The organism is Aeromonas veronii (genome assembly GCA_041319085.1).
GTDB classification, from domain to species: Bacteria; Pseudomonadota; Gammaproteobacteria; order Enterobacterales; family Aeromonadaceae; genus Aeromonas; species Aeromonas veronii_F.
Genome location: CP101033.1, coordinates 616828 through 672559 on the forward strand (window position 1 = coordinate 616828; position 55732 = coordinate 672559).

The 55732-nt window shown below is 59.3% G+C and carries 54 protein-coding genes, 1 tRNA gene and 2 pseudogenes (2 of these 57 running past the window's edge); 38 read left to right on the top strand and 19 right to left on the bottom strand.

Features of this window, described 5'->3' with window-relative positions; all coding sequences use genetic code 11:
* Nucleotides 1-22, bottom strand: the 5' portion of a protein-coding gene (locus NMD14_03170; GenBank protein XEI33455.1) for a type IV pilin protein. The gene continues 365 nt to the left of window position 1, outside the view; 22 of the gene's 387 nt are visible here — the first part of the coding sequence; the start codon lies at nt 20-22; its stop codon lies off the left edge, out of view.
* A gap of 95 nt (nt 23-117) precedes the next feature.
* Between NMD14_03170 and NMD14_03175 the strand changes: the two genes are divergently transcribed.
* The 8 genes from NMD14_03175 to luxS all read left to right on the top strand — a co-directional run bounded on the left by NMD14_03175 (nt 118) and on the right by luxS (nt 7757).
* Nucleotides 118-648 carry a GspH/FimT family pseudopilin gene (locus tag NMD14_03175; GenBank protein XEI33456.1) on the top strand — a complete coding sequence of 177 codons (531 nt, stop codon included), beginning with the start codon at nt 118-120 and terminating at the stop codon, nt 646-648.
* Entirely contained in the window at nt 636-1253 is a 618-nt protein-coding gene (locus tag NMD14_03180) for a type IV pilin (GenBank protein XEI33457.1), read from the top strand. The genes NMD14_03175 and NMD14_03180 overlap by 13 nt, the downstream gene beginning before the upstream one ends.
* 4 nt (nt 1254-1257) lie before the next feature.
* The gene (locus tag NMD14_03185; protein ID XEI33458.1) at nt 1258-2364 is read left to right on the top strand and encodes a hypothetical protein; all 1107 of its coding nucleotides are present in this window, start codon (nt 1258-1260) and stop codon (nt 2362-2364) included.
* An 8-nt stretch (nt 2365-2372) separates the two neighbouring features.
* Nucleotides 2373-4505: a prepilin-type N-terminal cleavage/methylation domain-containing protein gene (locus NMD14_03190; GenBank protein ID XEI33459.1), complete on the top strand. Its 2133-nt coding sequence runs from the start codon at nt 2373-2375 to the stop codon at nt 4503-4505.
* Between the two features lie 100 nt (nt 4506-4605).
* Nucleotides 4606-6228 (top strand): NAD+ synthase, encoded by a 1623-nt coding sequence (locus tag NMD14_03195; protein ID XEI33460.1) that lies wholly within the window; start codon nt 4606-4608, stop codon nt 6226-6228.
* Nucleotides 6229-6237: 9 nt separating this feature from the next.
* A complete protein-coding gene (glnB, locus tag NMD14_03200; protein ID XEI33461.1) occupies nt 6238-6576 on the top strand; it encodes a nitrogen regulatory protein P-II in 339 nt (112 codons plus the stop codon).
* A 50-nt stretch (nt 6577-6626) separates the two neighbouring features.
* Entirely contained in the window at nt 6627-7229 is a 603-nt protein-coding gene (locus NMD14_03205; GenBank protein ID XEI33462.1) for a hypothetical protein, read from the top strand.
* 18 nt (nt 7230-7247) lie between these two features.
* The gene (luxS, locus tag NMD14_03210; protein XEI33463.1) at nt 7248-7757 is read left to right on the top strand and encodes an S-ribosylhomocysteine lyase; all 510 of its coding nucleotides are present in this window, start codon (nt 7248-7250) and stop codon (nt 7755-7757) included.
* A 234-nt stretch (nt 7758-7991) separates the two neighbouring features.
* Here luxS and NMD14_03215 read toward each other — a convergent pair whose 3' ends face one another.
* On the bottom strand, nt 7992-8681 hold the full coding sequence (locus tag NMD14_03215; protein ID XEI33464.1) for an LrgB family protein: 690 nt from the start codon (nt 8679-8681) through the stop codon (nt 7992-7994).
* Entirely contained in the window at nt 8674-9075 is a 402-nt protein-coding gene (locus NMD14_03220) for a CidA/LrgA family protein (GenBank protein XEI33465.1), read from the bottom strand. The genes NMD14_03215 and NMD14_03220 overlap by 8 nt, the downstream gene beginning before the upstream one ends.
* Nucleotides 9076-9209: 134 nt before the next feature.
* On the opposite strand from NMD14_03220, the gene NMD14_03225 reads away from it, so the two are divergent.
* The 8 genes from NMD14_03225 (at nt 9210) to deoD (ending at nt 17601) form a co-directional block, all read left to right on the top strand.
* Nucleotides 9210-10094: a LysR substrate-binding domain-containing protein gene (locus NMD14_03225; GenBank protein ID XEI33466.1), complete on the top strand. Its 885-nt coding sequence runs from the start codon at nt 9210-9212 to the stop codon at nt 10092-10094.
* Between the two features lie 321 nt (nt 10095-10415).
* Nucleotides 10416-11195: a TatD family hydrolase gene (locus NMD14_03230; protein ID XEI33467.1), complete on the top strand. Its 780-nt coding sequence runs from the start codon at nt 10416-10418 to the stop codon at nt 11193-11195.
* A 216-nt stretch (nt 11196-11411) separates the two neighbouring features.
* Complete coding sequence (locus NMD14_03235; protein ID XEI33468.1) at nt 11412-12686, top strand: NupC/NupG family nucleoside CNT transporter; 1275 nt, start codon at nt 11412-11414, stop codon at nt 12684-12686.
* Nucleotides 12687-12811: 125 nt separating this feature from the next.
* On the top strand, nt 12812-12982 hold the full coding sequence (locus NMD14_03240) for a DUF1427 family protein (GenBank protein XEI33469.1): 171 nt from the start codon (nt 12812-12814) through the stop codon (nt 12980-12982).
* A gap of 389 nt (nt 12983-13371) precedes the next feature.
* Complete coding sequence (gene deoC, locus NMD14_03245) at nt 13372-14145, top strand: deoxyribose-phosphate aldolase (GenBank protein ID XEI33470.1); 774 nt, start codon at nt 13372-13374, stop codon at nt 14143-14145.
* 109 nt (nt 14146-14254) lie between these two features.
* The gene (deoA, locus tag NMD14_03250; protein ID XEI33471.1) at nt 14255-15586 is read left to right on the top strand and encodes a thymidine phosphorylase; all 1332 of its coding nucleotides are present in this window, start codon (nt 14255-14257) and stop codon (nt 15584-15586) included.
* A 14-nt stretch (nt 15587-15600) separates the two neighbouring features.
* On the top strand, nt 15601-16809 hold the full coding sequence (locus tag NMD14_03255; GenBank protein ID XEI33472.1) for a phosphopentomutase: 1209 nt from the start codon (nt 15601-15603) through the stop codon (nt 16807-16809).
* Nucleotides 16810-16884: 75 nt separating this feature from the next.
* Nucleotides 16885-17601 (top strand): purine-nucleoside phosphorylase, encoded by a 717-nt coding sequence (deoD, locus tag NMD14_03260; protein ID XEI33473.1) that lies wholly within the window; start codon nt 16885-16887, stop codon nt 17599-17601.
* Between the two features lie 81 nt (nt 17602-17682).
* Here the strand turns inward: deoD and NMD14_03265 are convergent, their stop codons facing one another.
* Nucleotides 17683-18303, bottom strand: a complete 621-nt coding sequence (locus NMD14_03265) for a YtjB family periplasmic protein (GenBank protein ID XEI33474.1) — start codon at nt 18301-18303, stop codon at nt 17683-17685.
* Between the two features lie 120 nt (nt 18304-18423).
* Between NMD14_03265 and serB the strand changes: the two genes are divergently transcribed.
* Both serB and NMD14_03275 read left to right on the top strand, forming a co-directional pair.
* The gene (serB, locus tag NMD14_03270; protein ID XEI33475.1) at nt 18424-19434 is read left to right on the top strand and encodes a phosphoserine phosphatase SerB; all 1011 of its coding nucleotides are present in this window, start codon (nt 18424-18426) and stop codon (nt 19432-19434) included.
* Between the two features lie 28 nt (nt 19435-19462).
* Nucleotides 19463-20368, top strand: a complete 906-nt coding sequence (locus tag NMD14_03275; protein ID XEI33476.1) for an alpha/beta hydrolase — start codon at nt 19463-19465, stop codon at nt 20366-20368.
* A gap of 54 nt (nt 20369-20422) precedes the next feature.
* On the opposite strand, the gene NMD14_03280 is transcribed toward NMD14_03275, so the two are convergent.
* Nucleotides 20423-22801 (bottom strand): PilZ domain-containing protein, encoded by a 2379-nt coding sequence (locus NMD14_03280; GenBank protein XEI33477.1) that lies wholly within the window; start codon nt 22799-22801, stop codon nt 20423-20425.
* A gap of 100 nt (nt 22802-22901) precedes the next feature.
* Here NMD14_03280 and radA point away from each other — a divergent pair, with 100 nt between their 5' ends.
* Nucleotides 22902-24269 (top strand): DNA repair protein RadA, encoded by a 1368-nt coding sequence (gene radA / locus NMD14_03285; protein ID XEI33478.1) that lies wholly within the window; start codon nt 22902-22904, stop codon nt 24267-24269.
* Between the two features lie 91 nt (nt 24270-24360).
* Here radA and NMD14_03290 read toward each other — a convergent pair whose 3' ends face one another.
* Nucleotides 24361-24741 (bottom strand): PilZ domain-containing protein, encoded by a 381-nt coding sequence (locus NMD14_03290; protein XEI33479.1) that lies wholly within the window; start codon nt 24739-24741, stop codon nt 24361-24363.
* A gap of 100 nt (nt 24742-24841) precedes the next feature.
* Nucleotides 24842-25324: a sigma D regulator gene (rsd, locus tag NMD14_03295; GenBank protein ID XEI33480.1), complete on the bottom strand. Its 483-nt coding sequence runs from the start codon at nt 25322-25324 to the stop codon at nt 24842-24844.
* A gap of 330 nt (nt 25325-25654) precedes the next feature.
* Between rsd and hupA the strand changes: the two genes are divergently transcribed.
* Nucleotides 25655-25927, top strand: a complete 273-nt coding sequence (gene hupA, locus NMD14_03300; GenBank protein XEI33481.1) for a DNA-binding protein HU-alpha — start codon at nt 25655-25657, stop codon at nt 25925-25927.
* A gap of 103 nt (nt 25928-26030) precedes the next feature.
* Here the strand turns inward: hupA and NMD14_03305 are convergent, their stop codons facing one another.
* Complete coding sequence (locus tag NMD14_03305; protein ID XEI33482.1) at nt 26031-26882, bottom strand: hypothetical protein; 852 nt, start codon at nt 26880-26882, stop codon at nt 26031-26033.
* 109 nt (nt 26883-26991) lie between these two features.
* The gene (locus NMD14_03310; protein XEI33483.1) at nt 26992-28215 is read right to left on the bottom strand and encodes an Nramp family divalent metal transporter; all 1224 of its coding nucleotides are present in this window, start codon (nt 28213-28215) and stop codon (nt 26992-26994) included.
* A gap of 237 nt (nt 28216-28452) precedes the next feature.
* Here NMD14_03310 and rpsF point away from each other — a divergent pair, with 237 nt between their 5' ends.
* From rpsF to NMD14_03330, 4 genes are all read left to right on the top strand, one after another.
* Nucleotides 28453-28839, top strand: a complete 387-nt coding sequence (rpsF, locus tag NMD14_03315; protein ID XEI33484.1) for a 30S ribosomal protein S6 — start codon at nt 28453-28455, stop codon at nt 28837-28839.
* A 30-nt stretch (nt 28840-28869) separates the two neighbouring features.
* A complete protein-coding gene (rpsR, locus tag NMD14_03320) occupies nt 28870-29100 on the top strand; it encodes a 30S ribosomal protein S18 (protein ID XEI33485.1) in 231 nt (76 codons plus the stop codon).
* 52 nt (nt 29101-29152) lie between these two features.
* Nucleotides 29153-29599: a 50S ribosomal protein L9 gene (gene rplI / locus NMD14_03325; GenBank protein XEI33486.1), complete on the top strand. Its 447-nt coding sequence runs from the start codon at nt 29153-29155 to the stop codon at nt 29597-29599.
* A 103-nt stretch (nt 29600-29702) separates the two neighbouring features.
* Nucleotides 29703-30446, top strand: coding sequence for a ferredoxin--NADP reductase (locus tag NMD14_03330; GenBank protein ID XEI33487.1), 744 nt, complete (start codon nt 29703-29705; stop codon nt 30444-30446).
* Between the two features lie 49 nt (nt 30447-30495).
* Here NMD14_03330 and NMD14_03335 read toward each other — a convergent pair whose 3' ends face one another.
* Together NMD14_03335 and NMD14_03340 are read right to left on the bottom strand one after the other, a co-directional pair.
* Entirely contained in the window at nt 30496-30822 is a 327-nt protein-coding gene (locus tag NMD14_03335; protein XEI34705.1) for a hypothetical protein, read from the bottom strand.
* A 40-nt stretch (nt 30823-30862) separates the two neighbouring features.
* Complete coding sequence (locus NMD14_03340; GenBank protein XEI33488.1) at nt 30863-31159, bottom strand: hypothetical protein; 297 nt, start codon at nt 31157-31159, stop codon at nt 30863-30865.
* Nucleotides 31160-31414: 255 nt separating this feature from the next.
* On the opposite strand from NMD14_03340, the gene NMD14_03345 reads away from it, so the two are divergent.
* Nucleotides 31415-32425, top strand: a complete 1011-nt coding sequence (locus NMD14_03345) for a Preprotein translocase subunit SecY (protein ID XEI33489.1) — start codon at nt 31415-31417, stop codon at nt 32423-32425.
* 54 nt (nt 32426-32479) lie between these two features.
* On the opposite strand, the gene NMD14_03350 is transcribed toward NMD14_03345, so the two are convergent.
* Nucleotides 32480-32647: a hypothetical protein gene (locus tag NMD14_03350; GenBank protein XEI34813.1), complete on the bottom strand. Its 168-nt coding sequence runs from the start codon at nt 32645-32647 to the stop codon at nt 32480-32482.
* Nucleotides 32648-32703: 56 nt separating this feature from the next.
* Between NMD14_03350 and NMD14_03355 the strand changes: the two genes are divergently transcribed.
* The 4 genes from NMD14_03355 (at nt 32704) to gshA (ending at nt 38699) form a co-directional block, all read left to right on the top strand.
* A complete protein-coding gene (locus NMD14_03355; GenBank protein ID XEI33490.1) occupies nt 32704-33681 on the top strand; it encodes an NADP-dependent oxidoreductase in 978 nt (325 codons plus the stop codon).
* Between the two features lie 79 nt (nt 33682-33760).
* Nucleotides 33761-34198, top strand: a complete 438-nt coding sequence (locus tag NMD14_03360) for a VTT domain-containing protein (protein ID XEI33491.1) — start codon at nt 33761-33763, stop codon at nt 34196-34198.
* Nucleotides 34199-34225: 27 nt separating this feature from the next.
* A complete protein-coding gene (locus NMD14_03365; GenBank protein XEI33492.1) occupies nt 34226-37039 on the top strand; it encodes an insulinase family protein in 2814 nt (937 codons plus the stop codon).
* Between the two features lie 61 nt (nt 37040-37100).
* A complete protein-coding gene (gene gshA, locus NMD14_03370) occupies nt 37101-38699 on the top strand; it encodes a glutamate--cysteine ligase (GenBank protein XEI33493.1) in 1599 nt (532 codons plus the stop codon).
* Between the two features lie 67 nt (nt 38700-38766).
* Here gshA and NMD14_03375 read toward each other — a convergent pair whose 3' ends face one another.
* Entirely contained in the window at nt 38767-40557 is a 1791-nt protein-coding gene (locus tag NMD14_03375; protein ID XEI33494.1) for a long-chain fatty acid--CoA ligase, read from the bottom strand.
* A 185-nt stretch (nt 40558-40742) separates the two neighbouring features.
* Here NMD14_03375 and NMD14_03380 point away from each other — a divergent pair, with 185 nt between their 5' ends.
* The gene (locus NMD14_03380; GenBank protein ID XEI33495.1) at nt 40743-41288 is read left to right on the top strand and encodes a hypothetical protein; all 546 of its coding nucleotides are present in this window, start codon (nt 40743-40745) and stop codon (nt 41286-41288) included.
* Nucleotides 41289-41325: 37 nt separating this feature from the next.
* Here NMD14_03380 and rimI read toward each other — a convergent pair whose 3' ends face one another.
* Nucleotides 41326-41775 (bottom strand): ribosomal protein S18-alanine N-acetyltransferase, encoded by a 450-nt coding sequence (rimI, locus tag NMD14_03385; protein ID XEI33496.1) that lies wholly within the window; start codon nt 41773-41775, stop codon nt 41326-41328.
* 109 nt (nt 41776-41884) lie between these two features.
* On the bottom strand, nt 41885-42319 hold the full coding sequence (locus tag NMD14_03390; GenBank protein ID XEI33497.1) for a DNA polymerase III subunit psi: 435 nt from the start codon (nt 42317-42319) through the stop codon (nt 41885-41887).
* A 316-nt stretch (nt 42320-42635) separates the two neighbouring features.
* On the opposite strand from NMD14_03390, the gene NMD14_03395 reads away from it, so the two are divergent.
* The 4 genes from NMD14_03395 (at nt 42636) to NMD14_03410 (ending at nt 48245) form a co-directional block, all read left to right on the top strand.
* A complete protein-coding gene (locus NMD14_03395; protein XEI33498.1) occupies nt 42636-44249 on the top strand; it encodes a DUF3763 domain-containing protein in 1614 nt (537 codons plus the stop codon).
* 9 nt (nt 44250-44258) lie between these two features.
* The gene (viaA, locus tag NMD14_03400; protein XEI33499.1) at nt 44259-45713 is read left to right on the top strand and encodes an ATPase RavA stimulator ViaA; all 1455 of its coding nucleotides are present in this window, start codon (nt 44259-44261) and stop codon (nt 45711-45713) included.
* A gap of 408 nt (nt 45714-46121) precedes the next feature.
* Nucleotides 46122-47711 (top strand): peptide chain release factor 3, encoded by a 1590-nt coding sequence (prfC, locus tag NMD14_03405; protein ID XEI34706.1) that lies wholly within the window; start codon nt 46122-46124, stop codon nt 47709-47711.
* 57 nt (nt 47712-47768) lie between these two features.
* Nucleotides 47769-48245: an ASCH domain-containing protein gene (locus NMD14_03410; protein XEI33500.1), complete on the top strand. Its 477-nt coding sequence runs from the start codon at nt 47769-47771 to the stop codon at nt 48243-48245.
* Nucleotides 48246-48458: 213 nt separating this feature from the next.
* Here NMD14_03410 and NMD14_03415 read toward each other — a convergent pair.
* A tRNA-Ser gene (locus NMD14_03415) sits at nt 48459-48546 on the bottom strand.
* A gap of 197 nt (nt 48547-48743) precedes the next feature.
* Here NMD14_03415 and NMD14_03420 point away from each other — a divergent pair.
* Together NMD14_03420 and NMD14_03425 are read left to right on the top strand one after the other, a co-directional pair.
* Entirely contained in the window at nt 48744-49493 is a 750-nt protein-coding gene (locus NMD14_03420) for a DsbA family protein (protein XEI33501.1), read from the top strand.
* Nucleotides 49494-49638: 145 nt separating this feature from the next.
* A pseudogene (locus NMD14_03425) lies at nt 49639-49752 on the top strand (permease).
* Here NMD14_03425 and NMD14_03430 read toward each other — a convergent pair.
* From NMD14_03430 to hemL, 3 genes and pseudogenes are all read right to left on the bottom strand, one after another.
* Complete coding sequence (locus NMD14_03430) at nt 49697-50512, bottom strand: hypothetical protein (GenBank protein XEI33502.1); 816 nt, start codon at nt 50510-50512, stop codon at nt 49697-49699. The pseudogene NMD14_03425 and the gene NMD14_03430 sit on opposite strands and share 56 nt — an antisense overlap.
* A 181-nt stretch (nt 50513-50693) precedes the next feature.
* Nucleotides 50694-51892: pseudogene (locus NMD14_03435) on the bottom strand (ISL3 family transposase).
* A 144-nt stretch (nt 51893-52036) separates the two neighbouring features.
* Nucleotides 52037-53323, bottom strand: a complete 1287-nt coding sequence (gene hemL / locus NMD14_03440) for a glutamate-1-semialdehyde 2,1-aminomutase (GenBank protein XEI33503.1) — start codon at nt 53321-53323, stop codon at nt 52037-52039.
* 244 nt (nt 53324-53567) lie between these two features.
* Between hemL and clcA the strand changes: the two genes are divergently transcribed.
* Nucleotides 53568-54956, top strand: a complete 1389-nt coding sequence (clcA, locus tag NMD14_03445) for a H(+)/Cl(-) exchange transporter ClcA (protein ID XEI33504.1) — start codon at nt 53568-53570, stop codon at nt 54954-54956.
* 91 nt (nt 54957-55047) lie between these two features.
* On the top strand, nt 55048-55732 hold the 5' portion of the coding sequence (locus NMD14_03450) for a hypothetical protein (protein XEI33505.1). 11 nt of this gene lie beyond the right edge of the window; 685 of the gene's 696 nt are visible here — the first part of the coding sequence; its start codon is at nt 55048-55050; its stop codon lies off the right edge, out of view.

Below are 55732 nucleotides of genomic sequence, written 5' to 3' on the forward strand. Positions count from 1 at the left end.
TTCCGGATTGTTTGATTCTCATGGGGGCGGCAGGGTTCGTTAAACAGATAGATACTATAGGATAGTACTGACATCATACTCTACTGGCATGTGCGAAAAGAAAGGAGTCTTTAGCCAATGGAATGCGCAGAGAGCCGCTCCGCCGGTTTTACCATGATTGAATTGATGATCGCAGTGGCTCTGGTGGCCTTGCTGCTAACCATTGCTATACCCAGTTACCAGTCATTGCGCCAGGAGCAGATGGTCAAGGCGGCTACTCAGGCCGTTTACACAGATGTGATGCTGCTTAAGTCAGAGGCGATAAAGCGTAACAGCAGTCTCTCCCTGATTGTGTTCAACAGTGGCGCGAGCAACTGGTGTTACCGCATCGCGATTGATGGTGCGGGCAGTTGCACCGGTTGTAACGATACCTGCTCATCCCTGGATGGGCGCAAAGGGGCAGATGCCAGTGAATTTGCTGGCGTAAATCTGACGACCAGTTATAGCGGTGGCAAGCTCACCTTTTCCCCTCGCCGTGGTACCTTGCCAAGTGGCAATATCACCCTTGCCAGTAATGGGGCCAGCATGAAGATCATGACCAGCAATCTGGGCCGGGTACGCACCTGTGCTATCAGTAGTTTGGGGGGGGAGGTTACATGCAGCGACTGAGGATGCATGGCTTTAACATCGTCGAGCTAATGGTCGCTATGGTGGCTGGTTTGCTGCTGGTTGCCGCAGTGACATCGCTGTTTGCCACCATTCTGAAGGCCAATCATACCGCCATGCAGACCAGCCGTTTGAACCAGGAGTTGCAGAGCATCACCGATATGATTGCTCGTGATGGACAGCGCGCTGGTTATGATTGGGCGGCTACATCGTTTCTCGCTGCTGTGTCGGGGGCCAGATCCCCCTTCTATTTCGACACGAGCAGCGACCTGATGAGCGAAACGTCAACGGGCACCCAAGTTTATCGCTGCATCAGGCTGAAATACGATGATAATGACAACGGTTCGCTTGATGCCGATGAGACGTTTGTTTACAGCTACGACACTACAAAGAAAGGGGTGAAGCTGGGCGACAGTTGTACCACCGGCTCTCTGCTCAGTACGGATGACACCATAGAGGTTACGGCCCTGACCTTCTCGCTGCTTGGCAGTAGCGTCTCGTCCGGCGCACGAACTGTGCGTCTGAGTATCACCGGCCAGCATAAGGCAAACACTGCCCTTAAATTGACCCTGCAGCGGGATATCAAGCTGCGCAACGACGGGTACTGATACCATGAAACGTCACTCCGGCTTTACCACCTTTACGATTACCTTGCTGCTTATCCTGATCCTGCTCGGCATCTCGCTGCTGGTGGGTAAGTTGATGGTAGCGGATCGCCGTATCAGCCTGAACGAGGTGCAGTATCGTCAGGCGCTAGCGTTGGCTGAGTTGGGGTTGGCTGACGGGGTCGGGCGGCTTGTACAGGATACCAGCTGGCGTACCGTCAGCGGCGGGGTCACGGTTAGCGCGGCGGCGGGTAGTTATACCCTCTTTGCGCTTGATGAGCCGGCCCTGACCGTGGGGGGGACGACGGTGATACCGGTTCGAGTGCGTGCCCAGGCCACCTTGGCCGACAATAGCGCCAATGCGGCGGCCGAGGTCAAGACCATCAAGGTGAGTGTGTTGGCCGGGACCCCGGCTGCCCCCCTGACGGTTGCCGGCGGTATGGCCGTCTCCGGCAACTTCACCGTTGTCGCCAATCCCAATGGCGGCGGGCTAGGTGTGCCGCTCTCCATCTGGACCGATGATAATGTTGATCTGACCAACGGTACTAGCCAGACCTGTCATCAGGAGGATTATCCCTGTTCTGCCACGAATAGTATCAGCCGGGATGGCAATAAAAACTCAGATATCAAGGACAATGATTCAGCCTTTCCTACCGATCTGGTCTGGTATCTGTTCAACGAGAAAGACGATGCCACTGGCTGGGCCAATCTGGAGTCGCGGGCGCTGCAGATGCTGAACAATTGTGATTCCCTGTCGACCGCCTCGCGCGGGTTGATCATTGTCGATGGCGACTGCAAACCGGGCGGATCGATCGGCTCGGTGAGCGCCCCCGTCGTGCTTATCGTGCGTAACGGCGACTTGACGGTCAACGGGAACGCTACCCTGTACGGCATGGTGTTTGCCTATTCATCCGATCCCGACGATGCAACCACGGACATCAGCCTGAAGGGGGGTGCCATCGTCAACGGTGCCGTGGTCGCCAATTACCAGCTAGGCAAGACGGCTAACGGTACCTTCGATGCCAAGTATGATCAGACGGTGCTGAGTAATATTGCAAATGGGGCTGCATTTCAGAGCATCAATTTGGTGCCCGGCAGTTGGCGAGATTGGTAGGAGCAAGGATGAAACAGTACAAGGGATTTGGATTGTTGGAGATTTTAATCACGCTGGTGTTGCTCGGCGTGGGGGTGGCCGGATTGGTGGCCATGTCGCGCGGGCTCTTGGGCTCCTCCCAGGATGGGCGCCGCTATGAGGTGGCCATGCGACTGGCGGAGTCAAAACTCGATGAGTTTCGCACTTTCAACGGGGTGGTGAGCGCGGTCTCGCCGCTTACGGCCTATATCAGTATTGCCGCCGGGAGCACCACCACCACGCCTACCAATGGCGGAGGGAGCTACTCCCTGAGCTGGACCGTCAGTAATCAGTACTGGAACGGGACTGGCTGGTCAGCCACGATGCCGGCGGGGTATCTCTACACCTATCCGGGTCGCAAGATTATCAATGTGACGGTTGGCTGGAGCGACAGCGCGGGGCAAGCCCGTTCGCTGCTGCTTTCCGGTGCCGTCTCGCCAACCGAGTCGCTGGCCACTAATCAGATGCAGGGGGGGGGGCTCGATACCAGCCGGCCCAAACCTAAAGTCACTTATACGCCGGGCGCTGTACCAGATGTGGTGTCGGTAGATCTTGGCAATGGTAGCAAGAAAGAAACCAGTAAACCGCTGCCACACATTACCGGCAATGCGGGAACGAGCCGCTTGATCCAGTTTGACTCGATCACCTATCAAACACAGGGGGATAATAACAACAAGCAATCACTGCAGGATACAGCATCCGTGCTCTGTTCTTGCTCAACCAGCGGGACGCCTGAGAAAGCGTATCTACCGGGGATTCCCTATTATTCAGCGACTGATAAGGTGCAGTATTGGAAAGTAGGCGAGCAAGTAGTAAAGAGTGTCGGTGGGTTAAGCGGGAACAACAAGCAGGAGCCCCTGTGCGCGTCCTGCTGTCGCGAGCACTATGATGTGGCTGACAAGGGCTTTTCGGGATATTTCTCCCCGTTGAATATGACCCGTGGCCGCTATCGCTTAAGTGGTTCATCGCTACAAGCGGTGACCAGTGGTGATTATATCGATGCCTGCCGCTTCGTCAGGCTGGATGGCACATATCGCCCCGCCCCCGATTGGCACTTGGTCAGCCTTACCACGTTTTCGTCTACGTTTCTCAACGATACCACCAATCTTGCGAATTATCAGGCCTATATAGCCTATGTCATCCGTGAGCATGTAAAGTGGCAAAAGTCGGCATTTTCTGGCAAAAGTGATGCATCTTGGTCTGCTGTCACCTCATCTCCGGCTATCCAGACATTCAATACCTGGTTAGCGAATAATAGAGCTGGTAGCCCCAACACAGATTTGACGACACCTATAGGGACGGTTCAGCTAATTAGTCGTGGTATTTATGTGGATATTATGTCGCCCAGCTATTTAACCAATGAAGTATTTAAGGGCGCTGTGACGGAGCCTGATATTGCCAAGGTTCCTTTTCAGGATGTCAATATGACTTTGCTCAATGAGTGGAGCAGTGACAATAGTACCAAATTGACAGTGACGAGTCAGCCAATTGCGACTGTCGTTGATCCTGAAAAAAATTATTATGGAACTTATAGTCGAGGTCGTTTAACTGCTAATGCTTCAACTTATTCTGGTAACCCACCGACTAGTAATTCAATCACTATAACCGCAAAAAGTTATCAGGGTAATTCTGGTGTGGTGGGCAGTCCAATATTGCCAGAAGATATTACTGATGCCATTGTATCTACAGTGAAAGTTAATATTCAAGACTCCGCCCAGTCGCCTAGAACTAATATCAATGGTGTAATTAAATGCTTGGATCTGAATACGACGTATATTGGTTCAGGTAAAGATAGGGTGACAGTGAATAGCGCTGTACCTTGTACACAAACGTCTAAAAATTTGACAGACATTGTTAGCAATAGCAACGTAACCTGCTCGGTGCAAGATATTGGTGCGCCAGCGGAGGCGAGCTATTCATGTTCTGGTCCAGCAGGTAGTTTTTTCACCCTGATGTTCAGCAAGAACAAGTATCAATTTGTTCCTGCAGCAGGACAGCAATTGACCCTACCAACTAGTGGCACGCTTCCTGGTGGCTGTGTTTTGATGGTGTCAAATGACTTGAAAAATGCGATCCCTGCTCCAACCCCAGCAATACAAACTAGTTGTGACATCGCACCTTGACGATATCATTACGGTTGTAACTCTGCCTCCCAAGGCGCTGGCACAGCCAGCGCCTTTTCTTTATCATTCCCCATCATTTTTGATTTTAAGATGCATCGCCATGGCAAAAGCCCTCTCTCTGATGCTTGCCCAGTTGAATCTGACGGTAGGCGCCATCGAAGATAACACTGACAAAGTGATCGCTGCGGCGGCTCAGGCCGAGCAGCAAGGTGCCGATCTGCTGGTCTGCTCCGAGCTGGCCCTGACCGGCTATCCACCGGAAGACTTGCTGCTGCGTGCCGATCTGATGATCCGGGTCGATGCCGCGCTGGCTCGCATTGCTGAATGGCAGGGCAACTGTGCCATTTTGGTGGGGCACCCCTGGCGTGAAGGTGAGGCGCTCTATAACGCCGCCTCCCTCTATGAGCAGGGCAAGCTGATTGCCCGTTACTTCAAGCAAGACTTGCCCAACTACGGGGTATTCGACGAGAAGCGCTACTTCACCGCTGCAAACGAGACCTGCGTGGTGCCGTTCCGTGGTTACCAACTGGGCTTGCTCATTTGTGAAGACCTGTGGCAACCGGGCCCGGCGCTGGCCGCCAAGGCAGCAGGAGCTGAGCTGCTGCTCACCATCAATGCGTCGCCGTACGATCAGGAGAAACCCTGGATCCGCCGCGAGCTGATGGCGGAGCGCTGCGATCAGACTGGCCTGCCGCTGGTCTATCTCAATCAGGTCTGTGGTCAGGATGAGTTGATTTTCGACGGCTGCTCCAAGGTGTTCAACAGCCAGGGCGAGTTGATCCACAAGCTCGCTCCGTTTGCCGAAGAGTTGGCGCTGGTACGTTTTGCCGATGGCCAGCCGGTGAAAGAGCGGGAACCCGCGGCGCCGCTGGAACCCTTGGCCGAGACCTATCAGGCGCTGGTGCTGGCGGTGCGTGACTATGTCACCAAGAACGGTTTTCAGGGGGCGGTGCTGGGCCTCTCCGGCGGGATCGACTCGGCGCTGACGCTCGCTATCGCGGCCGATGCCATCGGGGCGGACAAGGTACAGGCGGTGATGATGCCGTTCCGCTACACCGCCCAGATGAGTGTGGAGGATGCCAAGGAGCAGGCCGAGCGGATGGGGGTGGAGTTTAATATCATCTCCATCGAGCCGATGTTCGAGGGCTTTATGGCCCAGCTGGCGCCGCTGTTCGAAGGCACCACCCGCGATACCACCGAAGAGAACCTGCAGGCGCGCTGCCGCGGTGTGCTGCTGATGGCGCTCTCCAACAAACGTCGTCGTATCGTGCTGACTACCGGTAACAAGAGCGAAATGGCGGTCGGTTATGCCACCCTGTACGGTGACATGGCGGGCGGTTTCGACGTGCTGAAAGATGTGCCCAAGACGCTGGTCTTCAAATTGTGCGAATATCGCAACTCGGTTGACTACGTGATCCCGCAGCGGGTTATCGACCGTCCGCCTTCAGCGGAGCTGGCACCGGATCAGGTGGATCAAGACAGTCTGCCGCCGTACGACATCCTGGATGCGATCCTCAAGCGTTACGTGGAAGAGGATGCCTCGGTCGCTGACATGGTGGCGGAGGGCTTCGAGGAGGCGGTGGTGCGCAAGGTGATCCGGCTGGTGGATCTCAACGAATACAAGCGCCGTCAGGCGGCGGTCGGGCCCCGCATCACGGCTCGCAACTTTGGTAAGGATCGCCGTTACCCCATTACATCCGGGTTCGGTAAACAGAACTGGTAAGGAGCCACCATGAAGAAGATTGAAGCCATCATCAAACCGTTCAAGCTGGACGATGTGCGCGAGGCCCTGGCCGAGATCGGCATCAACGGCATGACCGTCTCCGAAGTCAAAGGGTTCGGGCGCCAGAAGGGCCACACCGAGCTCTATCGCGGCGCCGAATATATGGTCGATTTCCTGCCGAAAGTGAAGGTGGAGCTGGTGGTGCAGGACGAAGAGCTCGACGCTTGTCTGGAAGCGATCCAGAATACCGCTCGCACCGGCAAGATTGGTGATGGCAAGATCTTCGTCTGCGAGGTGGAGCGTGTCATTCGTATCCGTACCGGCGAAGAGAACGAAGACGCGATCTGACCTTGGCTATCTCTTTACCTGGCCAGAGGTGCGAAGCGCGACCTCATTTGATGGGTTGGATGCGCTTCGTGGTGGTGGCCAGCCTGCTGGCGGGCCTGACCGCCTGCAGTTCCCGCCCGCCGGCTCAGCCGGAGGATCTGTGTCAGATCTTTCGCGAGAAGCCGGAGTGGCACAAGGCCGCGCTCAAGATGAACAAGAAGTGGGGGACGCCGATCCATGTGGTGATGGCCATGATGTATCAGGAGTCCTCCTTTGTGCACGATGCTCAGCCGCCGATGCAGTATTTCCTTTTCATCCCGACCGGGCGGGCCAGTTCGGCCTATGGTTATGCTCAGGTCAAAGATGAAACCTGGGCTGATTACCAGCGGGAAACCGGCAACAGCTGGAGTGACCGCGATGACTTTGCCGACGCCATCGACTTCATGGGTTGGTACACTAACAAAGCTCAGCGGCTCAATGGCACCTCTAAATGGGATGCCTATGGCCAGTATCTCAATTATCACGAAGGGTTGGGTGGCTATCGGCGTGGCAGCTACCGTGCCAAGGGGTGGCTGATGAAGGTCTCCCGCAAGGTGGAGGCCCGTGCCCAACGCTACGGCGCCCAGTATCGACAATGCAAGGATCGGCTCTCCAGCGGGGGCTGGTTTTCGTAACCAAATCAGGAGTCAGAAATGCCGTTATTGGACAGTTTTACCGTTGACCACACCCGCATGGCAGCCCCGGCGGTACGTGTGGCCAAGACCATGCAGACCCCTAACAAGGACACCATTACCGTGTTCGACCTGCGTTTTTGCATGCCGAACCAGGAGATCCTCTCCGAGCGCGGTATCCACACTCTCGAGCATCTGTTTGCCGGCTTCATGCGTGATCACCTGAACGGCAACGGGGTGGAGATCATCGATATCTCCCCCATGGGTTGCCGGACCGGCTTCTACATGAGCCTGATCGGTGCGCCTGACGAAGCCCGGGTTGGCGCAGCCTGGCAGGCCGCCATGAGCGACGTGCTGACCGTGCAGGAGCAGGGCAAGATCCCCGAGCTGAATGAATACCAGTGCGGTACCTACAGCATGCACTCGCTGGAAGAGGCTCATGCCATCGCCCGCCACGTGCTGGAGCGCGGCATCGGTGTCAACCGCAATGACGAGCTGGCTTTGCCGGAAGAGAAACTGAAAAGTCTGTGAGGCAGATGAGCTGTCGCTCATCGAGAAAACGGCTTATGCCACCCCTACCGAGTGGTGTGCGTCAAGCCTCTTCCAGTGAATGTTGGGCTTCACGTCGTTTAGCACCAACCGACGACTTAGCCCAACATACAAGATGCAGCTCAGCAACAAACAAAAGGTCATATAACTCATCCCGGCGCACTCTTTTCAATGAGGGCGGCGCCGGGATCGGCACAGCGGTAACAGCGGTTCAGGCTACCAGAACAGCTTGCCCAGCAGGGGAGCGATCAGCACGGTCACCATGCCGGCGATCATCATCACCATGCTGGATACCACCCCCTCCTCGTTGCCCATCTGATAGGCCCTGGCAGTACCGGCGCCGTGAGCCGAGGCGCCAAAACCCGCTCCTTTGCCGAGTCGGCTACGAATGGCCAGCACGGTGAGCACGCTCTCTCCCACCGCCATACCCGTCACCCCGGTTAGCACCACAAACAGCGCGGTGAGATCGCTCTGACCGCCGATGGCGCGGGTCGCCTCCACCGCAAACGGGGTGGTGATGGAACGCATCGCCAGACTGCGTTGCAGCATGTCGGAGAGATCCAGCCAGCGGGCTAGCAGCACGGTACTGCCCACCGCCATGATGACGGAAGCAGCCACCCCCACCGACAGCGACAGCCAGTGGCGGCGAATGAGCTGGCGGTTCTCGTAAACCGGCACCGCGAAGGCGACGGTGGCCGGGCCCAGCAGCCAGAGCAGCCAGTGGGATTCGGCCATGTAATCCTGATAGGGGATGTGGAACAGCAGCACTACCGCCACCAGCAGCGTCGGTGCCAGCAGCAGCGGCATCAGCGGCAGGATGCGTTTTTTGCCATAGAGCCACTTGCTGGCGTAGTAGAAGATCAGGGTCAGGGCGAAGCAGAGCAGCCCGAGCAGGTTATCAGACATGACGGCGACTCCGGCGGGCCAGTTTCAGTTCGAGGCGGTAAACCCTGTCCACCACCAGCGCCGTGGTGCCGAGCACCAGCGTGGTGCTCACCAGTACCACCACCATGATGCGCCACCCCTCCTGCAACAGCAGATCCTGATAGTTGACCACCGCCACCACGGCGGGCACGAAGAACAGCAGCATCTCCGTCAGCAGCCAGCGGGCTCCGGCCTCAAACCACTGCGCCTTGACCACGCCGAGCAGGATGCAGACCAACAGCAACAGCATGCCGGTGAGGTTGGCGGGCAACGGCAGATGGAGGGTGCGCACCGCGGTATCGGACAGCAGCCAGATGGCTGCCAGCAATACAATCTGGAAGGGGGTCTGTAACCAGCGCAAGCAGAGGGCTTTCATGATCATCATCTTTCTGTGAACCGGCTCACAGTATAGAGTTGAGCAAAACCTGCCAAAAATGAATTAAAATTATCAAATTCATGCCAAATAGGCATGCTTCATCCCATCCCTGCCAACACGAGTCGAGAGAGTCCATGGATATTCGCGCCCTGCGCTATTTTGTCGAACTGGTTCGGGAGCAGAGCTTCACCCGCGCCTCAGAAAAGCTGTTCGTCACCCAGCCCACCATCAGCAAGATGATCCGCAATATCGAAGAGGAGCTGGGCCAGCCCCTGCTCAATCGGGAGGGGCGTCGCTTCACCCTGACCGACAGCGGCCAGGTGCTGTTCCAGCGGGCCCAGACCATTCTGGCCGAGATGCAGCAGCTGGAGGCGGAGCTGGCCGATCTGCAGAGCTTGCAACACGGTCGTCTCACCCTCGGCATTCCCCCCATGGTGGGCCACGTCTATGCGGATCTGATCCGCGCCTACCGCACCCGCTACCCCAAGGTGGAGCTGACGCTGGCGGAGTACGGCGGTCGCCGCATTGAACAGGCCGTGCTGGAAGGGGAGCTGGATCTCGCCATCACCATGCTGCCGACCAAAGAGGAGGGGGCCCTCAGTGCGCTGGAGCTGGATCAATACCCGATCAGGGTAGTGCTGCCGGATCAACCACGCTGGCGTGGCGAGGCGCCGCTGCGGCTGGAGTCCCTGCAGGAGGAGCCCTTTCTGCTCTATACCCAGGCATTCACCCTGAGCGAGCGGCTGGAGCAGGCGTGTCAGGATGCAGGCTTTGTGCCGCAGGTGGCGGCGCGCAGCAGTCAGTGGGATTTTCTCACCGCCATGGTGCGCAGTGGCATGGGGGTCGCCTTCTTGCCGGAGCCGGTCTGCAACCGGCTGACCCCGGATGGTCTGGTGCTGCGACCGCTGGAGCCAGCACTGAGCTGGCGACTCGGGGTGATCTGGCCGAACGAGCGCTATCTGTCGCGCACCGCCGAGGCCTGGCTGGCCCTCTGCCGCAAGCGGCAGGCGCCTCACTGAGGTACCCTGATTTTCACAGACAGTCCCGATTGTTACGATGAGTTGATCGGGGGTATTCAATGTAATCAAGAGCGCATTATTCACCGGTGTGTCGCGCAGAAGCCGTTAGGCTGGTATTGGAGCAAGGCGGATGATCGATTTGACGGTCGGCGTCGAGGTAGGCGCTGGATGAGTTAGTCGCGCACGTCATGAGCCGTGCGGGGAGTGGCCGCCATTCCTACAAGGCTCCCCCTCGGTACTATGATCATCAGTACCCGTTCAATCAGGATAAAGCCGTTGTTTTCGATGACCCATTAAATACCGCAAACAGGTGTGAGTGATATGCAACTGATCGATACCCATTGCCATCTCGACTTTCCGGTGTTCGACCAGGACAGGGAGGCGTTGCTGGCCCGTTGCCGGGCATTGGGGGTGACGGAGTATATCATTCCTGCCATCACAGAGGATAACTGGACTCGTGTGATGGCGCTTGCAGCGCCGCATGACGGCCTCTTTTATGGCCTGGGCATTCATCCCTGGTATGCCGGTGAGCAGCGGGAGGGGGTGATGGAGCGGCTACGAACGCTGGTGATGAGCCAACCTGCCGGGTTGGTGGCCATTGGCGAGTGTGGGCTGGACCTGCGCTCTCATGTGCCGCAGGACGGTCAGCTTGCGCTGTTTGAGGCTCAGATCCGGCTGGCCGTCGATGCCGGGCTACCCCTGATAATCCACTCGGTACGCGCCAATGACACCGTTGCCAAGCTGTTGCGCCGTGTCAAGCCGCCACGTGGCGGGGTGATCCACGCCTTTAGCGGTTCGCTGCAGCAGGCGGAAGCATTCTGGCAACTGGGCTTTCGACTCGGAGTGGGCGGGGTGATCAGTTTTGAGCGGGCGAACAAGACGCGAGACGTATTTCGGGCTATGCCGCTTGAGGCTCTGGTGCTGGAAACCGATTCGCCCGATATGCCGTTGCAAGGTGAACAAGGCACCAGAAATACGCCGGAAGCGCTGCCGAAGATAGCGGAAATATTGATGACGTTGCGGAAGGAATCATCGACAGATGTTGCCAAGGTGTTACTTGAAACTGCCCGGCATATTTTCCATCACGATCAATTGCAGTGAAACAAAATTGCAACAAGCGATTAAGTTATCAGGAAAAAAAACGAGCATAAAAATCGTTTGCTGTCTAAATTTGTGACACTTGGATATTTTGATAACGATAAAATGTGACCCGCATTCTATTTTATTGGACTTTAATTAGTATAATGCGCTCCCCTTGATTAGCTGAGTTTAATAACAACTCACTAACAAGCCAGGTGCTACTAGAGGAAGATAATAATGAATTTGCTCATGGGTCTGGTAGGGATGGCGACGCTCGTCCTTATCGCGGTGCTGTTCTCCAGCAATCGCAAGGCAATCAACGTTCGTACCGTGGTGGGAGCGTTCTTAATTCAAGCCGGTCTGGGGGCGTTTGTCCTCTATGTACCGGTCGGTCGCGATATCCTGGTCGGTGTGTCCAGCGCCGTCTCCAGTGTGATCAGCTACGGCCAAAACGGGATTGACTTCCTGTTCGGCGGTCTGGTCAGCAACAAGATGTTTGAAGTGTTCGGTGGCGGCGGCTTTATCTTTGCCTTCCGTGTTCTGCCGGTCATCATCTTCTTCTCTTCCCTGATTGCCGTGCTCTACTACCTGGGCATCATGCAGATAGTCATCAAGTTGCTGGGCGGCGGCCTGCAGAAAGTACTGGGTACTTCCCGCACTGAATCCCTGTCTGCGACTGCCAACATCTTCGTCGGTCAGACCGAAGCGCCGCTGGTGGTTCGTCCCTACATCTCCAAGATGACTGACTCCGAGCTGTTCGCGGTCATGTGTGGTGGCCTGGCTTCTGTTGCCGGTTCCGTACTGGCCGGTTACGCGTCCATGGGCGTGAAGATGGAGTACCTGATTGCTGCCTCCTTCATGGCTGCACCGGGTGGTCTGCTGTTCGCCAAGCTGCTGGTTCCCGAGACCGAGACCCCGAACTACGACGAAAGCTCTAGCGATGCCGAGCTGGATGACAAGCCTGCCAACGTCATTGACGCGGCTGCAGCTGGCGCCTCTGCCGGTATGCAACTGGCCCTGAACGTCGGCGCCATGCTGCTGGCCTTCATCGGTCTGATCGCCATGATCAACGGCATCTTCTCCGGTGTGGGTGGCTGGTTCGGTTATCCGCAACTCTCTCTGGAGTTGCTGCTGGGCTGGATCTTCTCCCCGCTGGCCTTCCTGATCGGTGTGCCCTGGAATGAAGCCGTGGTTGCCGGTTCCTTCATCGGTCAGAAGCTGGTGGTGAACGAGTTCGTGGCTTACCTGAACTTTGCTCCGTACCTGAAAGATGAAGTGCTGATCAACGGCGTGGCCATGTCTGCCCACACCAAGGCGATCATCTCCTTCGCTCTGTGTGGTTTTGCCAACCTCTCCTCTGTTGCCATCCTGCTGGGTGGTCTGGGATCCATGGCGCCGAACCGCCGTGGCACCATTGCCCGCTTTGGTCTGAAAGCCGTACTGGCTGGCTCTCTGTCCAACCTGATGTCTGCCACTATCGCAGGCTTCTTCCTGGCGCTGTCCGGCATGTAATAGCCGCCTGACTGACAGGGTATAAACACCAACGCCACGGCATCTGCTGTGGCGTTCGTGTATGGAGCGGTGACAACCGTTTTCCTATCTAAACTAATAATAAAATGAGTCAAATCGGAGGTTATATGAATGAAGTGTTACTGGCGATTGCGGCCGGCTTTATCGTTGGCTTGTTGTTTTCTTTCCTCAAATTGCCGATCCCGGCACCTCCCGTTTTGTCCGGGGTAATGGGGATCGTCGGGGTTTATCTGGGGGGGATCGCCTACTCCTGGATCCTGACCCGTTTTTTCTCTTAAGCGTTTTCCAGACCCGGATTTGCCTGATGTGAGGTACCTCTGAAATTGGCAAATCCGGCTTGCAAACAGCGGGTATCTCGGCTGAAATAGGCGATGCCAGCAGGGTGCTGGCATTGACTAATACCTGATTAAGTCAGGTGTTGGCGGTCAAATGGAATTGATTGGGAACTCGGGTCAGCGGTTGTCGGCCTTTCTCAAGTCTTCATGGAACCAAGTCCGCACTTTTGTAAAAAAGTGACAGGGCTCTTGCCTTATTTGCAGCCGTATTGCCTCTGCATTGCGCTGTAATTCCATATCCCCTTTATCCGGGGTCTACTCTTGCCGATCCTGTGTGTTAGGTGGAGATAGAGCTTGGGTTGTGGGAAACATCGAGACTTTGGAGACATAGCATGACCGATCTGAAACTGGCCGCCCAACGCGCCCTGAACCTGATGGACCTGACCACCCTGAACGATGACGACACCGATCAGAAGGTCATCGACCTGTGCCGCAAGGCCAAGTCACCGGCTGGCCTGACCGCCGCCGTCTGCATCTACCCCCGTTTTATCCCTATCGCTCGCAAGACCCTGCGTGAGATCGGCGCTGCCGATGTACGCATTGCGACCGTGACCAACTTCCCGCACGGCAACGACGACATCGAGATCGCCGTGGCCGAGACCCGTGCAGCAGTCGCCTACGGTGCTGACGAAGTGGACGTGGTGTTCCCGTACCGCGCCTTCATGGCGGGTAATGAACAGATCGGTTTTGATCTGGTCAAAGCCTGTAAAGAGGCCTGTGGTGCCAACGTGCTGCTGAAAGTGATCATCGAAACCGGCGAGCTGAAAGAAGAGGCGCTGATCCGTCGCGCTTCCGAAATCTGTATCGATGCCGGTGCTGACTTCATCAAGACCTCTACTGGCAAGGTGCCGGTCAATGCGACTCCGGAAGCGGCCCGCATCATGATGGAAGTGATCAAGGCCAAGAATCCGAAAGTCGGCTTCAAGCCGGCGGGTGGCGTGAAAGATGCCGCCGTTGCCGGTCAGTACCTGGCCATGGCCGAAGAGATCCTCGGCAACGACTGGGTATCCGCCCGTACCTTCCGCTTTGGTGCATCCAGCCTGCTGGCCAGTCTGCTGGCCACTCTGGGGCATGGCGACAAGCCGGCCAACACCAGCGGTTACTAATAGGTTGATGAGAGGGCGGACTGCTGTCCGCCCTGTTAGCCCCCACCATGCGGTGTGCGGGCAAGGATTCAGGCTTGTGTAACGCCAGCACTGGCGGAGGGAATGAAAGATGTTTTTGCCTCAAGAAATTATTCGCAAGAAGCGCAACGGTGAAGCGCTCAGTACCCAAGAAATTCAATTCTTCGTTCAGGGCATTACCAACAACACCATCGGTGAGGGGCAGATTGCCGCCTTGGCGATGGCGGTCTACTTCAAAGACATGACCATGGATGAACGGGTTGCCCTGACCTGCGCCATGCGCGACTCCGGCATGGTGCTGACCTGGGATCACCTCAATCTGGGTGGCCCGATTGTCGACAAGCACTCTACCGGCGGTGTGGGTGACGTTGTCTCTCTGATGCTTGGCCCGATGGTTGCTGCCTGCGGCGGTTTTGTGCCGATGATCTCCGGTCGTGGCCTGGGGCACACCGGCGGCACCCTCGACAAACTGGATGCCATTCCTGGCTACCAGACCTCGGTCGACAACGACCGTTTCCTGAAAGTGGTGAAAGAGGCGGGTGTCGCCATCATCGGCCAGACCGGCGATCTCGCCCCGGCTGACAAGCGTATCTATGCAGTACGGGACATCACCGCCACCGTCGAATCTATCGCGATGATCACCGGCTCCATTCTCTCCAAGAAGCTCGCCTCCGGGCTCGAAGCGCTGGTGATGGATGTGAAAGTGGGCTCCGGCGCCTTTATGCCGACCTTTGAAGCCTCCGAAGAGCTGGCCAAGAGCATTGTTGCCGTGGCCAACGGTGCCGGTTGCCGCACGTCAGCGCTCTTGACCGACATGAATCAGGTGTTGGCCTCCAGCGCCGGTAACGCGGTGGAAGTGCGCGAAGCGGTGCGCTACCTGACCGGTGAATATCGCAACCCGCGGATCCACGAAGTGACCATGGCGCTGTGTGCCGAGATGCTGATCTCCGCCGGTCTGGCCAGCGACGAGCGCGATGCCCGCGCCAAGCTGCAGGCGGTGCTGGATAACGGCAAGGCAGCCGAGATCTTCGGTCGCATGGTGACGGGTCTCGGTGGTCCGGCCGATTTCATGGAGCGTTACGATGGTTACCTGCCCAAAGCCGCCATCGTGCGCCCGGTCTATGCGGCCAACAGCGGCTTCGTGACCGCCATGGACACCCGCGAGCTGGGTCTGGCCGTGGTCGCCATGGGCGGTGGTCGCCGCGCTGCCGGTGACAAACTTGATTATGCGGTCGGTCTGACCGACTTTATCCGCCTGGGTCAAGGCGTCGATGCTGACAAGCCGCTCGCCCTGATCCACGCTCAAACTGAAGAGCAATTCGCTCAGGCAGCCAGCATGGTGCAGGCTGCCGTCAAGATCGGTGACACCCGACCAGAGGCGCTGCCCGAGGTCTACCGTCGCATCAGTCTGGCTGATTTGTAACAAGGGGAAGCCCCATGAAACGTACCTTTATTCTGATGATGGACTCTTTCGGTATTGGCGCAGCCGCCGATGCCGACAAGTTCGGCGATGTGGGTGCCAATACCCTTGGTCATATCGCCAAGGCGTGTGCCGCCGGTGAAATTGAAGGCCGTGGCGCCCTCAATCTGCCGAACCTCAACAAGCTGGGCCTCGGTCACGCAGGCGAACTCGCCAGCGGCACCTTCCCGGCCGGTCTGAACAAGGACATCGACGTCGTCGGCGCCTACGGCTTTGCCCAGGAGCTCTCCTCCGGCAAGGACACGCCGTCCGGTCACTGGGAGATCGCCGGTGTGCCCGTGCTGTTCGAGTGGGGCTACTTCAAGGATCACCACAACAGCTTCCCGCAGGAGCTGCTGGACGCCATCGTCGAGAAGGCCGGTCTGCCGGGTTATCTCGGCAACTGCCACGCTTCCGGTACTCAGGTGCTGGACGATCTGGGCGAAGAGCATATGCGGACCGGCAAGCCGATCCTCTACACCTCTGCCGATTCCGTGTTCCAGATTGCCTGCCACGAAGAGACCTACGGCCTCGAGAAGCTCTATGAGCTGTGCCACATCGTGCGCGAGCTGCTGGAGCCCTACAACATCGGCCGCGTGATTGCGCGTCCGTTCGTGGGCACTGGTAAGGGCAACTTCAAGCGTACCGGCAACCGTCACGACTACTCCGTGCTGCCGCCGGCACCGACCGTGCTCGATTACATGAAAGATGCGGGTGGCCAGGTGGTCTCCATCGGCAAGATTGCCGACATCTATGCCCAGCAGGGCATCACCAAGCAGGTGAAAGGGACCGGTCTGACCGAACTGTGGGATCGCACGCTGGAAGAGGTGAAAGCGGCCGGTGACAACACCATCGTCTTCACCAACTTCGTCGATTTTGACTCATCCTACGGTCACCGCCGTGATGTGAAGGGCTACGCCGATGCGCTGGAATACTTCGACTCCCGTCTGCCGGAGCTGTTCGAGATACTGCAAGACGGCGACGTGGTGGTGCTGACCGCCGACCACGGTTGCGACCCGACCTGGGGTGGCACCGACCACACCCGCGAATACATTCCGGTGCTGTTTTTCGGCAAGCCGGTCAAGGCCGGTTCCGTCGGTCGTCGCGAGACCTTTGCCGATATCGGCCAGAGCATCGCGGCTTACCACGGCCTGCCGAAACTGGCGTACGGTACCAGCTTCCTGTAATTTACCCGCCCGCCACTTCGGCGGCGGGCAATTTATAAAACAATAAAACTCAACCTGTGTGAAGGAATCAAGAGAATGGCAACTCCTCATATCAATGCGAAAGATGGCGCCTTTGCTGATACAGTGCTGATGCCGGGCGACCCCCTGCGCGCCAAATACATCGCTGAAACTTTCCTGGAGAACGTCGAGCAGATCTGCGACGTGCGCAACATGTTTGGCTTTACCGGTACCTACAAGGGCCGTCGTATCTCCGTGATGGGCCACGGCATGGGCATCCCGTCCTGCTCCATCTACACAAAAGAGCTGATCACCGATTACGGTGTGAAGACCCTGATCCGCGTGGGTTCTTGCGGTGCCGTGCGTGAAGACGTGAAACTGCGTGACGTGGTAATCGGTATGGGTGCCTGCACCGATTCAAAAGTAAACCGTCTGCGCTTCAAGGATCACGACTTCGCTGCCATCGCCGACTTCGATCTGGTTGCCAATGCTGTGCAGGCTGCCAAGAACAAGGGCGTTGCCGTGCGTGTGGGCAACATCTTCTCCGCCGATCTGTTCTACACCCCGGACCCCTCCATGTTCGACGTCATGGAAAAGTACGGCATCCTGGGTGTCGAGATGGAAGCTGCCGGTATCTACGGCGTGGCCGCAGAGTACGGTGCCAAGGCGCTGACCATCTGCACCGTCTCCGACCATATCCGTACCGGCGAGCAGACCACTGCCGAAGAGCGTCAGCTGACCTTCAACGACATGATCGAGATCGCACTGGACTCCGTCCTGCTGGGCGACAAGTAATCTGTCGTAGTGGCATGAACAGTAGAATGAAAACGGCGGCCTTCGGGCCGCCGTTTTTGTATCTGCTCTCTGGTCACGCCATCAGTTTTCCGGAGGTGGCGAGGGGGGCGTACTCTTTTTCTTGTGCTTGCGCACCCGCATGTAGTTACGGCGCACGCCGTAGGAGATGAGCACCCCGGCCAGCAGGGCAACCAGCAGCATCAGCCGCTGCTTCTCCTGCACCACCTTGAGTCGGGTGTCCTTGTCTGCCAGCATCTGCTGCTCTTCCAGGGTGATGCGCAGGAAACCGATGGTCTGCTCGCCATCCCGGATCTCCTGCACGAACTGGATCCGTCCCTTGCCCTGCTCCGGCAGTGACTTGTTATCGCTGCCGATAGGCAGCAGGTTCTCCAGCGGCACCGCCTGTTCCGACTGGGCGAGGGGAATGCCACGTCCGTCATAGAGGGTGGCATCGAGGATCTCCGGCTCCGCCGCCAGATCCCGCGCCAGCCGCTCCAGCTCGCTGCTCTTCTCCTCCTTGATCCAGCGTTTTATGTCGCGGGCGGCATAGGCGACCAGCGCCTGCGCCCGATTGCGGGCTTCGCTGTGCAGTGAGGCCTGGCTTTCACCCTGCATATGGATGAGCACACCGAGCACCCAGCATCCGAGCAGGATACCGGCACCCAGGCTGAGAACACGTTTGATGGGAAGATGACGCTGCAAGCGCGAGACCTCATGGTGACAAGGAGTGGCGGGATCTTGGCGCTTGCCTGTACAAAAAGCAATACGCTACTCTGGGCCGGCATTGTTAACCCCCTGATCACCAAGGAAGGCGTATCCCTTATGTTGTTGTCCCGGCTCCCCTCTCTGTTATCCGATTGGCCCGCGTTGTTGTCCGGCGCACCCTGTTGGCAGCTCAGCGCCGATGCGTTACACCCGACAGAGACCCCGCAGGCAGGCGGCTGGCTGGTGCTGTTTGGCAAGGGGCTGGGCGCTTCCCATCTGGCGCGTCTGTCCCCCCTGTTGGCCGCGCAGGAGGTGGCGGCCACCCTCTATCCTCCCACCGAGGTGGCGGGCGTGCCGCTGTTGCTGCTTGGCTGCGATCGCTTCTCCCCCGCGCTGGTTGCCGAGCTCAAGGGCGGTGAGTGGGAGATCGATCTCTGCCATCTGCCCAGCCTGCCGACCCTGAGCGAACCCGGCCTGCTGGTGATGGATATGGACTCCACCGCGATCCGCATCGAGTGCATCGACGAGATAGCGCGGCTGGCGGGGGTGGGCGATCAGGTTGCGGCGGTGACCGCGGCTGCCATGCAGGGCAAGCTGGAGTTCTCCGACAGCCTGCGTAACCGGGTGGCCCTGCTGGCAGGGGCGCCGATCACCATTCTCGACCAGGTGGCCGCCAACATGCCGTGGATGCCGGGCTTGCAGTTGATGGTCGAGACCCTCAAAGGGGCGGGTTGGAAGGTGGCCATCGCCTCCGGCGGGTTTACCCGTTTTGCCAGCGAGCTGCAGCAGGCGCTGGGGCTCGATGCCATTTTCGCCAACGAGCTGGCGGTGGAAGGGGGGCAGCTGAGCGGCCAGGTAAGCGGACGCATCGTCGATGCCAGCGTCAAGGCCGAGGTGTTGCAGCAGCTGGCGCAGGAGTACGGCATTGCTGCCGCCCAGACAGTGGCCATCGGCGATGGTGCCAACGATCTGAAGATGATGGGCGTTGCGGGCCTTGGCATCGCCATTCACGCCAAACCGCTGGTACGGGCGCAAGCGGCGGCCACCCTCAATCATCACGATCTGGATGGGGTGATCTGCCTGTTGGCGGCGCGGGCCTGCAGCGAGCAGCGTTGGGACCAGCGCTGATCGTGTTTCAAGGAGGAAACCCATAAAAATGGAATTGTTGCAGCAGTCTCTGTTTATCCCCTGTGGTGCCCATCAACTGCATGTTCGCCACATCAAACCCCGGGTCGCCGTGCATGGCGAGCCGATCCTGATGGTGCACGGCGCCATCGAGAATGGTCGAATTTTCTATACCGAATCGGGCAAGGGGCTGGCATGCTTTCTGGCCCGCCACGGCTATCAGGTCTATGTGGCTGATTTGCGGGGGCGGGGGCTCAGCACTCCGGCCATCGCCGAGCAGGCGGAGCACGGTCAGCATGAGCTGATCACCGAGGACCTGCCCGCCCTGCAACGCTGGATTGCCGGACGCCATCACGGCTTCAAGGTGCACTGGGTGGCCCACTCCTGGGGCGGTGTCATCATGGCCTCGACCCTGGTGCGCTTCCCCGAGCTGGCGGAGCAGGTGGCCAGCCTGCTGTTTTTTGGCACCAAGCGCGGCGTGTCGGTGCACAATCCCGAGCGCTGGCTGAAGGTGGATCTGATCTGGAACCGGCTGGCCCCCTGGCTGGCCCGCCACCGTGGTTTTCTGGCGGCTCGCAAGCTAAAGATCGGGGCTGACGACGAGCCGTTGCGTTATCTGCAGGAGACCATCCCCTGGGTCAAGTGCGGTCCCTGGCAGGATCCCCACGATGGTTTTGCCTATGACGAGGCGGCAGCGCGGGTCAACTGGCCGCCGCTCTGGATGATCTCGGCCAAAGCGGACAGGGTGCTGGGTCACCCGACCGATGTGCGCCGTTTCAGCGACGAGATGGGATCGGCCACCCGCCACACCCGTCTGGGGCGGGACAACGGCAACCGGCTCGATTATGACCACATCAACATGCTGACCGCCCCGCAGGCGCAGGAGGATCACTTCCCCCAGATCCTCGACTGGCTGCTCAATCCACAGGCGGCATGAAAAAAAACAGGGCGCATCGAGCGCCCTGTTTCATTTCTATCTGTTTCGGGATGTTCAGTTCAGCGGCGGTGTGATGCCAAAGCGGAACAAGGTGGCCTGGGTGGTATCGGTCAGCTCGCCGACACCCACCACGCTCCACAGCTCCTCTTCCAGCTTCTTGGCCTTGTGGATGGCAAACTTGGCGATGTAGTCCAGCTCGTTGGCGATGAAGTTGGTGTCGGGTCGCCCGGTGCGGGAGATGCCGACCAGCACCGAGTAGAACTCTCCCTGTTGCAGTGCCAGCTCGATGAACTGGCGCTTCTCCTTGCTGCTGACAAAGCTGCTGGCCAGCCGACTGTTGAAGATGGGCAGGCCTGCCTTGGTCTGGATGCTGGCGATGTAGACCTCGTCTTCTCTCGGTTTGTCCTCCCGCTCGATGGCACGCAGCGGGTTCATCAGCAGCTCCTTGAGCAGCTCCCCCTGAAACAGTGGGTAGAGATTCTCCTGCTCCGGCAGCTCGGCACAGGCTTGCAGCAGCCGCTGCAGACTGCGCGGTTGCAGAGACTTGCCGATGGAGGCTGGTTTGGGGGCGCCCTTCAGCTTGTTGACGTAGACCGGCGAGTTGAACAGGTGGTGGGTATAGATGTTGCGCAGGGCACGCGCCAGCCCGCGATAGCGGCGCTGCTCCTGCGCCGCCTTGAGCTTGTTCTGGTTGCTCTCGATCAGCAGGCTGAAGAACTGGCGGCCGGTGTGGCGATCCGAATCGCCTTCGATGCAGAGGTGCAGCACGGTGCGGGTCATGTTGAGGCTGACCAGCCGGTAGGAGAGGTGCTGCAGATCCATGCTCTTGGAGAGCTCCTGCAAACGGGGCAGGGCGATGGTCACCACATCGTTCTTCTCGCCGACGAAGGCCTCTTCCAGCTCGATTTGCATGCCGTGAGTCGAGATGTCGCGGGTCCAACCGATCCAGGATTTGCCGTTGTGGTGGATGGCGACCGCGGTCTTGTGGATGTAGCGCAGCTCCTTGCGCAGCTGGACATAGTGCAGGGTCTCGAGCTCGAACGGGGCGACGCCCTGCTCGTGGCCAAAGCGCTGCAGCTCGTTGGCATTGTGATTGACCTCCTCCTGATGAAACTCCTCGCGCTGGGACTCCAGGCCGATCTCCTGTAGCAGGCCGCAGTAGCCGATCTGCTTGAGCCGCTCGAGCAGCAGGATATCTTGCAGTTGCGACGTGTCCTGTCCCTGCAACGGGGCCACGTCGGCCTCCATGAGCTCGCACGCCTCCATCGTGAACTTGTAGACACGCCAGCTGGGGCGGCGCGAGCCCACCTGGAAGAAGAGGGCGGTAAGGCCACTCTGGCGCAGCTCCTCGGCGGTCGCGGAGAAGAAGTAGATGTGGCTGCGCACCGTGTGGGTAAAGCAGTAGATGATGGCCTCGGTGGTGGTGCCGGGGGCCGGGCAGAGCCGTGTCATCCGCTCGCCGCTGAAGAGGCCCGCGAGGGCATCGCGGTTTTTTTCGTTGCGCCAATACTCCAGCAGGTGCTGGTTGTTCTCGGTACGCAGCGCAATCTCGAGGCTGGGACTGTCGCCGGTGCCGAAGAAGAGTGGCATACCGGTCATCCGCGGCAGGTAGAACTGTTCATACCCCTTGATGATGGCGGCGGAGAGCAGGTAGTCGACGCTGACCCGATAGCGGATCTTGTTGGCCTCGATAAAGTCGCTGAGGAAGGCATCGAAGGCCGGCTGCTCACCGGAGCGCACCAGCCGCAGCCAATATTTTCCCTCTTTGCTCTCTTCGCCGAGGATTTGGTAGCCGACCGGCTGGTGCAGCACCGGATTGGGGGTGTCCCGCTCCAGCCCGGTAAAGAAGACCTCCACCTGGGCGCCGGTCTGGTAATTGGGCAGATAGGGGACCGAGACCCGCATGCCCCCAAGTGATAAGTCGGAACTCTTGGCGAACAGCTTCTCCCCATCCCGAAGCTTGATCAGCACCGGCGAGCTGAAGTGCATCCGTTCCTGACGACGGCCGTAGTAGCTGGCAAAAACGATGGTATTGACGTCATATTGCCGGAAGGGGCTGGCAGGGGGGGAAAGCTGGCCATCCACGCGGGCGTGGTGGTGCTGTTTCTGCCACTGTTGCAGCGCCTCGTAGGCACCGAGGGTATAGATATCGCGGTAGAGATAGCATTGGGACTGAAACAGGGCAATCGCCTCGGCGGGCATGAAGTGAGTGATGCCGTCGAACTCATGCACCAGGCACTCATCCTCCAGCTCATCGCGCATGTCGATAACCCTGCGGCAGGGGGAGCACTTGCGCTTGATCTCCATCTTGATCAGAAAACGGCTGTTGCTGTTTTCCTCCTGGGTCATGCGGTTGAAGATCTCCTCGAAATCTTTCTCCCGCAGCAAGGGGACGAGTTGCTCAATCAGATGTTGCTGGTGTTCTGAATCCATGTGTTCCTGCCACGGAAAGTCACTTTTCCGATTCTGGGTTTGATCTGTCGGTCGCAAACAAGTATATCAAGCAGGAATTCATCCTGTCCCCGAGTTATCAATGGCCAAAAATAAAACTGCTTATGTTTGTTCCGAATGTGGTGCCGACTTCACACGCTGGCAAGGTCAATGCAGCGAGTGCAAGGAGTGGAATACTATCACCGAGGTGCGTCTCGGTTCGGTGAGCCCCGCTGGCAAGAGTGCCCGCTACACCGGTTATGCCGGCGCGGTCGGCAGTCAGGTACAAACACTGGCAGAGATCGCCACCACCGAAATCCCCCGTTTTACCTCAGGTTTCAAAGAGCTGGATCGGGTGCTTGGCGGTGGCGTGGTGCCCGGTTCGGCCATTCTGATCGGCGGTAATCCGGGGGCAGGCAAGTCGACCCTGCTGCTGCAGACCATGTGTGGTCTCGCAGAACGGATGAAAACCCTCTATGTCACCGGCGAGGAGTCGCTGCAGCAGGTGGCGATGCGGGCCAACCGCCTCGGGCTGCCCACCGACAAGCTGCGGATGCTCTCCGAGACCAGCGTCGAGCAGATTTGCCTGATTGCCCAGCAGGAGCAGCCGCAGATCATGGTGATCGACTCCATTCAGGTGATGCATGTGGCGGATGTGCAATCGTCCCCCGGTTCGGTCTCACAGGTGCGTGAAGCGGCGGCGCTACTGACCCGCTACGCCAAGCAGAATCATGTGGCCATCTTCATGGTGGGTCATGTGACCAAGGATGGCAGTCTGGCGGGCCCCAAGGTGCTGGAGCACTGTATCGACTGTTCGGTACTGCTCGATGGTGGCCATGACTCCCGTTTTCGGACCCTGCGCTCCCACAAAAACCGTTTCGGCGCGGTCAACGAGCTGGGGGTCTTTGCCATGACCGAGCAGGGGATGCGCGAGGTGAGCAACCCCTCCGCCATCTTCCTCAGCCGGGGTCAGGAGCAGGCGCCCGGTTCCATCGTCATGGTGATCTGGGAGGGCACCCGACCGCTGCTGGTGGAGTTGCAGGCGCTGGTGGACTACTCCCAGCTCTCCAATCCGCGTCGGGTGGCGGTGGGCATGGATCACAACCGACTCGCCATGTTGCTGGCGGTGCTGCACCGTCACGGCGGGCTGCAGATGGCGGATCAGGATGTCTTCATCAACGTGGTCGGCGGGGTCAAGGTCGAGGAGACCAGTGCGGATCTGGCGTTGCTGCTGGCGATGGTCTCCAGTTTCCGGGATCAGGCGCTGCCCAAGGATCTGGTGGTGTTTGGCGAAGTGGGGCTTTCTGGTGAAATTCGCCCTGTGCCGTCCGGTCAGGAGCGGCTGCAAGAGGCGGCCAAGCATGGTTTCCGCCGCGCCATCGTGCCGCACGCCAACGCCCCCAAGCACCCTATCGAAGGAATGGAAGTGGTGCCGGTCAAGAAGTTGTCCGAGGCGCTTGAGGCGCTGTAATCCGGTGCAGATAAAAGACCATGTCTTGGGATGAACGAAAATTAAGAAGAGCGCCAAGGCGCTCTTCTTAATTACGGGGAAATATGGAACGTCAGGGCTGGCTGTGTTCCAGATGCTCGCTCAACAGTTGCTCCAGCTCGCGGTGGAGCAGCTCTTCGTCGCCAACGTTAAGCTCGATCATCCGCTTGAGGTGGGTGGCGCTGTCGATATCGATGTGGTGGCAGTAGAACCCCAGCTTTTTGCTGGCTTCGTGGGTCAGCTCGACCTGCATCTTGATCTCGATATCGCTACCGCTCAGGATAAAACTGAGTTGGTACTCCTTGCTGTCACGGCTCTCCCAGTCGTCTGGGCGGATCAATAGGGCGCCCTGCAAGGAGACATCGACCAGCTGGGTCTGCCACTGCTGTTCCCCCTGGGTGAGTTCGGCCATGGTCAAGTAGAGGATCCGTGCAAAACGGCGGCGCTCAGACATGCTCATCTCCTTTATGCAATAAGGATGGACGCTAGGGTCATTGCTCTGAGTGTAATCCACCTTGGTTGCCACTATCTTGAACTTGCTCAGAAAATGGCGTTCAGGTTTGCTGGGTACTCAAGGATTCCACCACATGGAGCGCCTTGACCAGGCGGTCTTCCTGTTTGAAGCGCTCTTCCAGTACCGGGCCCAGCTCGTTGAGATCATCATCCAACAGCAGCAATTGGGCCTCGTCGGCATCACTGTATTTGTCGTTGAACTCAAGGGCGAATTCGGTGCTGGTGCGAATATGGGGATAGATGCGCTTGGCCAGCTCCAGTGTTTCGCCGCTGGCTTGCTCGAAGGCGGTGACCACGTGGTGGTAAATTTCGAAATGGCCCGCACTGACATAGTCGACCAGGCGGTCGCAGAAGTGATGCAGCTCTTCCGCTTTGGGCAGGCTGCGCTGTTTGGTGCGCGCCGGAGTGAGGCCTGCCAACTGCATGTAGCCAACCAGCAGCGCTTGCCTTGCATCCAGCCAGTCGTCGATAGCCTGGTGCTTGCCTGCCAGCGCCAGCTTGGTCTGTTCCAGTTTCGTCAACATAATCCCTCCATGGGGCAAAGGCTGGCCGATTGTTCGGGATCCCGAGCCGTTTGAGCAGTGACACAACCTATAACTAGGGAAAATCTGGGCAAGCGTCAATAGCCATGCGGGGATATTGTTAAGTGGTGAAGAAATAGCCAGCCGATTGCTTCTGCAGGCCTGCAGGTTTCAGGCCTGCTCACGGTTTGTCGCGTGTGGAATGTGACTTTTTCCGCAGATCTTGATGAAAACCCCAGCGTTTGACGCGCTCGGCTCGATAAAGGCTTTGCCTGTGCGTTTTTTTTGCATAGAGTGACCCGGCGCTAAATGCCCGATCATAAAGGAAATGTTATGAACAAAGCTCAACTTGTCGATGCGATTGCCGCCAAAGCAGATCTGAGCAAAGCTCAGGCCAAAGTGGCTCTGGAAGAGATCATCAATGGTATCACCCAGAGCTTGAAAGAAGGCGATGCTGTGCAACTGGTCGGTTTTGGCACCTTCAAGGTCACCCACCGTGCAGGCCGCACCGGTCGTAACCCGCAAACTGGTAAAGAGATCCAGATTGCTGCTGCCAACGTGCCTTCATTCGTGGCTGGCAAGGCTCTGAAAGACGCCGTCAAGTAAGTCCGAAAGTCTGTTTTGTCCAATGCCAGTCAGCTTGCTGACTGGCATTGTTTTTATCTGTCTCCGGCTGAAACCGTCCCTTCTGGCCGCATTACCTTTTTATTTATGGATGTCCGACCCGGCTGACCAGGGTGAATCCCTCTTTCGAAGGCGACAACTGTACGGTCACTCGTCCAAGTTCGCCCAGATCGGCGACATGGGTGCCGCCACAGGGGATGGTGACCTCCTGTCCATCCAGCGTGCAGTGCCAGTAACGGGAATCGATGATCGCCTCGCCAGCGCGGCTGCGGCGGATCTCGCTCCCGGCTGCGAGCCAGTCAGCCAACTGCTGGTTGGCTTTCTCTTCAATCAGCGCCAGGTCTGCCAGCAGCGCCTCGCTGTTGGCCCCCTTCTTGCGCAGACTCTTGCCGATGCGGTACTGCTCGCGTGAGCCCATGGGTTCGACCCGCGAGCTCTGAATGGCAAGGCGGTCGAAGTCGGGCTGACCCAGCGCATCATGCTCGCTTACCTCCTTGCGCCAGTAAGGAGTGAGTACCCGGTTGAGGGCGAGTGCCGCCAGATGGCAGCCACTATGGCCCAGACTCAGGGCGTGACGGGCAGCATTATCCACTTGCAATTCGACCTGGCTGCCGACGGCCAGTGCGTGGTCACCGGTCAGCGGGTGGACCACCACGAACCGCCACCCTTCAGCGCCCCGCTTGACCGGAATGGCAGTATCGACAAACAGCTCGCCATCCGGGCTGATGGCCCCCATCCGGCAAGGGCCAATGGCGGCTTCGCCCCCTTCCCAGCGAACATGGCCCACATCCCCCGGCTGATCGGGCCAGAGGTGGCTTTGGGGATGAAAGGGGGTGAGGTCGGTGACCAGCAGCGTAGTGTCACCGCGCTGGCAGCAGACTACGCAGGCCTGCTCCTGATGATGGCCCAGCACGAAGCTGGCTCGGGTATGTTCCATGGCAAGGCTCCCGCAACGATAAATGAGAAGAGAAAGCGGCAGCATACGCCAAAGTGCGAAAGGGCTCATTAACCAGCGTTAATGAGCCCCTCTGTTGCTTGACGGTTTGCTAGATCATGGCGACCAGCAGGTAGGCATTGAGCCCGATCACCAGTGTAACGATAAGACGGCCTACTGCCTGGGTGACGGGGTGGTTGCGATGTTGCCCCATCAGCGCCCGATCGCCGGTCAGCATCAACAGCGGGATCAGGGCCAGTGCGATGCCAAAGCTCAGGATCACCTGGCTCAGCACCAGAATTTCGGTGGTGTTGAGCCCCATGGCGATCACCACGAAGGCGGGAGTCATGGTGATGGCGCGACGCAGCCAGAGCGGGATGGTAAAGCGGACAAAGCCCTGCATCACCACCTGCCCGGCCAGGGTGCCCACCACGGTGGAGCTGATGCCGGACGCGACCAGCGAGAGGCCAAACAGAGTCGCCGCAGCCTGACCCAGCAGCGGGGTGAGGGTCTGGTAGGCGGATTCCAGCTCCGCCACCTGCTGGTGGCCCGAACTGTGGAATGCGGCGGCCGCCATCGCCATCATCGCCAGATTGACGAAGCCGGCGATAGTCATGGCAATCGCCACATCGACCCGGGTGGTGTGCAGCCGCTGGCCGACCGAGCCCTGATCCTGCGTGTGCTGGGTCAGCGCCGAGTGCAGGTAGATAACGTGGGGCATCACGGTGGCACCGAGCACACCGGCAGCCAGATAGACGGCATCGCTGTTGGGCAAACCGGGGAAGAGGGCGCCCTCCAGCAGGCTGGGCAGATGGGGGCGGGAGAAGATCAGCTCGACGATGTAGGCCGCCGCGACCAACAGCAGCAGGCCGCCGACCACCAACTCCAGCGGTTTCTGGCCACGGGATTGCAACATAAGGATCCCCCAGGTCACCACCGCGGTGATGCAGGCGCCCTCCAGCAGGGTGACACCAAGCAGCAGCTTGAAGCCGACTGCGGCGCCGATAAATTCGGCGAGATCGGTGGCCATGGCGATGATCTCTGCTTGCACCCAATAGGCCCAGACCGCCGGTTTCGGCAGTCGGTCGCGGATGTGCTCCGCCAGATTCTTGCCAGTGACGATGCCGAGTTTGGCCGAGAGGGTTTGTACCACCATGGCCATCAGGTTGGCCCATACCACCACCCACAGCAGCTGGTAGCCAAAGGTGGAGCCCGCCTGAATATTGGTGGCGAAGTTGCCCGGGTCGATATAGCCGATGGCGGCGATAAAGGCGGGCCCGAGCAGGGTCAGTTTGAATTGGCTGGCTGGAATCGTAGTCGTCAGTGCGGGTTGCATGGCATCACCCTCCATCAGGATATGGAGAGAGAATAGATCTAAATGATAATTGTTATCAATTGTTGTTTCTGATGATTTCCATCAGGAAAAACATTTAAGGCAGTCAGTTGCAGTGAGGGATGTGATTTCGTACAATACGCCGCCCTAGAAAAGCAGCGACTAAACACCTTTATGTTCCTTGCCTCCGAGGTCTGGCTGCACCTGGGCGGAGGCTGAATTAATCCGTAAGGAGCTAAAATGCGTCATTACGAAATCGTCTTCATGGTTCATCCGGACCAGAGCGAGCAAGTACCCGGCATGATCGAGCGTTACACCGGCGCTATCACCACCTCCGGTGGCACCATTCATCGCCTGGAAGATTGGGGCCGTCGTCAGCTGGCTTACCCGATCGACAAACTGCACAAAGCCCACTACGTTCTGATGAACGTAGAAGCAGAGCAAGCCGTTATCGATGAGCTGGAAACCAACTTCCGCTTCAACGATGCCGTTATCCGCAACATGATCATGCGCACCAAGCACGCCGTGACTGAAGTTTCTCCGATGGCCAAGGCCAAGGAAGAGCGTTTTGTCCGTCGTGACGACGAGCGCCGTGAAGACGCTACTGAAGCTGCTTCCGAAGAGTAATTCTGGATCACTGAATAGAGGATAAAGGCCATGGCACGTTATTTCCGTCGTCGTAAGTTCTGCCGCTTCACCGCCGAGAACGTTACCGAGATCGACTACAAAGATATCGTTACTCTGAAAAACTATGTCACTGAATCTGGCAAGATCGTACCGAGCCGTATCACCGGTACCCGCGCCAAGTATCAGCGTCAGCTGGCACGCGCCATCAAGCGTGCTCGTTACCTGGCTCTGCTGCCGTACACCGATCTGCACAACAAGTAAGAATCGGTCCGGCACTTAAGCCTAACTCAACGAAATTTATAGAGGAAAGGTAATGCAAGTTATCCTGCTCGACAAAATCGCCAAACTGGGCGGTCTGGGTGATCAAGTCGCTGTTAAAGCTGGCTACGCCCGTAACTATCTGATCCCGCAAGGCAAAGCTGTTATGGCCACCAAGGCCAACATCGAAGCTTTCGGTGCTCGTCGCGCTGAGCTGGAAGCCAAACTGGCTGCCAACAAAGCTGCTGCTGAAGAGCGTGCTGCCAAGCTGGCCGAACTGGCTACCGTGGTTATCGCTTCCAAGTCTGGCGACGAAGGCAAACTGTTCGGTTCCATCGGTACCCGTGACGTGGCTGAAGCCATCACTGCTGCCGGCGTAGCCGTTGCCAAGAGCGAAGTCCGCATGGGCAACGTTCTGCGTAACACCGGTGACTACGAAGTTGCTGTTCAGCTGCACGCTGACGTTAAAGCAACCGTACAGATCCAGGTTGTTGCCCTGTAATAGCAGCGTTTCGCTGTTGCAGAAAAACCCGCGCTCTTGCGCGGGTTTTTTATTTTGGGGCCAGGGGGTAGAGTGAAGGTCTGTTCCACTGGAGGAGATCCTTATGGCTTCCTGGGTCGAAGGTCGCGTCATCGAACGCATCGAATGGACACCCACCCTGTTCTCCCTGCGCATAGCCGCTGATCTGGCCCCCTACAAGGCAGGTCAATTTACCAAGCTGGCCCTCGAGCAGGGCGATCGCCGCATTCAGCGCGCCTACTCCTTCGTCAATCCCCCCTCTGCGCCATACCACGAGTTTTATCTGGTCGAGATCCCCAGTGGTGAACTGACCCCCTCGCTCGGCTCGCTGCAAGCCGGTGATACCCTGCTGGTGCAATCCCAGGCGACTGGCTTTCTGACGCTCGATGAGGTGCCAGCCGGGCGCGATCTCTGGTTGCTCTCGACCGGTACTGCTATCGGTCCGTTTCTCTCCATGCTGGCTGATGGCGAGGCCTTCAACCGCTTCGAGAATTTGGTGCTGGTGCACGGGGTGCGCAAAGGCGAAGAGCTCAGTTATCAGCCACTTATCGCCAGTTTTGCCGGGCAGTATGGCGAGCGCTTTCGCTATGTTCCCTTTGTCAGTCGTGAGCCGTGGCCCGCTGCGATGGCAGGGCGGATCCCGGCGGCGATTGCCAACGGCCAGTTGCAGGCGCGAGTGGGGCTAGACTTTTCATCCGAGCGGAGCCAGGTGCTGATTTGCGGCAACCCGGATATGGTGAAAGAGACCCAGCAGACCTTGCTGGCGCTGGGGCTGGCCAAGAACCTGCGGCGGGCGCCGGGCAATATCAGTGCGGAGAATTACTGGTAAAACAGCAAGCACAGGGGCATCAAGCCCCTGTTGCATAAGGAACCGGGGGTCAGTTCTTCTTGCCGTTGCCCTTGTTTTTATCTTTGTGTTTGTCGTGACCTTGCCCTGGGTTATTGCCGCTGTGAATGCTGCGGTTGTAGTGATCCCGGTACTTGCCATCCATCTTGTCACAGTTGAGTTTGATCCGGCTGTCGCCAATGCCAAGATCCAGGCAGTTGTCCTGCCACCAGTCGTACTCTTTGTCATCCCAGTCGAGATTGATCTTGATGTCATCGCCGGAGATCTTGATGCCATCGCCACTCTTGTTGGGCGGGGCTGCAACAGCGATACCGTGCGCCATCAGCAGGGAGAGCAGCAGGGCGTTTTTGTTCAGCATGGTTCTGGTCGGTGCGCTCATATTGCAATACTCCGTGACATTACTGGTTATTGCCCTGAGGGGCGGAGAGTTGGTTGGTGCTGGGCGGCTGATTGCGGTTCTCTTCATCTTCCAGATTGAATTTGACTGCCTTGCAGTCGGCCGGTGCGGTTTCGCCGACCCCCAGATCGAGGCAGTCGTTCTGGGTCCAGCCGAACTGCTTGTCATCCCAGTCCAGATTGAATTTAAGCTCATCAACGGAGAATTCGGAGCCACTGCTCTCCTGATATTGCTGTGTTGCAGCAGCGCCGCCGGTAACCAGAAGAAGGGAGAGTAGCAAAGTGGTCTTACTGTTCATGATGGCCTCGGATTATTGCAACGGTGGATGAGTGTACTGACCGGGGCTGAACCCGGGCGGAACCGTTCCCCATCTCACCATATGATCAAGTCAGGCAGGGATTGTAACGCTTTTCTGCTGCCGATTTGTCCGTTTTGGTCGCACTCTGGGCAGTTGGTTGTCAATCTTAAGGAATTCAGTCATTTGCCCTTCTCTGTGGGAGTCTGGCGACTATAATCAGCAGCCAACTTTTCCTGCACAGCACACCCCTTCATCATGACCACACAGGACGCATCCGCGCTGCGCTACCCCAAGGGGTGGTTTGCTCTGACGACGGTATACAGTTTTACCGGACTGGCCATTCTGGCCTCCATCATCTTCTCCCTGCTGCTGTTTCTCTCCATCGATGACAACCCGCTGATGAAGTGGCTGTTTGGCGGTCTGGCGATCATTTTCGAGCTTGGCAAGTTCTACGTCTGGTATGAGTATGGCGAGCGCAAGGCGCGCCGTGATCTGGGAGGCGCCTTCTGGTCACTGCTGTTCTACAGCGTGCTGGCGGCCATCTCCATCGGCGGCAGTATCGGCGGTATCAACAGTGCCACCAATACGGTGCTGAGCCAGCAGGCACGCCATGAACGGGAGATCGCCCGTTTCGACGAACAGATCGCCAGCATCGAGCGGCAGATCCAGCTCAACGAGGAGGCGGCCCGCAAATACATCGAGCTGGAGCGCATCTCCAGCGGCGTATCCTCCCTGCAGCACGCCAACACCAAGCTGCGTTTGCAGCAGGATGAGCTGCGTCAGCAGCGCGATGCCAAGCCGATCAACGAGCAATCCTCCATGCTGGGGCTGATGAGCAGTCTGGCGGACGGGGTGGGGATGAGCATCAGCCAGGTGCAGTTCCTGCTGGTCTGCTTCCTCTCGGTGCTGCTCGACGTATTCGGCGCCTTCTTCGTCAGCCTGATCGGTGAGGAGAACCGCTTTCATCGGATGTGGCGTGGGCAGCAGGAGCAAGCTCGCAGGGAGGCGCAGGAAGCGCTGGCGATGGTGGCGCAGCCCGAGCCCATGATGCCCCGCGAGCCCGCCCCGGAAGTGCTGGCACAGGTACGCGGTGCACTGGTGAGCGGTGAGCTCAAGTGCAGCAAGCGCTCGGTGGCGCAGGCGCTGTCACTCTCGCTGGAGGAGGTGGATCGGGTGTTCCACCATCTGCTGTCGCAAGGGGTGCTGGGGCAGGGGAGCAATCGCCACTACTACCTCAATCCGGCGCTGGAGCAGCAACCCGGATAATGAGAAGGCCACCGGAACGCGGTGGCCTTTTTCGTTATCGAGTGGCTGTGGCACTCAGTGAGTCAGCACCATCATCAGGCTGAGGAAGGCGGCCAGTCCGCCACCTATGCCGATGATCCAGTAAAACCCCTTGGCCCCCTGTTTGAGCGGGATGCGGAAGTAGAGCAGAAATGCCCACCACCCCAGTGCCAGCAACAGAGGAATAAGAAACATTCGAGCCATGGTCTCCTCGCTGTTATTCTGTTGACCCTTGATCAATCAACAGGATGGATTGTGCAATGACGCAACTACAGATTACCGCATTCGGTGACCCCTCGGTACTCAGGCTCAACCCTTCTCTCGATAAGGTGCCAGCCGATGGCGAAGTGCGGGTGCGCATCTGCTTTGCGGGGGTCAATCCCATCGATGCCAAGACCCGCGCTGGCCTTGGTTGGGCGGCGGCACAAAACAAGGACAAGCTGCCCTGGACGCCGGGTTATGACGTGGCGGGCGTGGTGGAGAGAGTGGGCCCCGGCGTAGCCTCGCTGGCCGAGGGGGATCGGGTGTGTGGCATGGTCGGTTTTCCCCTTGCTGCCGGTGGCTACGGCGAGTCTGTGGTGGCAAGCGAGCGCGAGCTGGTCAAGCTCGACGGGGTGAGCCTCCAGCAGGGGGCGGCGCTGCCGCTGGCCGGTCTCACTGCCTGGCAGGGGCTGCTTGAGCACGGCGCCCTCCAGCGCGGTCAGCGGGTCTTGATCCTCGCAGGAGCTGGCGGTGTCGGCCATCTGGCGGTGCAGTTTGCCAGCGCCTATGGCGCCGAGGTGGTGGCCACCGCCAGCTCGGACAACCATGGCTTCCTGCACGCTCTGGGGGCGCGCTGGATGGTGGATTACCATGATGCGAACTGGCCAGCACGGGTGGTGGCAGAGGCCGGTCAGGTCGATCTGGTGCTGGATCTGATGGGCGGCGAGAGTGGCAAGGCGGCGCTGGCCTGCGTCAAACCGGGTGGCCGTCTGGTGACTGTGCCTACCATTACCGCCCAGCTGATCAAGGATGCAGGGGCCGCGGCGGGGATCGAGGTGATCGGCATGCTGGTGCATCCTGACCAGCAGCAGCTGGGCCAGATGTTGATGCTGCTGCGTCAGGGGGAGGTGAAGGTCACCCTCGCCGGTGAGTTCGCTCTGGCCGAGGGGGCGCTGGCCCATCAGGCCATCGAAGGGAGCCATGTGCGCGGCAAGCTGCTGCTGCGGATGCCTGCGGCCGATAGCTATCCCGGATGAGCGAGATGATGGTGATGGCACATGGTGTGGTTGTTGCTGAGTGTCCCGCGTCCTTGCCTCTGCGATGGGGAAGCGCATCATGAATGAGTTGATGCAAATGGGGCTGGGGTGGCTCTTTTTAAGCGCATTCACCTCCGCCACTCTGCTGCCCGGCAGCTCCGAAGTGCTGCTGGGGGCCATGGCAGCCAAGGGGGGGTGGAGCATGGCAAGCCTGCTGCTGTGGGCGACGCTGGGCAATACCCTCGGCTCCATGACCACCTGGTGGCTCGGCTGGCTCGCCACCTTCAAGAAAAAACCGGAAGATTTTCAAGGCCGTGGGGAACAAAAAGCCTTAGGCTGGCTCAAACAACACGGTCATTGGTGTCTGCTGCTTGCCTGGACGCCGGTGGTCGGTGATGGTCTCTGTCTGTTGGCCGGTTGGCTGCGCCTCTCCTTCTGGCGCTCTCTCATTTTGATCGGGCTCGGCAAATTGTTCCGTTATGCCCTGGTTTTTCTGCTGGCCAGTCACATTTTCTAGCCTGTTTTTGTCACTCACGAGGTTACCGTGAACAAAGTCATACCTTTAACGATTCTGCTTGGCCTCACCCTGCCGGTGCTGGCGGCACCGACCCTGATCGCCGAACAGGGCAAGGAGGAGGGCAAGCTCGCCATCCCCTATCAGATGTACAAGCTGGACAACGGCCTGACCGTGATCCTGACCCCCGACCGCTCCGATCCGCTGGTGCACCTCGATGTGACTTATCACGTCGGTTCATCCCGCGAGACGGTCGGCAAGTCCGGGTTCGCCCACTTCTTCGAGCACATGATGTTCCAGGGCTCGAAACACGTCGGTGATCAGGAGCATATGCGGATCATCAACGAGGCCGGTGGTGACATGAACGGCACCACCAACAAGGATCGCACCAACTACTACGAAACCGTGCCGGCCAACCAGCTGGAAAAAGTGCTCTGGCTGGAGGCGGATCGCATGGGTTTCCTGCTCGATGCGGTGAGCCAGAAGAAGTTCGAGATCCAGCGCGCCACCGTCAAGAACGAGCGGGCCCAGCGGGTCGATAACCAGCCCTACGGCTTGGTGAGTGAGAAGGTGGGGGAGGCGCTCTATCCGCGCACCCATCCCTACTCCTGGCAGCCCATCGGCTATGTGGAAGATCTCGACCGGGTCGATGTGAACGATCTCAAGCAGTTCTTCCTGCGCTGGTATGGCCCTAACAACGCCACCCTGACTCTGGGCGGCGACTTTGACAGCAAGCAGGCCCTCGAATGGATCGAGCAGTACTTCGGCGCCATTCCGCGCGGCCCGGATGTGGCCGAGCCGACGCCAAAGCCGGTGACTCTGCCCGAGACCCGCTACGTGACGTTGCAGGACAAGGTACACCTGCCGCTGCTCTATATCAGCTACCCCACCGTCTCCCTTGGCGATCCGCAGGAGCCTGCGCTCGACATGTTTGCCGACGTGCTGGGCGGTTCCGCCAGCTCCATGCTCTACCAGTCGCTGGTGAAAACCGGCAAGGCGATCGATGTGGGGGCGTCCCACTACTGCGAAGAGCTGGCCTGTACCCTGACCGTCTACGCCTACCCCAATCCGTCGCAGGATGGCAGCCTCAAGACCCTCAAGGGGGAGGTGGACAAGGTGATCGGCGAGTTCGCCCAGCGCGGCCTCAAGCCGGAAGATCTGGAGAAGGCGATCGCCAAGTACCGCGCCTCCGCCATCTGGGGTCTGGACAGCGTCTCCGGCAAGGTGAGCCAGCTCGCCATGGGTCAGGTGTTTACCCAGGATCCCAACTATGTGTTCAAGACCCTCGATGCCATCGGCAAGGTGACACCGGAGCAGGTGAAGGCCGCCTACGACCAGTTTATCGCCGGCAAGCCGGCGGTGGTGCTAAGCGTGGTGCCCAAGGGCAAGACCGAGTGGCAGGTTGCCACCCCGAACTTTACCCCCGCCAAGCGCGAGCTGCCGGATTACAGTAAGCATGACGAAGCGCTGGCCGAGCGACCGGTAAAAGACAAGTTCGATCGCAGCGTGCAGCCCAAGGCGAGCGAGGCGGTGAGCGTCAAGGTGCCCGCCATCTGGCACGGCAAGCTCGACAAGAACATCGAGATTATCGGTACCAAGAGTGACGAGATCCCCGCCGTCTCCATCATGATCGCCCTGCCGGGCGGCATTCGTGCCGAAGATAAGGGGCAACTGGGGCTGGCCAATCTGACCGCCGCCATGATGGGGCAGGGCACGGTACGCCTGACCGAGGCCCAGCTTAGCGACGAGCTGCAAAAGCTGGGATCTTCCATCGATGTCTCCAGCGCGCAGTACAACAACCTCATTACCGTCAGCTCGCTGGCGGACAAGTTGCCCCAGACGCTGGCGCTGGTACGCGAGGTGCTGGAGCGCCCGGGCATGCGGGAGGCGGACTTCGAGCGGGTCAAGGCACAGCTGCTGCAAGGGATGCAGCAAGCCCAGCAACAGCCCGAGTGGCTGGCCGGGCAGGCGTTCCGCGAGCTGGTCTACGGCAAGCAGAACCGCCTCGGTCAATCTACCGACGGGGTTGCGGCCGATGTGGCCAAGCTGACCCTGGCGGACGTGAAGCACTTCTATCAGGCCTACTACAACCCCACCAACGCCAAAGTGGTGGTGGTCGGTGATGTGGGCCAGCAGCAGATCGAGGAGCAACTTGGCTTCCTGACCGAGTGGAAGGGGGCCACGCTGACGCTGGGGGATCTCAAGCTCAAGGGTGAGCAGGCCAAGCCGGGCATCTATCTGGTGGACAAGCCGGGGGCGCCCCAGTCGGTGATCCGCATCGGTCGTCGCGCCATGCCGTTCGATACCACGGGGGATTACTTCACCGCCGGGCTGATGAACTTCAACCTGGGTGGCAACTTCAACAGCCGCATCAACCTCAACCTGCGGGAAGAGAAGGGCTACACCTACGGCGCCAGCTCGGGTTTCTCCGCCAACCGCGAGGTGGGCAACTTTGCCACTGGCGCCAATGTGCGGGCCGATGCGACTGTGGATGCCATCCGCCAGTTCCTCAAGGAGATGGACAACTACCGCAAGAGCGGCCCGACGCCGGTGGAGCTGGCCTATATGCGCAGCGCGGTCTCCCAGCAGGATGCCCTCTCCTACGAGACCCTGGGCCAGAAGGCGGGCTTCCTGCTGCAGATGGTGATGTATGACCTGAAACCGGACTATGTGCAGGCCCAGAACAACCTGATCAAAACGGTGTCACCCGAGGCGCTGAAGGCCAGTGCCGCCCGTTGGCTCAATCCGGCCGACATGGTGATCGTGGTGGTGGGGGACAAGCAAAAACTTGAAAAACCCCTGCAGGAGCTTCATCTTCCCATCTATCCGCTGCAGTTGCCGTAACTGACGCTTTATAATAATCAAGAGCCGCCCCGGATGGGACGGCCTCACATGAGCCGTGAATATGACTACAACAAGCTTGTCGCTCACCGAGTTGCTGAATGCGTTGGGATCACCGGAGCGCCGCACCGCGCTCAAGGGGATCCGGCGCGGGATCGAACGTGAATGCCTGCGCATCACGCCGGATGGCCGACTCGCCCAGAGCGACCATCCCCAGGCGCTGGGCTCGGCCCTGACCCATCCCAATATCACTACCGACTACTCGGAGAGCCTGCTGGAGTTCATCACCCCGGCCACCGACTCCATCGACAGCCTGATGGAGCAGCTCGGCGACATCCATCACCATGTGATTCAGCATCTGGGGGACGAGCGGATTTGGCCGCTCTCCATGCCCTGCTTCGTTGGCGGGGAAGAGAGCATCCGGCTGGCCCAGTACGGCAGCTCCAACATCGGCAAGATGAAGACCCTCTACCGTCAGGGCTTGAAGCACCGCTACGGCAGCCTGATGCAGGTGATCGCCGGGGTGCACTTCAACTTCTCCATGCCCGACAGCTTCTGGAGCGAGTGGCAGGATCTGGTGTGCGAAGGGTGCTGCAGCCAGCGCTTTATCTCCGATAAATACATGGGGCTTATTCGCAACGTCTACCGCTTCGGCTGGCTGGTGCCCTATCTGTTCGGTGCCTCGCCGGCCATCTGCGAATCCTTCCTCAAAGGGCGCAAGAGCAACCTGCCGTTCGAGAAGACCGGCAAGGGCACTCTCTATCTGCCTTACGCCACCGCGCTGCGTCTCTCCGATCTCGGTTACACCAACAGTTCCCAGGCGGGGCTCAAGATCAGCCACGACAGCCTGCCAGCCTATGTCAGCAGCCTGCGCCGCGCCATCAACACCCATGACCCCGAGTTCGCCAAGATCGGGGTCAAGGTGAATGGCGAGTACCGTCAGCTCAACGACAATGTGTTGCAGCTGGAGAACGAGCTCTACGCCCCGATCCGGCCCAAGCGCACCCCGCGCAGCGGCGAGAAGCCCTCGGATGCGCTGGATCAGCGCGGCATCGAATACATCGAGCTGCGCACCGTGGACGTCAACCCCTTCACCCCGCTCGGTATCGATGCGGATCAGATCCGCTTCTTCGATCTGTTCCTGGTCTGGTGCTTGTTGCGCCCCTCTCCGGTGCTGAGTGACGAGGAGATTGCCCGCAACCGCCGCAACCAGAACAAGGTGGTGCTGGAAGGCCGTCGTCCCGGCCTGACGCTTGAAGATGAGCAGGGTAATGCCATTGGCCTCAAAGAGTACGGCCTCAAGCTGTTCGACGAGCTGGCTCAGGTGGCCGAGCTGCTGGATCGCTGCTGCGGCCGCAACCACTACCGTGAGACGCTGGCGATGCACCGCGAGAAGCTGCTCAACCCCGAACTCACCTATTCCGCCCGCATGCTCAAGGAGTTGCTGGAGAGTGGCAAGGACAACGGCTGCTATGGCGACAAGCTGGCGACCCGCTATCGCGAGGCGCTGCTGGCAGGGGAGCTGCAGTATTGGGATGAGGCCTACTTTGCCGGTGAGGCGAAGGATTCGCTGGCCAAGCAACGGGAGCGCGAGCGCAGCGACAGCCTGTCGTTTGACGACTTTCTGGCTGACTACTTCGGAACCCGCACCACTACCGTCTGATGGCTGGTACGTGCCAACAAAAAGCCGCTCGAGTGAGCGGCTTTTTTATTTCTGAACCTGAGCGTTATCAGACGTGGTTATACATGGCCTCGATTTCGCTCTGGTACTTGGCCTCGATGATCTTGCGGCGCAGCTTCATGGTGGGGGTGAGTTCACCCAGCTCCATGGAGAAGGCGCTCGGCAGCAGGGTGAACTTCTTCACCTGCTCGAACTTGGCCAGCTCTTTTTGCAAGTCAGCGATGCGGGCCTCGAAGAACTCCATTACCCGGGAGTGGCGCAGCAGCTCGGTCTTGCACTGGTATTGCAGGTTGATGGAGCGGGCGTACTCTTCCAGCGACTCGAAGCAGGGGACGATCAGCGCCGAGACGAAGTGGCGGGCATCGGCAACGATGGCGATCTGCTCGATAAAGCGATCCTTGCCGATGGTCCCTTCCACCAGTTGCGGCGCCACGTATTTACCGTTGGAGGTCTTCATCAGCTCCTTGAGGCGCTCGGTGAAGTAGATATTGCCTTCGCTATCGAGCTCACCGGCATCGCCAGTACGCAGGAAGCCATCTTCGGTCATCACTTCGGCAGTGGCTTGGGGCTTGTTGTAGTAGCCGCGCATCACGGTGGGGGAGCGCACCAGCAGCTCATTGTTCTCACCCAGCTTCACGTCGATGCCGTCCAGTGCTGTGCCGATGGAGCCGAGCTTGAACTGGCTATCCTCGTAGCAGCAGACGGTGGCGGTGGTCTCGGTCATGCCGTAGCCGTACTTGAGGTTAAGCCCCATCGCCTGGAAGAAGAAGTTCACGTCATCGGCCAGACGGGCGCCCGCCACCGGCAGGAAGCGGGTGCGGCCACCAAAGCGGGCGCGCAGTTTGCGAAACACCAGTCGCTCGGCGAGCCAGAGCTGGCCGTAGAGCAGCGGGGAGGCGGACTTGCCCACCTGACGGGTAGCAACCATCTGCTTGCCGACCCTGGTCGCCCAGCCAAACAGGGCGCGACGCAGGGCAGGAGCCTGAGCCACCTTGGCCTGGATCATGGCGTAGGCCTTCTCGTAGAGGCGCGGCACGGCGCACATCACGGTCGGTTGCACTTCGCCAATCACATCCATCACTTTCTGCGGATCGCGGATATAGACGTTCTCGCCACCGCAGTAGAGCACGTAGAAACTCCAGACCCGCTCGAACACATGGCTGAGCGGCAGCATGCAGAGCGACACATCCTGCTGATTGAGGTCGAGGCGGCTGTTGTGCATCTCGAAACAGGCGGCAATGTTGGCAAAATCGAGCATCACCCCCTTGGGTTCGCCTGTGGTGCCAGAGGTGTAGATCAGGGTCAGCAAGTCGTCCATCCGGTACTGGCTCTCGCGCTCCCGCAGTCCTTGTTCGCTGGGCTGATGGTTGCCGGAGACCAGAAACTCCTGGAAGTGGCTCGCCTGCTCGCAGCCGCGTAGATTGACGTTGCCGTCGAGGGCGACGAGCTGGCGGAGCTCGCCGCTTTCAATCAGTTGCAGTGCCTGGTCGAACTGGTGCTGTTCACCGACAAACAGTATGCCGATGTTGGCATCGCGCACGATATAGCGCAGTTGATCGAGGGTGCTGGTGGGATAAATCGGGACACTGACACCGCGGGCGGCAAGGATGCCGAGATCGGCCTGGGTCCACTCCGGCATGTTGCGGGCATAGATGCCGACCATTTCGGTGGGCTGGTGGCCGCTGCGGATCAGCGCCTGTGCGCAGTAGTCCATGGCCTGGCCCAGAGTACGCCAGCCGATGGCACGCCACTGGCCATCTTGCTGAACCCGCAGGGCAGCCTTGTTGCCAAGCTGGGCAATACGTTCACGCATCAGTCGAACCAGATGAAGCTTCGGCATCAGTTAAACATCCTTTAATTACAGTTGTACGCCCGCGAGGGCACTAAAAATGGGGCTAGAGTTTAAACTTCAATATTACAGCTTACAAGTGTTCGCCATTTGCCTTGGATCACAAAGCGCGCAAATAGCTCTCCCTTTGCGCGGGCTGGCCGATACTGCAAGGGAGTGCAAAGAGGGTTAACGATATGAATCTGTGGGTGAAAGGGGTGTTGGCCGCGGTCGGGCTGATGGTGGTGGGGGGCGCTGCGTTTTGGTTCTTTGCCGGAACGTCATCACAGGGGCCCGCCAATCCCTGGTATGAAGGGGCCAAGGGGTATCAGCAGGCGCAGCAACAGGCGCTGGCGTTGGGCTATCCGCTGCTCTATGTGCTGGAGACCCCCAAGTGCCGCCGCTGCGGTGATCTGGATAAGAAATTCTGGCAGAGCAAGGAGATGGCTGGCCCGCTTGCCCGGCTGGTGAAGGTGCGGCTCAACCCGGGCAAGGGGGATGGCAGCGAGCAGATCCTGCGCCGCTTTCCCAAGGTGGCCACACCGCCAGGCATCTATATCCAGCCGCCGGGGCTGCCCCTCAAACCCATCAAGATAGTGGTGGATATCGATCAGATCTGGATGCCGGGAAAAACTTGGCAGCGTGGCTTTTATATGCCGCTCTCCGGTGCCGGATTTGAGGCGGTGCTGCACTCCACCCTGGCCTTGCAGGATCCCTCGTTGGATAACGCTCCCCTTGATTGAGGGGGACAAGCAGTTTGAGTATGGCGAACAGGCGGGATCAACCGAAATCGAACAGCCGCGACATCAGCACCGCATCTTCCCGGTCATTGCCGGTGCCGTAGTAGTCGGCGCGGCGGCAATACTCGGCAAAACCGGTGCTCTCGTAGAGGTTGATGGCGGTTTGGTTACCGGCCCGCACCTCGAGAAACCAGGCCTCTGCGCCCGCTTGTTTGCTGCGCGCCAGATAGGCCTGCAACAGCGCCCGTCCCAACCCCTTGCCCTGAAACGCCGGATGCACGCAGATGTTCATCAGCGAGCTGTCACCGGCCACCAGATCCGAGATATAGAAGCCCGCCGGGCGGCCGTCGATCAGCATCAAGCCGTTGAGATAGCGAGGGCCGAAGCAGGAGAGCAGGTTGGCCTGACTCCACGGCTCCTTGTGTGCGGCTTGTTCGATGGGGTAGACAAGGTCGAAATCGCTCTCGAGCAGGGGGCGAAACTCAGGCATGGTGGCTCCGGATGGCAAGATGTTGGGCACTGGGGTTGGCAGGGGCAGCGTGTGTAAAATCAGGTAAAAAGAGCGGCATCACGGTGGGACTCGGCGGCATGATGCAGGATTACGCCGCGCTGGCCGCAAGGTATGGGCGCAGTTGTTGCCACAGGGCGCGCTTTTGTGCGGCGCTGGGGGCTAGCGGGCAGATCAGCGCATCCGGCCGCTCGGGGTTGGCCTCGGTCAGCCAGAGCAGCGGTGAGGCGTCCGCCCTGTGCAGGTCGGCGGGTGGCAGCTCGCTGAGCAGTGAGACCTCGTCGGGCGTCATGCCGAGCAACTGGCAGATATCCGCCAGCAGCGTGGTGGCAGGCAGCTGCGGCGCCAGTAGCCAGAGTTTGCCGCTGGGCTGTGGGGCGCTGCTGGCCGGGGCCGTCTGGCCGGGCTGCGCGGCATGTTGCTCAAGCTCGGGAGCGGGTTCTGCGCCCAGCAATGCCGGACGACGCAGCTGCCAGCTTTGAATGCCCATGCGGGCCAACATGCTCTGACGAACGGGATCTTGCATCTGGGGCGACTCACTCTTGATCTTGCATTGGGGAAAATCGTGTTGCGCAGGGTACACTCGAACCGCTTTTGCTGCACCCTTTGCAACCCATCATCTGGCGCATGCGGGCATGGCGCTCCTCACGACGCCATGTTACACAGGGGCGCTGCACGCCGTTGATACGGGATCGCACCACCCTTGCATTTTTTGCTGTCAGAGGCGGGTATTGTGCGGCAAGAGATACCAGAATACACATCATAACAAGACAAAACCCACGGTCGAACAAATGGATATCGCACCTTGGGACTATCATCATCCCAGCTTTGGAACACTCTCTATGTCGCCTTTAGCTCAAGCCCAGAACCCTGCGCGTCTTATTCCTATCCAGGAGCGGCTGCCCCGTCTGCTGGCCGCTCTGGGCGAGGGGCTCTATGAACGGCAGGATGCCCTGCGCCTCGGTCTGCTGGCTGCCCTCAGCGGCGAGAGCGTCTTCTTGCTGGGGCCACCCGGTATCGCCAAGAGTCTGATCGCCCGTCGCCTCAAGCTGGCCTTTCACGACGCCCGCCACTTTGAATACCTGATGACCCGTTTCAGCACGCCGGAGGAGGTGTTCGGCCCCCTCTCCATTCAGGCGTTGAAAGAGGATGGCAAATACCTGCGCCTCACCGCCGGTTATCTGCCGGAGGCCGAAGTGGTGTTTCTCGACGAGATCTGGAAGGCGGGCCCCGCCATCCTCAATACCCTGCTTACTGCCATCAACGAGCGGCAGTTTCGCAACGGCGACAGCCAGCACCCCATCCCGATGCGTTTGCTGGTGACCGCTTCCAACGAGCTGCCCGCGCCGGATAGCGGGCTGGAAGCGCTCTACGACCGGATGCTGGTGCGGATCTGGATGGATCGGGTGCAGGAGAAAGCCAACTTTCAATCCATGCTGGCCAGCGATGGCCATGCCCACCAGAACCTGCCTGAATCCCTGCAGATCCGGGGGGATGAGTACGAGCAGTGGCAGAGCCAGATTGAGCAGGTGCGCCTGCCGGATGCCTGTTTCGAGCTCATCTATCAGCTGCGCCAGCAGCTCGACAGCCAGCTGGCCCATCGCTGCTATGTGTCGGATCGCCGCTGGAAGAAGGCGGTACGGCTTATCAAGGCCAGTGCCTTCTTCAATGGCCGCGATGAGGTGGCCCCTCTCGATTTGCTGCTGTTCAAGGATTGCCTCTGGCATGACGAGGAGTCCCGTACCACGCTGATGGAGATGATGACCGAGTTCTCCCGTCTCTATGGCTATCAGCAACTGGCGCTGACCCGCCAGCTGTTGGCGCTTAGGGATCAGTTCAAACAGCTGAAACAGAGCGTGGCTCAGCGGCTCTGCACCAAGGCGCGGCAACGCAAGCAGTGGTTTGGCCGCCGTGCTCGGGGCATCGAGATCCCGCTCGCCAATGCCAGACCTTTTGGCAAGCAAGTGCACTTCCATCTGCTCACCCCGGCGCCGCTGGATGGCAGCGATCCCGAGCGTCTCACCCGCACACTGGTGTTCGATCGAACTCTGCTCTCCCACTGGCATCCGACCGGTGAGGCGCTGGTGGGTTATGAGTTCGGCAACCCGAAAGAGGGGCATTACGAGCTGGTGCTGGACGATGAGCTGCGGCTGCAGGTGCTCGATATCCAGCGCCAGCAGATCCCGCTGGTGTTGATGGAGCGCAACGCCATCCCCGAGGTGGTGCTGGAGCCCTGGTTGCAGGCGCTCGATGAACAACTGGTTCAGGCCGGCAAGGTGATGCAGGAGCTCAAGCAGCAGCGCAGCCTATTCGAGCGTCATCAGCAACACCTGTTTATCGGCCAGCGCTGGTTGCAGCAGGTGGAAGACAGCTTCTTCGTGCTGAACCGGGACCTCGAACTGCTGCGCAGCGAGCTGACGCAGTGGCGCGAGCGACTGCCAAGGCTGGACGAGTAAGGAGCGCTCATGCTTGAGATCGGCATGCTGGATCTGGGCCTTCTCATGGGAGAAGGTGAGCTGGCTGGGGAGGTGGTGGCGCTGCTGGCGGCCTCGCCCAAGATTTCCGAATTTATCAAACGCTCCCCGCTACAGGGCAAGCTGCTGAAAAAGCGCCTGCAGAGCTGGGGCGAGCAGCTTGGCGAGGAGATCCGTCACAAGCCGGTGCCGGTGGCGCTGGAGCAGGAGTACCTGCTCTATCAGGCGCATCGGCAACTGCCGATGACCGAGCTGATTGGTCGCCTGCCCGGCTTGCTGGAGTCGCTGGAGCAGTACAGCCCCTTCGCCGGTGAGGCCAGATCCTTGGTGCGTCAGCTGACTGCTCACCCCACCGAGGGGCTGCGCCAGCTCTTTATCGACAAGTGGCGCGCCAGTCTGGTGGGGAGCCTGCTGCAACTGCAGCAGCAGATCGCCGAAGCGGAGCGGGAGAAGCAGCGTCAGGAGATTGAAGATCAGCTGCTGGCGAGCCGCACCCTGGCTGATGCCCTCGATCCCAACCAGATCTCCGCGGGCGGCCTGTGGGATCTGGCGCAGGGACACTGGCACAAGCGCAGTCTGATGCTGATCAAACAATACGCCCGCATGTTGCAGCGCGAGCCCTTGCTGGCGGAGATTGCCGGTCTGCTCGGGCGCAGCGAGCGGGATCGGCGGGCGCAGGAGCAGCCGGTGCCGCCGGTCGAGGTGCTGGAGCTGGAGCCCGCCCCCAGCGACGATGTGCCGGACGATTTGGTGGGCATCCATCAGGCCAGCGATCTGATGCGGCTGCTGCCAAGCGAGGCGGTGATGCTGGGCCTGCCCGAGCTGGAGCTGGAGTTCTATCGCCGCTATCTGGAGCGGCGTCTGCTCAGCTACCAGTCGCGCGGCACCCTGCCGCGTCAGCGCATCATGTTGCGTACCCCGGAACAGGGTGGCCAGCAGTTGCAGCAACGGGGCCCCTTTATCGTCTGTGTCGATACCTCCGGCTCCATGGGGGGTTATCCCGAGGAGTGTGCCAAGGCGCTGTTTCTGGCACTGCTCAAGGTAGCGATGGACGAGAAGCGCGGCTGCTACCTGATGCTCTTCTCCACCGAGGTGGCGACCCTCGAGATCACCGCCGATACCGGACTGGAGAAGGCGGAGCGCTTCCTCTCCATGAGTTTTCACGGCGGTACCGATCTGGTGCCCTGCCTCGAGAAGGCGCTGGCCAAGCTCGATGATCCCGCCTTTGCCAAGGCCGATGTGCTGGTCATCTCCGACTTTATCGCCCAGAGCCTGCCCCACGTCCTGCTCGATCAGATGAACCGCTATCGTCAGCGCCAGACCCGTTTTCACGCCGTCGCCATGTCCCGCCACGCCAAGCAGGCGCTGTTGCGGGTCTTTGACAACAGCTGGCTGCTCGATTGTGGCCTGCGTGGTCGGTTGTTGCGGCGCTGGCAGCATCACTAGGGGTTGCCCACCAGGAATCACCAGGCGCGGCTCGAGACTACAGCCACATGTTGCCGTATGGCGGACCCCTATGCAGACGTGATCGCTCCCCTCAACCGGTTGCGCGAGCAGGCGGTCCTGATCCCGCGTGCCGACAGTGCGCTGTACCGTGCGAAGGGGGCTGGTCGCAAGCGGGTGGAAACAGACGGCTGACGGGCTGGGTATTTTTCACTCGCGCGGGTATAATGTCGGGCAATTTTGCTTTGACTCAGGCGAGAAGACCCATGTAGCGCAACCCTCCTCCCTCTCTCCATCAGGTTGGCAACACGCCAGCTGGCGTGGCTTTCGTTGCGTATACATGTGCCGTGAGCGGCATTCCGGATTTATTCCCACGGTGGCTGATGCCACCGCTCAATAGAAGAACGTTGAATTATGTCAGCTGAATTTCTGAGTGAAGTCTCCAAGAGACGCACTTTTGCGATCATCTCGCACCCGGATGCGGGTAAAACCACCATCACCGAGAAAGTCCTGCTGTTCGGACAGGCCATTCAGCGCGCCGGTACCGTCAAGGGCCGTGGCTCGGGCCAGCACGCCAAATCCGACTGGATGGAGATGGAGAAGCAGCGTGGTATCTCCATCACTACCTCGGTGATGCAGTTCCCCTATGCTGACTGTCTGGTCAACCTGCTCGACACCCCGGGTCACGAGGACTTCTCCGAAGATACCTACCGTACCCTGACGGCGGTCGACTGCTGCCTGATGGTCATCGACGCCGCCAAGGGTGTTGAAGACCGGACTCGCAAGCTGATGGAAGTGACCCGTCTGCGCGATACCCCGATCCTCACCTTCATGAACAAACTGGACCGCGAAGTGCGCGACCCGATGGAAGTGATGGACGAGGTGGAGCGCGAACTGAAGATCATGTGTGCGCCCATCACCTGGCCGATCGGCTGTGGCAAATCCTTCAAGGGGGTCTACCACCTCTACAAGGATGAGACCTATCTGTATCAGACCGGTCAGGGCCACACCATCCAGGAGAAGCGGGTGGTCAAAGGGTTGAACAACCCGGATCTCGATGCCGCCATCGGCGAAGATCTGGCTGCCCAGCTGCGCGGCGAGCTGGAGCTGGTGCAGGGCGCCTCGCCCGAGTTCGACCACGATGCCTTTATCGCTGGCGAGATGACCCCGGTCTTCTTCGGTACCGCACTGGGTAACTTCGGTGTCGACCACATGCTGGACGGTCTGACCGACTGGGCGCCGTCTCCGATGCCGCGCAAGGCCGAGAGCCGCGAGGTAGAAGCGACCGAAGAGAAATTCTCCGGCTTCGTGTTCAAGATCCAGGCAAACATGGATCCGAAACACCGCGACCGTATCGCCTTTATGCGTATCGTGTCAGGCACTTACAGCAAGGGCATGAAGATGCGCCACGTGCGCATCGGCAAGGATGTGAACATCTCCGACGCCGTGACCTTTATGGCCGGTGACCGGGAGCAGGCGGAAGACGCCTTCGCCGGTGACATCATCGGTCTGCACAACCATGGCACCATCCAGATCGGTGACACCTTCACCCAAGGTGAAGATCTCAAGTTCACCGGTATCCCGAACTTCGCACCGGAACTGTTCCGCCGCATCCGCCTGCGCGATCCGCTCAAGCAGAAGCAGCTGCTCAAGGGGCTGGTACAGCTCTCCGAAGAGGGCGCGGTGCAGGTGTTCCGTCCGCTGATCAGCAACGATCTCATCGTCGGTGCGGTCGGTGTGCTGCAGTTTGACGTGGTGGTATCGCGCCTCAAGAGTGAATACAACGTCGAAGCGCTGTACGAGGCGGTCAACGTCTCCACCGCCCGCTGGGTGGAAGGGACCGATGTCAAGAAGTTCGAAGAGTTCAAACGCAAGAACGAGGTCAACCTGGCCCTCGATGGTGGTGACAACCTCACCTACATCGCGCCGACCATGGTCAACCTGCGCCTGGCTCAGGAGCGTCACCCCGACGTGGAGTTCCGTCAGACTCGCGAGCACTGATACTGCTTACCGAATCCCGCCAGATGGCGGGATTTTTTTATCCATCAAGGAGAAGTGATGGTTGACTTGATGAACCCTGCCTGCTCGGCTTTGGCTGAGCGTTATCTGTTATCCCTGCCGGTGGCAGCACGGGCTCGCCATGTCTCAGCTGACTACTTCTGTGCTGATGAACACAATGCCAACCTCTGTGCGGCGCTGGTGGTGGCAGGCCGCAAGCGAGCCACTTGTAGCCTTGCTTACTGGTATCTGGAGAAGGGCGAACGGATGCCGGAACAGGGGGACCTGCTGGTGGTGACCGACTGGGACGGTCAACCCAAGGCGCTGGTTGAGATGGTGTCAGTCACCTTGTGCCCATTCGGTGAGATTGATGCTGCGTTTGCCGCTGAGGAGGGGGAGGGCGATGGCTCTCTGGCCTGGTGGCGCGAGGCGCACAGGGCATTCTTCGAACGCGAGATGAAGGCGGAAGGGGGCGAATTTGATGAGCACGCTATGCTGGTGCTGGAGCGATTCCGGGTGGTGGCGCTGCCGCAATAAATGAAGTGGCAAGCAGGAGATCCTCCTGCTTGCCACTACCATCGCTGCGTTTTGCCGTTCTGATTTCGGGTAAAAATGGGCAGTGATTGAGCCCGCAGGCGGGAAGATTAAAGAGGGTGTTGAAGGAGGTTAATTTGCTGAGATCTATGAGGAATGGCAAATCGAAGACAAATAAAAAGCCCACGCAACATGGTTGCATGGGCTCAGTATGAATGGCGGAGGAGGTGGGATTTGAACCCACGGATGGTCGCCCATCGCCGGTTTTCAAGACCGGTGCATTCAGCCGCTCTGCCACCCCTCCGCAGCAGTGCGGCGAATATTACCATGCTGAACTGGCTTGTAAATCCCTGCCTAGTTTGATTGCTGATTAATTGCGCAAAATGACATAAGAAAGTGGCAATCAGGGGGCATGAAGCGCTTTTTTGGCCAGATAACTTGACTTGAAAAGAGAGTGAACGACTATAGTGGCCTCTATCATATCCTCTGCAAGATAACGTTATGACTATTAAAAATGCCCTGTTTTGTGCGCTGGCTGGCGTGACCCTGCTGGCTGCGCCGGTACATGCGAGCGAGCTGACCAAAAGCGATGTCGAGCAAATCGTTCGTGACTATCTGGTCAAGAATCCCGAAATCTTGGTCGAGATGTCTAATGCCCTGCGCGCCAAGCAGGAGAGCCAGCAGGCCGATAGTGACAAGGCACTGATCAAGGCTCACGCCAAGCAGCTTTATGCCAATCAGGATCCCGAGATGGGTAATCCGAAGGCATCGCTGACCATTGTGGAGTTTTTCGATTACAACTGCGGCTACTGCAAACGGGCCCATCCGCTGGTCAAGCAGTTGATGGCGGAAGATAAAGATATCCGTTACATCTACAAGCAGTTCCCCATTCTGAGCGAGTCCTCCTACTTCGCCGCCCGCGCCGCGTTGGCGGTACAGCTGGGCCAGCCTGACAAGTATCAGGCGTTTCACGAGAAGCTTTATGCCCATCAGGGCCCGATCTCTGATGAGGCACAGGTCAAGCAGTTGGCACTGGCGGCCGGTGTTGACTGGAGCAAGGTGGAAGCCAAGATCAAGGATGGCAGCATTGACCAGAACCTAGGTACCAACCGTGCGCTGGCTGAAGCACTCGGTATTTCCGGTACCCCCGCCTTCATCATCGGTGATCAGATCCTGCGTGGAGCGCCCCGTGATCTGGCCAGCCTGAAAGGGTTTATCAAGGACGTGCGTGCCGGCAAGAGCATTCAATAAGTGCTTGCCATGGTCGGGGCTCTGCGCCTTGGCCAGAGACAGAAAGAGGGTCGGTATCGCTACCGGCCCTCTTTTTCATTATGTCCTTTGGCACAGCTGGTCGTTGCGAAAGAACCATCACAACGTGCTCAGGACCCGGCCTGTTTCCCTGCAGGTCAAATCCATGGATATGGAGATGCGGAAGTGGCTGGTTGCCTTTATCGTCATCTATACCTCCTGGACCATGTACGCCTCCTGGCGGGCGGCGCGTCACTCCCCTGTGCAGATGGCGGTGGAGAGCGCAGGCTAGCCTGTACCAGTGCCGCTTCGGCCTTGGCCCCCAGAAAGACATAGAGGCCGAGCGCCAGCAGCAAACCCACCGCACATCCCATCACCCCGACCGCAGGCCAGAGCAGCTCGCTCTGGCCGAGCGAGCCTTTGAACAGCAGCAACAGCCCCTCGATGGAGACCGCGATCAGAATGGCGGCGATAAAGCGGGTGATGGTGCGGCGAATAGCGCTGTGGCGGAAGATATCCTTATGCAGCAGTACCTCCTCTTCCAGAATGGTCTTGCCCAGATCGAACACCGCCAGTGCCAGTGTCAGGAAGATGATGGCGCTAAACGCGCCTAGCTGGTTCTGCTGCTCGCCGCACAACAGCTGGTAGAGCTGCTCCAGCCCGTGCCAGATCAGGGTGGCGACGATGAGAAACAGCGCCATGCTGAGCACCACATAGACCGCCTTGAACCAGGGCATGGCGCGGCGGCGCTCCCTGTCTCCCATCAACCAGCCAATCAGCTGATTCAGACAGACGGTGATCTCCCGTCCTTGCCCCTGCACGATAAGGTGCAGCCGGTTATGGACCGCCGGTGCCGCAGGTAGGATGCACACTGGCCCCTGATAGTGGTCAATGCTGACCACAAAGGGATACCGCTTGAGCGAGGCAAGGGGGGCGCTGAGCAGCCCCTGTAGTAGCGGGGTCAGCTCCGCCTGATACTCCTGATAGCGCCGCAGCACATCGATGGGGCTCATCTCTGCCATATGGACCTCGGTGACGTGGGCTCTGTTGCGAATGTGCAAATAGTGGGCCTGCTTTATGACAGGGATGGCGGGGCAAGTTGCACCAGAGGATGACAAAACGATGGATGACGAAGGGGAAATGCACCAGAACTGGGCGTATTGACGCCTTGTGTGGTGATGGAGGCACGGCAATAGAAAAGGTTCATCGCGTCTTTCCGGGGAAGGCGGCCTTGATTTTCAGGAAAAAGTATTCTGAGTCCCGAAATCCATAAGCCATGCGTTTGATCACCTTGATCCGATTATTCACGCCCTCCAGCAGGCTGGTGTGCATGGGAAAGATTGCGCTGGCCAAAATCCCCCGGGTGTAACGGCGAAGGTTTTTGGCAAAACGCTCTAAGGGCTCCAGGCCACTTTCCTTCGCTTGTCGCATCCAGGCCTTCCATCGTCGCCAACCTTCCCTGACACTCGGGGCGTACCAGATTTCCTTCAGGGCCTCCTTGAGAACATATGCTGTCGCCAAGGGCTTATTGGCTTCCAATAGCTCTTGTAATTTCACCGCCTGGTCTTCCTTGAGATTTTCTCGATTGCGCAGGAGTAACCAACGCGCCAGCTTGACGACCTTGCGAGCCGGCTTGTCATGCTTTAATGCATTGGCTTGATCCACCCGAATTCGGTCGAGCACTTTGCGGCCATAACCGGCCACCACATGGAACAAGTCATACACCACCTCCGCCTGTGGACAGTGCTGTTTCACTTCCAGATCGAAGGCGGAGTTCATGTCCATGGCCACCGCTTCAATCTGTTGGCATCGTTCGCCCATCAGCTCGAAAAAGGGGCGAATAGCCTCTCGGCTGTTGCCATGCCCCACCCACAAAACGCGAGTCCGTTCAGCATCCATGATCACTGTGGCATAGCGGTGGCCTTTATGCAGGGCGAATTCATCCATCACCAGCCGTCGCACCGAGCCGGGCTCAAAGGTGCCAACACTGGCCTGTAGCCGACGCTTGTCGATGGCCTTGATGGTATGCCAGTGCAGTCCGGTGAGCTGGCTGATATGACTGATAGGCATCAACTCAAGCAAGGCCTCTACCCAGCGCAGCAATCGCTGTGTCAGCCGGGAGCTGGGGGTAACCAATCGATATGCTCAGAAACCCGACCACAACGCAGGCAGTCAACCCGACGGACGGGGACTTGCAGATGTACGCGAAGTTCAAGGAGGTCACGGTCACGAACTGTGCGCATTCGGCGGTCATGGATGAGTGGACAGGGTTGATGGCACTGACCACAGAGCGGTAGATGATTGGCGAGAGGCTCAAGAGCCAATGTGATTTGTGTGGCAGAGCGGCGATGGACAGAAACGTCGTAACCTGGCCAGAACGAGGCAAAATCAATATGATGCATAGCGACAGCAGGGTAAGGGAGTCCGGTTGTTTGGCGACTACCAGTTTACCCGAACCCTGTCTGTCAACTTACTCTTCCCCACGCTTCCGCGAAGAACCATAGAAAAGGGCCCGTGACGGGCCCTTTGCGACAACCTGCGGCGATTTAGCCAGCCAACTTGGCGAAGCTGCGTTCGGCGGCTGCCAGGGTGTGTTCAATCTCCTTGTCACCGTGAGCCAATGACAGGAAGCCCGCCTCGTAGGCGCTCGGTGCCAGATAGACGCCCTCTTCCAGCATCAGATGGTAGAAGCGCTTGAAGCGTTCCATATCGCAGCGAGTGACCTGCTCATAGCGGGTGATTTCGGGCTCGTCGGTAAAGAAGAAGCCGAACATGCCACCCACATAGTTGATGGCAAGCGGGATACCGTGCTTGGTTGCGGCCGCTTTCAGCCCTTCTGCAACCTGGGCGGTCTTGGCGCTCAACTGCTCATAGAGGCCCGGCTCCAGCAGCAAGTCCAGCATGGTCAGACCGGCTGCCATGGCCACCGGGTTGCCGGAGAGGGTGCCCGCCTGATAGACAGGGCCGGTCGGGGCGATGTGCTGCATCACCTTCTTCTTGCCGCCGAAGGCGCCGACCGGCATGCCGGCACCGATGATCTTGCCAAGAGTGGTGAGATCCGGGTCGATGTTGTAGTGGCCCTGAGCACCGCGCAGGGAGACGCGAAAACCGGTCATCACCTCGTCCAGGATCAGCAGGGCACCAAACTCGTCACAGATGGCGCGCAGCCCTTCCAGGAAGCCGGGTACCGGCGGGATGCAGTTCATGTTGCCAGCGACCGGCTCGACGATGATACAGGCGATCTCGCTGCCGTACTGGCTGAAGGCTTCACGCACAGAGTCCAAGTCGTTGAAGACGCAGGTCAGGGTGTGCTTGGCGAAATCGGCCGGTACGCCCGGGCTGTTGGGCTGGCCCAGGGTCAGGGCGCCGGAACCGGCCTTGACCAGCAGGGAGTCGGCGTGGCCGTGGTAGCAGCCCTCGAATTTGACGATCTTGTCGCGGCCGGTGTAGCCGCGGGCCAGACGGATGGCGCTCATGGTCGCTTCGGTGCCGGAGTTGACCATCCGCACCTGCTCCATGGAGGGAACGATCTGGCGCACTTTCTCGGCCATCAGCACTTCGATCTCGGTCGGCGCACCGTAGCTCAGCCCTTTCTCAACGGCCTTGATGACGGCGGCCTTGATGGCCGGGTGGTTGTGACCCAGCAGCATGGGGCCCCAGGAGCCGATGTAATCCACGTAGGCCTGACCATCCACATCATAGAGATAGGCGCCATCGGCGTGATCGATGAAGCGGGGCGTGCCGCCGACTCCATTGAAGGCGCGGACCGGTGAGTTGACGCCACCCGGAATGGTCTGGCGGGCCTGTTCAAACAGCTGATCTGATTTTGACATGGATCATCCTTAATGGGATTTTGGTCGTCACACAAGGGATTGCAGCCGATTGAGACTCGGCAGGCCGGAGCATCAGGAGTATGCTTTGCGCTCTCGCCACCCGGACTCTCGGTCTGCTCCCGTGACAAAAATTTAACGGGCCGACTATAGCAGAAAGCCCCAGCCCAGGGCAGCCGAGCAATTCACCGGGTGATCCTGATCTCAGCTAGCTGACGATATGGTTTTTCCAGGTTGGTGTAACAAGATGGCGCAACAAGCTCTCTCCTCTGAATTCGATACCTCTTCGCGGGGATCGCTTTCCCGCATGATCCGGCAAGACAAGATGCCTTTGCTGGTGCTGTTGCTGGCTGCGCTGGTCGGCATTCTGGCCGGGCTGGTGTGCGGCCTGTTCGAATCGGGAGTCCACTGGCTGGCAGAGCAACGTTTCGCGTTGCTGGCCGATCGTCCCTGGTGGCAGCTCGGTCTGCTCGGCTTTGGCTTTAGCGCCTTACTGGGGTTTGTCGGCTACTTCCTCACCCATACCTTTGCCCCTGAAGCGGGGGGATCCGGCATTCCCGAGATCGAGGGGGCGATGGACGATCTGCGCCCGGTGCGGTGGTGGCGGGTGTTGCCGGTCAAATTCTTCGGCGGCATCTGCACCCTGAGCTCAGGTATGGTGCTGGGACGGGAAGGGCCCTCGGTGCAACTCGGCGGTAACCTCGGCAAGATGGTGGCGGATATCTTCCGGCTGCCCAAGGAGCATGGCCACGCCCTGCTGGCCGCCGGTGCGGCGGGCGGTCTGGCGGCCGCCTTCAATGCACCACTGGCGGGCATTCTGTTCGTGATGGAGGAGATGCGGCCACAGTTTCGCTACTCCTTCCTCGCCATCAAGGCGGTGGGGATCTCCGCCATCATGGCGACCCTGATGCTGCAGAACATGAAAGGGCAGGGGGCGGTGATCACCTTGCCCCACTACGATGCGCCCGCCCTCAAGGCACTCTGGCTGTTCCTCTTTATGGGGGCCACCTTCGGGGTGCTGGGCTTTGTCTTCAACAAGCTGGTGCTGGCCTGTCAGGATGGTTATCTGGCGCTGCATCAGAACAAGCGCCACCGTTTCGTGGCCATCGGTATGCTGGTCGCCGGGACATTTGGTGTGCTGTCGCTGTTTGCCCCCGCGGTGACGGGGGGAGGGACCGAGCTTATTCCCCATCTGATGGGGGATGAGTATGCGATGGCAACCCTGTTCCTCATCTTCTCGGTGCGGCTGGTCGCGACCCTCATCTGCTTCTGCTCCGGCGCCCCGGGCGGGGTGTTTGCGCCGACGCTGGCGCTGGGCACCCTGTTTGGTGTGGTGTTCGGCCACCTGTTTCATGCGGCATTTCCCGAGCTGGGCATCGAGCCCGGCGCCTTTGCCATTGCCGGCATGGGGGCGCTGTTTGCCGCCACCGTGCGCGCCCCCATCACCGGCATCGTGCTGGTGACCGAGATGACCGACAACTATCAGCTGATCCTGCCGATGATGGTCACCACGGTCGGGGCGACAATTGTTGCCCAGTGGCTGGGTGGCCGACCCATCTATTCCCAGATCCTGGAGCGAACTTTACGGCTTGCTGCGCGTCAAAAGCGGAGTGATGGCAGCGCCACGGCCAGTTAATTTTTGCCTTTATCGCCTTTGGCCCCGATCCGGGCGGTATAGTGAAGGGAGCGGCGCTGCCGTAAATGGCGTGATAACGGGATGAGAGGCTATGTCCAATCTATTGAAGTTATTGGTGGTGTTAGCCGTTGGCGGGCTCATCGGTTACTTTGCCGGTAACCGCCAGGAGCTGGCCCAGAGCAGTCTGTTGGTGGTGCAGCAGGAGACGCTGGATCGCCAGGACAAGGCCATAGGCCAGCTCAAGACCGAGCTGGGGGTGAAAGACACCCGGCTGGCGACCCAGAAAGCGGCCTTCGAGCAGTTGCAGACCACCCTGAAGAGTCAGGAGGTGCAGGTACAGGAACTCAAGCGCCAGTTGGCCTTTTTCGAGCGGATCATGCGCCCCACCGGTGAACAGGTGGGGGTGGTGATCGACAACCTGACCCTGCAGGAGACCAGCATCCCCGGTCGTTACCACTACCGTCTCGCCCTGACCCAGCCCGCCAAGAAGCGGGAGTTGTTTCGTGGTCAGGTGCAGATCCGGGTCGAGGGGAGTCTGGCCGACCAGCCGAAGACGCTGACCGGTCGCGATTTGGGGATGAAGGTGAGCGAGTGGCGCTATGCCCTGCGTTATTTCCAACTGCTGGAAGGGAACTGGCAGTTGCCGGAAGGCTTTGTGCCGGATCGGATCCGTGTCACCATCAACAAGGACGGCAGGCAACCGGCACAAGAGCTGCTGGTTGAGTGGGGCGAGGTGATCAAGCCGCTGGTCGCAGCACCGCCTGCTCCGGTTCCCG

Excerpts from the sequence above, each read along its gene's own strand:
- NMD14_03175 (XEI33456.1), top strand. The coding sequence starts at position 118 with ATGGAATGCGCAGAGAGCCGCTCCGCCGGTTTTACCATGATTGAATTG.
- NMD14_03180 (XEI33457.1), top strand. The coding sequence starts at position 636 with ATGCAGCGACTGAGGATGCATGGCTTTAACATCGTCGAGCTAATGGTC.
- NMD14_03185 (XEI33458.1), top strand. The coding sequence starts at position 1,258 with ATGAAACGTCACTCCGGCTTTACCACCTTTACGATTACCTTGCTGCTT.
- NMD14_03190 (XEI33459.1), top strand. The coding sequence starts at position 2,373 with ATGAAACAGTACAAGGGATTTGGATTGTTGGAGATTTTAATCACGCTG.
- NMD14_03195 (XEI33460.1), top strand. The coding sequence starts at position 4,606 with ATGGCAAAAGCCCTCTCTCTGATGCTTGCCCAGTTGAATCTGACGGTA.
- glnB (XEI33461.1), top strand. The coding sequence starts at position 6,238 with ATGAAGAAGATTGAAGCCATCATCAAACCGTTCAAGCTGGACGATGTG.
- NMD14_03205 (XEI33462.1), top strand. The coding sequence starts at position 6,627 with ATGGGTTGGATGCGCTTCGTGGTGGTGGCCAGCCTGCTGGCGGGCCTG.
- luxS (XEI33463.1), top strand. The coding sequence starts at position 7,248 with ATGCCGTTATTGGACAGTTTTACCGTTGACCACACCCGCATGGCAGCC.
- NMD14_03215 (XEI33464.1), bottom strand. The coding sequence starts at position 8,681 with ATGTCTGATAACCTGCTCGGGCTGCTCTGCTTCGCCCTGACCCTGATC.
- NMD14_03220 (XEI33465.1), bottom strand. The coding sequence starts at position 9,075 with ATGAAAGCCCTCTGCTTGCGCTGGTTACAGACCCCCTTCCAGATTGTA.
- NMD14_03225 (XEI33466.1), top strand. The coding sequence starts at position 9,210 with ATGGATATTCGCGCCCTGCGCTATTTTGTCGAACTGGTTCGGGAGCAG.
- NMD14_03230 (XEI33467.1), top strand. The coding sequence starts at position 10,416 with ATGCAACTGATCGATACCCATTGCCATCTCGACTTTCCGGTGTTCGAC.
- NMD14_03235 (XEI33468.1), top strand. The coding sequence starts at position 11,412 with ATGAATTTGCTCATGGGTCTGGTAGGGATGGCGACGCTCGTCCTTATC.
- NMD14_03240 (XEI33469.1), top strand. The coding sequence starts at position 12,812 with ATGAATGAAGTGTTACTGGCGATTGCGGCCGGCTTTATCGTTGGCTTG.
- deoC (XEI33470.1), top strand. The coding sequence starts at position 13,372 with ATGACCGATCTGAAACTGGCCGCCCAACGCGCCCTGAACCTGATGGAC.
- deoA (XEI33471.1), top strand. The coding sequence starts at position 14,255 with ATGTTTTTGCCTCAAGAAATTATTCGCAAGAAGCGCAACGGTGAAGCG.
- NMD14_03255 (XEI33472.1), top strand. The coding sequence starts at position 15,601 with ATGAAACGTACCTTTATTCTGATGATGGACTCTTTCGGTATTGGCGCA.
- deoD (XEI33473.1), top strand. The coding sequence starts at position 16,885 with ATGGCAACTCCTCATATCAATGCGAAAGATGGCGCCTTTGCTGATACA.
- serB (XEI33475.1), top strand. The coding sequence starts at position 18,424 with ATGTTGTTGTCCCGGCTCCCCTCTCTGTTATCCGATTGGCCCGCGTTG.
- NMD14_03275 (XEI33476.1), top strand. The coding sequence starts at position 19,463 with ATGGAATTGTTGCAGCAGTCTCTGTTTATCCCCTGTGGTGCCCATCAA.
- NMD14_03280 (XEI33477.1), bottom strand. The coding sequence starts at position 22,801 with ATGGATTCAGAACACCAGCAACATCTGATTGAGCAACTCGTCCCCTTG.
- radA (XEI33478.1), top strand. The coding sequence starts at position 22,902 with ATGGCCAAAAATAAAACTGCTTATGTTTGTTCCGAATGTGGTGCCGAC.
- NMD14_03290 (XEI33479.1), bottom strand. The coding sequence starts at position 24,741 with ATGTCTGAGCGCCGCCGTTTTGCACGGATCCTCTACTTGACCATGGCC.
- rsd (XEI33480.1), bottom strand. The coding sequence starts at position 25,324 with ATGTTGACGAAACTGGAACAGACCAAGCTGGCGCTGGCAGGCAAGCAC.
- hupA (XEI33481.1), top strand. The coding sequence starts at position 25,655 with ATGAACAAAGCTCAACTTGTCGATGCGATTGCCGCCAAAGCAGATCTG.
- NMD14_03305 (XEI33482.1), bottom strand. The coding sequence starts at position 26,882 with ATGGAACATACCCGAGCCAGCTTCGTGCTGGGCCATCATCAGGAGCAG.
- NMD14_03310 (XEI33483.1), bottom strand. The coding sequence starts at position 28,215 with ATGCAACCCGCACTGACGACTACGATTCCAGCCAGCCAATTCAAACTG.
- rpsF (XEI33484.1), top strand. The coding sequence starts at position 28,453 with ATGCGTCATTACGAAATCGTCTTCATGGTTCATCCGGACCAGAGCGAG.
- rpsR (XEI33485.1), top strand. The coding sequence starts at position 28,870 with ATGGCACGTTATTTCCGTCGTCGTAAGTTCTGCCGCTTCACCGCCGAG.
- rplI (XEI33486.1), top strand. The coding sequence starts at position 29,153 with ATGCAAGTTATCCTGCTCGACAAAATCGCCAAACTGGGCGGTCTGGGT.
- NMD14_03330 (XEI33487.1), top strand. The coding sequence starts at position 29,703 with ATGGCTTCCTGGGTCGAAGGTCGCGTCATCGAACGCATCGAATGGACA.
- NMD14_03335 (XEI34705.1), bottom strand. The coding sequence starts at position 30,822 with ATGCTGAACAAAAACGCCCTGCTGCTCTCCCTGCTGATGGCGCACGGT.
- NMD14_03340 (XEI33488.1), bottom strand. The coding sequence starts at position 31,159 with ATGAACAGTAAGACCACTTTGCTACTCTCCCTTCTTCTGGTTACCGGC.
- NMD14_03345 (XEI33489.1), top strand. The coding sequence starts at position 31,415 with ATGACCACACAGGACGCATCCGCGCTGCGCTACCCCAAGGGGTGGTTT.
- NMD14_03350 (XEI34813.1), bottom strand. The coding sequence starts at position 32,647 with ATGGCTCGAATGTTTCTTATTCCTCTGTTGCTGGCACTGGGGTGGTGG.
- NMD14_03355 (XEI33490.1), top strand. The coding sequence starts at position 32,704 with ATGACGCAACTACAGATTACCGCATTCGGTGACCCCTCGGTACTCAGG.
- NMD14_03360 (XEI33491.1), top strand. The coding sequence starts at position 33,761 with ATGAATGAGTTGATGCAAATGGGGCTGGGGTGGCTCTTTTTAAGCGCA.
- gshA (XEI33493.1), top strand. The coding sequence starts at position 37,101 with ATGACTACAACAAGCTTGTCGCTCACCGAGTTGCTGAATGCGTTGGGA.
- NMD14_03375 (XEI33494.1), bottom strand. The coding sequence starts at position 40,557 with ATGCCGAAGCTTCATCTGGTTCGACTGATGCGTGAACGTATTGCCCAG.
- NMD14_03380 (XEI33495.1), top strand. The coding sequence starts at position 40,743 with ATGAATCTGTGGGTGAAAGGGGTGTTGGCCGCGGTCGGGCTGATGGTG.
- rimI (XEI33496.1), bottom strand. The coding sequence starts at position 41,775 with ATGCCTGAGTTTCGCCCCCTGCTCGAGAGCGATTTCGACCTTGTCTAC.
- NMD14_03390 (XEI33497.1), bottom strand. The coding sequence starts at position 42,319 with ATGCAAGATCCCGTTCGTCAGAGCATGTTGGCCCGCATGGGCATTCAA.
- NMD14_03395 (XEI33498.1), top strand. The coding sequence starts at position 42,636 with ATGTCGCCTTTAGCTCAAGCCCAGAACCCTGCGCGTCTTATTCCTATC.
- viaA (XEI33499.1), top strand. The coding sequence starts at position 44,259 with ATGCTTGAGATCGGCATGCTGGATCTGGGCCTTCTCATGGGAGAAGGT.
- NMD14_03410 (XEI33500.1), top strand. The coding sequence starts at position 47,769 with ATGGTTGACTTGATGAACCCTGCCTGCTCGGCTTTGGCTGAGCGTTAT.
- NMD14_03420 (XEI33501.1), top strand. The coding sequence starts at position 48,744 with ATGACTATTAAAAATGCCCTGTTTTGTGCGCTGGCTGGCGTGACCCTG.
- NMD14_03430 (XEI33502.1), bottom strand. The coding sequence starts at position 50,512 with ATGGCAGAGATGAGCCCCATCGATGTGCTGCGGCGCTATCAGGAGTAT.
- hemL (XEI33503.1), bottom strand. The coding sequence starts at position 53,323 with ATGTCAAAATCAGATCAGCTGTTTGAACAGGCCCGCCAGACCATTCCG.
- clcA (XEI33504.1), top strand. The coding sequence starts at position 53,568 with ATGGCGCAACAAGCTCTCTCCTCTGAATTCGATACCTCTTCGCGGGGA.